General features: G+C 69.1%; 54 protein-coding genes (2 of these 54 only partly in view). 17 read left to right on the top strand and 37 right to left on the bottom strand.

The annotated features are described in order from the left end of the window. The 4 genes from H289_RS0125305 to H289_RS0125290 all read right to left on the bottom strand — a co-directional run. Window positions 1-69, bottom strand: the start of a protein-coding gene (locus H289_RS0125305; protein ID WP_020103648.1) for an LLM class flavin-dependent oxidoreductase. The gene continues 1,383 nt to the left of window position 1, outside the view; only the first 69 of its 1,452 coding nucleotides appear in the window; it begins with the start codon at window positions 67-69; its stop codon lies off the left edge, out of view. A gap of 90 nt (window positions 70-159) precedes the next feature. Then, a complete protein-coding gene (locus H289_RS0125300) occupies window positions 160-897 on the bottom strand; it encodes an SDR family oxidoreductase (RefSeq protein WP_020103647.1) in 738 nt (245 codons plus the stop codon). 110 nt (window positions 898-1,007) lie between these two features. Beyond that, complete coding sequence (locus H289_RS31345; RefSeq protein ID WP_141772150.1) at window positions 1,008-1,466, bottom strand: hypothetical protein; 459 nt, start codon at window positions 1,464-1,466, stop codon at window positions 1,008-1,010. A gap of 12 nt (window positions 1,467-1,478) precedes the next feature. Then, window positions 1,479-1,973 (bottom strand): hypothetical protein, encoded by a 495-nt coding sequence (locus H289_RS0125290; protein WP_155944260.1) that lies wholly within the window; start codon window positions 1,971-1,973, stop codon window positions 1,479-1,481. Between the two features lie 161 nt (window positions 1,974-2,134). Between H289_RS0125290 and H289_RS0125285 the strand changes: the two genes are divergently transcribed. The 4 genes from H289_RS0125285 (at window position 2,135) to H289_RS0125270 (ending at window position 5,957) form a co-directional block, all read left to right on the top strand. After that, window positions 2,135-3,475 (top strand): FAD-dependent oxidoreductase, encoded by a 1,341-nt coding sequence (locus H289_RS0125285; RefSeq protein ID WP_020103644.1) that lies wholly within the window; start codon window positions 2,135-2,137, stop codon window positions 3,473-3,475. Between the two features lie 49 nt (window positions 3,476-3,524). Beyond that, window positions 3,525-4,106, top strand: coding sequence for a TetR/AcrR family transcriptional regulator (locus tag H289_RS0125280; RefSeq protein WP_029105731.1), 582 nt, complete (start codon window positions 3,525-3,527; stop codon window positions 4,104-4,106). Between the two features lie 29 nt (window positions 4,107-4,135). Then, a complete protein-coding gene (locus H289_RS0125275; RefSeq protein ID WP_020103642.1) occupies window positions 4,136-5,530 on the top strand; it encodes a glycoside hydrolase family 1 protein in 1,395 nt (464 codons plus the stop codon). Between the two features lie 73 nt (window positions 5,531-5,603). Continuing rightward, window positions 5,604-5,957, top strand: coding sequence for a heme-binding protein (locus H289_RS0125270; protein WP_020103641.1), 354 nt, complete (start codon window positions 5,604-5,606; stop codon window positions 5,955-5,957). Window positions 5,958-5,976: 19 nt separating this feature from the next. Here H289_RS0125270 and H289_RS0125265 read toward each other — a convergent pair whose 3' ends face one another. From H289_RS0125265 to H289_RS0125230, 8 genes are all read right to left on the bottom strand, one after another. Then, the gene (locus H289_RS0125265; protein WP_020103640.1) at window positions 5,977-6,558 is read right to left on the bottom strand and encodes a nucleoside deaminase; all 582 of its coding nucleotides are present in this window, start codon (window positions 6,556-6,558) and stop codon (window positions 5,977-5,979) included. A 2-nt stretch (window positions 6,559-6,560) separates the two neighbouring features. Further along, window positions 6,561-7,190, bottom strand: a complete 630-nt coding sequence (upp, locus tag H289_RS0125260; RefSeq protein WP_020103639.1) for a uracil phosphoribosyltransferase — start codon at window positions 7,188-7,190, stop codon at window positions 6,561-6,563. 9 nt (window positions 7,191-7,199) lie between these two features. Further along, window positions 7,200-8,435, bottom strand: a complete 1,236-nt coding sequence (locus tag H289_RS0125255; RefSeq protein WP_020103638.1) for a URC4/urg3 family protein — start codon at window positions 8,433-8,435, stop codon at window positions 7,200-7,202. Then, window positions 8,432-9,724 (bottom strand): GTP cyclohydrolase II, encoded by a 1,293-nt coding sequence (locus H289_RS0125250; RefSeq protein WP_029105728.1) that lies wholly within the window; start codon window positions 9,722-9,724, stop codon window positions 8,432-8,434. The genes H289_RS0125255 and H289_RS0125250 overlap by 4 nt, the downstream gene beginning before the upstream one ends. Window positions 9,725-9,814: 90 nt before the next feature. Next, complete coding sequence (locus H289_RS0125245; RefSeq protein WP_020103636.1) at window positions 9,815-13,867, bottom strand: bifunctional nitrate reductase/sulfite reductase flavoprotein subunit alpha; 4,053 nt, start codon at window positions 13,865-13,867, stop codon at window positions 9,815-9,817. A gap of 148 nt (window positions 13,868-14,015) precedes the next feature. Next, a complete protein-coding gene (locus tag H289_RS0125240) occupies window positions 14,016-14,846 on the bottom strand; it encodes a sterol desaturase family protein (RefSeq protein ID WP_020103635.1) in 831 nt (276 codons plus the stop codon). Between the two features lie 12 nt (window positions 14,847-14,858). Next, window positions 14,859-15,563 carry a FadR/GntR family transcriptional regulator gene (locus H289_RS0125235; RefSeq protein ID WP_020103634.1) on the bottom strand — a complete coding sequence of 235 codons (705 nt, stop codon included), beginning with the start codon at window positions 15,561-15,563 and terminating at the stop codon, window positions 14,859-14,861. A 133-nt stretch (window positions 15,564-15,696) separates the two neighbouring features. Next, window positions 15,697-17,190 carry an MFS transporter gene (locus tag H289_RS0125230; RefSeq protein ID WP_020103633.1) on the bottom strand — a complete coding sequence of 498 codons (1,494 nt, stop codon included), beginning with the start codon at window positions 17,188-17,190 and terminating at the stop codon, window positions 15,697-15,699. 173 nt (window positions 17,191-17,363) lie between these two features. Here H289_RS0125230 and H289_RS33940 point away from each other — a divergent pair, with 173 nt between their 5' ends. Further along, window positions 17,364-17,489 (top strand): hypothetical protein, encoded by a 126-nt coding sequence (locus H289_RS33940; RefSeq protein WP_020103632.1) that lies wholly within the window; start codon window positions 17,364-17,366, stop codon window positions 17,487-17,489. Window positions 17,490-17,659: 170 nt separating this feature from the next. Here the strand turns inward: H289_RS33940 and H289_RS0125220 are convergent, their stop codons facing one another. The 20 genes from H289_RS0125220 to H289_RS0125125 form a co-directional block, all read right to left on the bottom strand. Beyond that, window positions 17,660-18,148, bottom strand: a complete 489-nt coding sequence (locus tag H289_RS0125220) for a hypothetical protein (protein ID WP_020103631.1) — start codon at window positions 18,146-18,148, stop codon at window positions 17,660-17,662. Between the two features lie 10 nt (window positions 18,149-18,158). Beyond that, entirely contained in the window at window positions 18,159-18,962 is an 804-nt protein-coding gene (gene wag31, locus H289_RS0125215; protein ID WP_020103630.1) for a DivIVA-like cell division protein Wag31, read from the bottom strand. A gap of 268 nt (window positions 18,963-19,230) precedes the next feature. Continuing rightward, window positions 19,231-19,524 (bottom strand): YggT family protein, encoded by a 294-nt coding sequence (locus tag H289_RS0125210; protein ID WP_020103629.1) that lies wholly within the window; start codon window positions 19,522-19,524, stop codon window positions 19,231-19,233. Between the two features lie 122 nt (window positions 19,525-19,646). Then, window positions 19,647-20,273 (bottom strand): cell division protein SepF, encoded by a 627-nt coding sequence (locus H289_RS0125205; protein WP_020103628.1) that lies wholly within the window; start codon window positions 20,271-20,273, stop codon window positions 19,647-19,649. Window positions 20,274-20,338: 65 nt separating this feature from the next. Continuing rightward, window positions 20,339-21,142 carry a YggS family pyridoxal phosphate enzyme gene (locus H289_RS0125200; RefSeq protein ID WP_020103627.1) on the bottom strand — a complete coding sequence of 268 codons (804 nt, stop codon included), beginning with the start codon at window positions 21,140-21,142 and terminating at the stop codon, window positions 20,339-20,341. Further along, complete coding sequence (gene pgeF, locus H289_RS0125195; RefSeq protein WP_081633546.1) at window positions 21,139-21,849, bottom strand: peptidoglycan editing factor PgeF; 711 nt, start codon at window positions 21,847-21,849, stop codon at window positions 21,139-21,141. Before pgeF ends, H289_RS0125200 begins: the two co-directional genes overlap by 4 nt. Window positions 21,850-21,891: 42 nt before the next feature. Continuing rightward, window positions 21,892-23,070, bottom strand: coding sequence for a cell division protein FtsZ (gene ftsZ / locus H289_RS0125190; protein WP_020103625.1), 1,179 nt, complete (start codon window positions 23,068-23,070; stop codon window positions 21,892-21,894). A 247-nt stretch (window positions 23,071-23,317) separates the two neighbouring features. Continuing rightward, a complete protein-coding gene (locus H289_RS0125185; protein ID WP_020103624.1) occupies window positions 23,318-24,310 on the bottom strand; it encodes a cell division protein FtsQ/DivIB in 993 nt (330 codons plus the stop codon). Continuing rightward, window positions 24,307-25,716, bottom strand: coding sequence for a UDP-N-acetylmuramate--L-alanine ligase (gene murC, locus H289_RS0125180; RefSeq protein ID WP_502685713.1), 1,410 nt, complete (start codon window positions 25,714-25,716; stop codon window positions 24,307-24,309). The genes H289_RS0125185 and murC overlap by 4 nt, the downstream gene beginning before the upstream one ends. Before the next feature lie 38 nt (window positions 25,717-25,754). Beyond that, on the bottom strand, window positions 25,755-26,903 hold the full coding sequence (gene murG / locus H289_RS0125175) for an undecaprenyldiphospho-muramoylpentapeptide beta-N-acetylglucosaminyltransferase (protein ID WP_029105726.1): 1,149 nt from the start codon (window positions 26,901-26,903) through the stop codon (window positions 25,755-25,757). Continuing rightward, the gene (ftsW, locus tag H289_RS0125170) at window positions 26,900-28,624 is read right to left on the bottom strand and encodes a putative lipid II flippase FtsW (RefSeq protein WP_020103621.1); all 1,725 of its coding nucleotides are present in this window, start codon (window positions 28,622-28,624) and stop codon (window positions 26,900-26,902) included. The genes murG and ftsW overlap by 4 nt, the downstream gene beginning before the upstream one ends. A 292-nt stretch (window positions 28,625-28,916) precedes the next feature. Then, window positions 28,917-29,582, bottom strand: coding sequence for a DUF5642 family protein (locus H289_RS32060; RefSeq protein ID WP_020103620.1), 666 nt, complete (start codon window positions 29,580-29,582; stop codon window positions 28,917-28,919). Window positions 29,583-29,651: 69 nt separating this feature from the next. Next, complete coding sequence (gene mraY, locus H289_RS0125160) at window positions 29,652-30,731, bottom strand: phospho-N-acetylmuramoyl-pentapeptide-transferase (protein ID WP_020103619.1); 1,080 nt, start codon at window positions 30,729-30,731, stop codon at window positions 29,652-29,654. Continuing rightward, on the bottom strand, window positions 30,728-32,227 hold the full coding sequence (locus tag H289_RS0125155; protein WP_020103618.1) for a UDP-N-acetylmuramoyl-tripeptide--D-alanyl-D-alanine ligase: 1,500 nt from the start codon (window positions 32,225-32,227) through the stop codon (window positions 30,728-30,730). The genes mraY and H289_RS0125155 overlap by 4 nt, the downstream gene beginning before the upstream one ends. Further along, window positions 32,224-33,765, bottom strand: coding sequence for a UDP-N-acetylmuramoyl-L-alanyl-D-glutamate--2,6-diaminopimelate ligase (locus H289_RS0125150; RefSeq protein WP_029105725.1), 1,542 nt, complete (start codon window positions 33,763-33,765; stop codon window positions 32,224-32,226). The genes H289_RS0125155 and H289_RS0125150 overlap by 4 nt, the downstream gene beginning before the upstream one ends. A 36-nt stretch (window positions 33,766-33,801) precedes the next feature. Then, window positions 33,802-35,742, bottom strand: a complete 1,941-nt coding sequence (locus H289_RS0125145; protein WP_020103616.1) for a peptidoglycan D,D-transpeptidase FtsI family protein — start codon at window positions 35,740-35,742, stop codon at window positions 33,802-33,804. Beyond that, window positions 35,739-36,923, bottom strand: a complete 1,185-nt coding sequence (gene ftsL / locus H289_RS0125140) for a cell division protein FtsL (protein ID WP_020103615.1) — start codon at window positions 36,921-36,923, stop codon at window positions 35,739-35,741. The genes H289_RS0125145 and ftsL overlap by 4 nt, the downstream gene beginning before the upstream one ends. Beyond that, on the bottom strand, window positions 36,923-38,044 hold the full coding sequence (gene rsmH / locus H289_RS0125135) for a 16S rRNA (cytosine(1402)-N(4))-methyltransferase RsmH (RefSeq protein ID WP_231388128.1): 1,122 nt from the start codon (window positions 38,042-38,044) through the stop codon (window positions 36,923-36,925). The genes ftsL and rsmH overlap by 1 nt, the downstream gene beginning before the upstream one ends. A 1-nt stretch (window position 38,045) precedes the next feature. Further along, window positions 38,046-38,480: a division/cell wall cluster transcriptional repressor MraZ gene (mraZ, locus tag H289_RS0125130; RefSeq protein ID WP_020103613.1), complete on the bottom strand. Its 435-nt coding sequence runs from the start codon at window positions 38,478-38,480 to the stop codon at window positions 38,046-38,048. 406 nt (window positions 38,481-38,886) lie between these two features. Beyond that, the gene (locus H289_RS0125125; protein ID WP_029105722.1) at window positions 38,887-39,279 is read right to left on the bottom strand and encodes an SCO2097 family morphological protein; all 393 of its coding nucleotides are present in this window, start codon (window positions 39,277-39,279) and stop codon (window positions 38,887-38,889) included. Between the two features lie 210 nt (window positions 39,280-39,489). Between H289_RS0125125 and H289_RS0125120 the strand changes: the two genes are divergently transcribed. The 4 genes from H289_RS0125120 (at window position 39,490) to H289_RS0125105 (ending at window position 43,526) form a co-directional block, all read left to right on the top strand. After that, on the top strand, window positions 39,490-40,083 hold the full coding sequence (locus tag H289_RS0125120; protein WP_020103611.1) for a GNAT family N-acetyltransferase: 594 nt from the start codon (window positions 39,490-39,492) through the stop codon (window positions 40,081-40,083). A gap of 78 nt (window positions 40,084-40,161) precedes the next feature. Next, on the top strand, window positions 40,162-40,788 hold the full coding sequence (locus H289_RS0125115; RefSeq protein WP_051128600.1) for an LppM family (lipo)protein: 627 nt from the start codon (window positions 40,162-40,164) through the stop codon (window positions 40,786-40,788). Window positions 40,789-40,952: 164 nt separating this feature from the next. Further along, complete coding sequence (gene idsA2, locus H289_RS0125110; RefSeq protein ID WP_029105720.1) at window positions 40,953-42,011, top strand: bifunctional (2E,6E)-farnesyl/geranyl diphosphate synthase; 1,059 nt, start codon at window positions 40,953-40,955, stop codon at window positions 42,009-42,011. Between the two features lie 6 nt (window positions 42,012-42,017). Continuing rightward, window positions 42,018-43,526 carry an alpha-(1->6)-mannopyranosyltransferase A gene (locus H289_RS0125105; protein WP_020103607.1) on the top strand — a complete coding sequence of 503 codons (1,509 nt, stop codon included), beginning with the start codon at window positions 42,018-42,020 and terminating at the stop codon, window positions 43,524-43,526. Here H289_RS0125105 and H289_RS0125100 read toward each other — a convergent pair. After that, window positions 43,513-43,917 carry an Rv2175c family DNA-binding protein gene (locus tag H289_RS0125100; RefSeq protein WP_020103606.1) on the bottom strand — a complete coding sequence of 135 codons (405 nt, stop codon included), beginning with the start codon at window positions 43,915-43,917 and terminating at the stop codon, window positions 43,513-43,515. The genes H289_RS0125105 and H289_RS0125100 overlap by 14 nt on opposite strands. Here H289_RS0125100 and H289_RS0125095 point away from each other — a divergent pair. Continuing rightward, window positions 43,907-45,148 (top strand): protein kinase domain-containing protein, encoded by a 1,242-nt coding sequence (locus tag H289_RS0125095; protein WP_051128594.1) that lies wholly within the window; start codon window positions 43,907-43,909, stop codon window positions 45,146-45,148. The two genes, H289_RS0125100 and H289_RS0125095, sit on opposite strands and share 11 nt — an antisense overlap. 76 nt (window positions 45,149-45,224) lie before the next feature. On the opposite strand, the gene H289_RS0125090 is transcribed toward H289_RS0125095, so the two are convergent. Next, window positions 45,225-46,610, bottom strand: coding sequence for a class II 3-deoxy-7-phosphoheptulonate synthase (locus H289_RS0125090; protein WP_020103604.1), 1,386 nt, complete (start codon window positions 46,608-46,610; stop codon window positions 45,225-45,227). 112 nt (window positions 46,611-46,722) lie between these two features. On the opposite strand from H289_RS0125090, the gene H289_RS31335 reads away from it, so the two are divergent. Further along, a complete protein-coding gene (locus H289_RS31335; protein ID WP_020103603.1) occupies window positions 46,723-47,436 on the top strand; it encodes a zf-HC2 domain-containing protein in 714 nt (237 codons plus the stop codon). Here H289_RS31335 and H289_RS0125080 read toward each other — a convergent pair. Together H289_RS0125080 and H289_RS0125075 are read right to left on the bottom strand one after the other, a co-directional pair. Continuing rightward, complete coding sequence (locus tag H289_RS0125080; RefSeq protein WP_020103602.1) at window positions 47,433-48,089, bottom strand: DUF5134 domain-containing protein; 657 nt, start codon at window positions 48,087-48,089, stop codon at window positions 47,433-47,435. The two genes, H289_RS31335 and H289_RS0125080, sit on opposite strands and share 4 nt — an antisense overlap. Next, on the bottom strand, window positions 48,086-49,459 hold the full coding sequence (locus tag H289_RS0125075; RefSeq protein WP_020103601.1) for a PepSY-associated TM helix domain-containing protein: 1,374 nt from the start codon (window positions 49,457-49,459) through the stop codon (window positions 48,086-48,088). Before H289_RS0125075 ends, H289_RS0125080 begins: the two co-directional genes overlap by 4 nt. Window positions 49,460-49,572: 113 nt before the next feature. Here H289_RS0125075 and H289_RS0125070 point away from each other — a divergent pair, with 113 nt between their 5' ends. Beyond that, on the top strand, window positions 49,573-51,513 hold the full coding sequence (locus H289_RS0125070; RefSeq protein ID WP_020103600.1) for a cytochrome c oxidase assembly protein: 1,941 nt from the start codon (window positions 49,573-49,575) through the stop codon (window positions 51,511-51,513). Window positions 51,514-51,583: 70 nt separating this feature from the next. Here H289_RS0125070 and H289_RS0125065 read toward each other — a convergent pair whose 3' ends face one another. Beyond that, a complete protein-coding gene (locus H289_RS0125065) occupies window positions 51,584-53,848 on the bottom strand; it encodes a heavy metal translocating P-type ATPase (protein WP_020103599.1) in 2,265 nt (754 codons plus the stop codon). Window positions 53,849-53,943: 95 nt separating this feature from the next. Between H289_RS0125065 and sigC the strand changes: the two genes are divergently transcribed. The 5 genes from sigC to H289_RS0125040 all read left to right on the top strand — a co-directional run. Next, window positions 53,944-54,498: an RNA polymerase sigma factor SigC gene (gene sigC, locus H289_RS0125060; RefSeq protein ID WP_029105716.1), complete on the top strand. Its 555-nt coding sequence runs from the start codon at window positions 53,944-53,946 to the stop codon at window positions 54,496-54,498. Window positions 54,499-54,569: 71 nt separating this feature from the next. Continuing rightward, the gene (locus H289_RS0125055; RefSeq protein WP_020103597.1) at window positions 54,570-55,028 is read left to right on the top strand and encodes a hypothetical protein; all 459 of its coding nucleotides are present in this window, start codon (window positions 54,570-54,572) and stop codon (window positions 55,026-55,028) included. A 28-nt stretch (window positions 55,029-55,056) separates the two neighbouring features. Beyond that, the gene (locus tag H289_RS32055) at window positions 55,057-55,614 is read left to right on the top strand and encodes a DUF5134 domain-containing protein (protein ID WP_020103596.1); all 558 of its coding nucleotides are present in this window, start codon (window positions 55,057-55,059) and stop codon (window positions 55,612-55,614) included. Between the two features lie 19 nt (window positions 55,615-55,633). Continuing rightward, the gene (locus tag H289_RS0125045) at window positions 55,634-56,323 is read left to right on the top strand and encodes a YcnI family protein (protein ID WP_020103595.1); all 690 of its coding nucleotides are present in this window, start codon (window positions 55,634-55,636) and stop codon (window positions 56,321-56,323) included. A 22-nt stretch (window positions 56,324-56,345) separates the two neighbouring features. Further along, a protein-coding gene (locus H289_RS0125040) for a copper resistance CopC/CopD family protein (RefSeq protein WP_029105715.1) crosses the window boundary here: on the top strand, window positions 56,346-57,139 show its 5' portion. It continues 628 nt past the right edge of the window; the window shows 794 of its 1,422 coding nt (coding positions 1-794); it begins with the start codon at window positions 56,346-56,348; its stop codon lies beyond the right edge, outside the window.

Raw genomic sequence — 57,139 nt, 5'->3', positions numbered from 1 at the left:
CCACAGCCCGGGCGACTGATGAGCGACGCAGTTCATGTCGAAGGCGTTGAAGCGAATTTGTCGGGTCACTACTCCACCGTGCACACATCTCGCGCATCAGACACCGATTGCACTCAGCACGAACATTTTTCGCGGCGCCGGCCGGGGTGGCGAGCCGCGTCAACGCAAGCTGTACCCGCCGTCGGGATAGATCGTGGAACCCGTCGTCGCGCCGTTGAGGAACAGATGAACGACGGCGGCCGCGACCTCGTCCTCCCGCGCCAGTTTCCCGGTGGTCGAGGCGTCGACAAAATGGGCGAACGCCGCGTCCCGCACGGCCTGGGGCCGCTGATTCCACAGGTTGCCGTCCACGGTGCCGGGCGAGATCGCGTTCACCCGTACCGGCGCGAGTTCAACGGCCAAGCCGCGGGCCAATCCCTCGATGGCGGCGTTGGCTGCGACGTAGGCGGGCGCCGCCCCGGCCGGCCGCACGCTAGCCGCCCCGGCCATCAGGACGACGGACGCATCGGCGGTCAGCACCGGCAGCGCGGCCTTGACGACGCGGTACTGACCCCAGAACTTCGAGTCGAAGGGCGACGCGGCGTCGGTCAGCGAGAGTTCGCGCATCGATCCGGTGACGTAGGTGGCCGCGGTGGTGAAGAGGGCATCGACGGCGTCGAGCCGGGCGAACAGAGCGTCTATGGTGCGCTCGTCGGCGGTGTCGACGACCTGCCATGTCGCCGCCGGGCCAAGATCGGCAGCGGCTTTCTCGAGCACCCCGGCGCGGCGCCCGCCCAGCACCACCGCACCCGCACCCGACACCACCAATCTGGCCACCGCGAAACCGATTCCGGACCCGCCGCCGATGAGGACGACCGTGCGATCCGCGAATGCGTCGCCGGCAAGGAAACTCTTCATGGCGCCGACACAATCGTCTGCACCCGGCACCGTCAATCGATTCGATCAGTTTGACTCGCTTGGCATGGTTTCGTGATGTGGTGGAACCCGTTGCGACTCAGGGCCGTACGTCAGATGCCGTCGACGTAATCGCCCGTGCAGATGTTGTAGTGCCCCGCCGGGTTGAACGACTCTCCGTAACCGGGGAAGTACCACTTCGCCGCCTGGTACATCAGCTGGCCGTCGCAGTAACCGAGGTTGTAGGCCACGATCGTCGCCGATTCCTTGACCGACTGCGAGACACTGACGACGCCCGGCGGCATGCCGTACGACGTGCCCGTCCCGGTGGCCCGTTCCCCACCCCAGGACGACCACGTGATGCCCCAGATATCGCCTGTCGGGTCGCCGCCGTTGAAGACCCGCGCGGGTTGCACCGTGCCGTAGCCGCGCGCACTCGGGTTCCAGGCACGGCCGAGCGTCGGTTGCGGGTCGGCCCGCACGGCGGGCGTGCCGGACGTCGAGCACGCGGCCACGGCCATGGTGGTCGCGATGGCCGCGGCGATCTGCGCCGCGAACTTCTTCGTTGTCATCGGCTTCATGGATCAGCCCAGCTCATAGGAATCGCGTGACACTCGGAAAAAGTGTGCGGTGGTGGAATCGCTACACGTCACTCCCGTGGGTTCGCTGTCGCAGGTGATGGAGCCCACCACCCGCTTCTGGCCATAGCCGAGAGTCGGTGCGCCGTCCGGAAATTCGTGATCCGAATGCCAGTCGCCCCCGATGGGCGCGCGGCCCACGTCAAGAATGAACCGGTTCCCCTTCCCGCCCATCGTGTAACCCGCGGGACGCGCGATGAACCACGTGTAGTCCTTGATCTCGCACATGGCACCGCCCGCGCTCATCTTGCAACCGACGTTCCCCGATGGGGAGCGAAAGTCATAGGTGTCGTCGGCATGCACGGTTGCCGCCAGGCCGATCGTCGCCGCGACCGCCGTGGTCGCGATCAGCGCCAGCTTCATCATCGTCGTGGACTGTCCCTTCTCGGAATGGCGCATGACGGGCGCCGTTCGCCGTCGACGGCCGCCGTGGCCGGTCACTCACCAAGGGTGCGACTGACGCCTTGGCGGTTTCTTGGTGCGCGAGCGCCACCCTCCGAACAGGGTGCTGTGAGGAGCATCTCCGATGCCGCCATGACGTAGGCCTTGCGGTACCCACGTACCAATTTAGGCTTGCCTTACCTAATTGATGGAGGTGCTGAGTGCGTGACATCCGCGTGGCGGTGATCGGGGCAGGTCCGGCCGGAATCTATGCGTCCGACATCCTGGTCGACGAATACCCGCAGGCCAGGGTCGATCTGTTCGATCGCCTGCCGGCCCCGTACGGGCTGGTCCGGTACGGCGTGGCACCTGATCATCCCCGGATCAAGGAGATCATCAAGGCGCTCCGGCGAGTGCTCTCACGCGACGAGATCCGCTTCATCGGCAACGTGCACTATGGCACCGATGTGAAACTGTCCGATCTGCGTCGCCACTACGACGCCGTCGTCTTCGCCACCGGGGCCCGCGCGGACCGCCCGCTGGACATCCCCGGCATCGAACTGCCCGGCAGCTACGGCGCCGCCGATTTCGTGTCCTGGTATGACGGCCACCCCGACGTGCCACGAACCTGGCCGCTGGAGGCCAAGAGTGTTGCGGTGCTCGGCGCAGGCAATGTGGCGCTCGACATCGCCCGGATGCTGGCCAAGCCCGCCGATGAACAGTTGAGCACCGAGATCGCCGGTAATGTGTACCAAGGCCTTTCACTGAATCAGGCCACCGATGTGCATGTCTTCGCCCGGCGCGGCCCGGCCCAGATCAAGTTCTCGCCGATGGAATTCCGCGAGCTGTCCCACTCCCCCAGCGTCGACGTGATCGTGCACCCGGAGGGCTTCGAGATCGACGAGGCCAGCCAGCAGGCCATCAACACCAACAAGTCCACCAAGCTCGTCGTCAACACCATGATGCGATACCTCGACGTCGAACCCACCGGCGCGCCGCACCGCATCCACATTCATCTGTGCCAATCCCCCGTCGCGGTGCTCGGCACCCACCGCGTCGAAGGACTGCGGACCGAACGCACCGAGCTGATCGGCGACGGAACCGCCCGGGGCACCGGCGAATTCACCGATTGGCCGGTGCAGGCCGTCTACCGCGCGGTCGGTTACCTGTCGTCACATCTGGCCGATCTGCCGTTCGACCACCACGCCGGCGTGGTCCCCCACGACGCCGGCCGGGTCCTGGACCTCGATGGCGAGCTGATCGAGGGCACCTACGTCACCGGCTGGATCAAACGCGGGCCGATCGGACTCATCGGGCACACCAAATCCGATGCGTCCGAGACGATCACCAGTCTGCTGGCCGATCTGCCGGGACTGCGCGCACCGGAGATCGGCGAACCCGATGCCATCCTGGAGCATCTGGCCGGCAACGGCATCGACTACACCACGTGGGCGGAATGGGAACGCCTCGACGCCCACGAGATGGCCCTCGGCGCGCAGCAGGGCCGCGAGCGGGTCAAGGTGGTGCCCCGCGCCGACATGATCAGCGCCGGCCGGCGGTAGGGAGCCGACTCCGGACACTTCCAGCCGCGGTTGTCGCTAGCCTCACGTCATGCCAACTGTGGGGCGGTATGCCAAGGGCGAGGCCAAGCGCGCGGAGATCAAGGCCGTCGCACTCGCGGTGCTGGAACGCGACGGCGAGGCCGGTGCGTCGATGCGCGTGATCGCCAATGAGGCGAACATCAGCCTGGCGGGCCTGATGCACTACTTCCCCACGCGTGACGTCCTCCTGACCGAGTTGCATCGCGACGCCGATGCGAAATTCGAAGAACGGTACCGAAATTCGGGCGTCGACATAGATCCGGGCGAGGCCATGGCGCAGGCGATGGTGGACAAGGCCGCCAAACCCGGATCGGGGACGGTCTATCTGTCCCTGGCTGCGGCCGCCGCCGTCGATCCGTCCCATCCGGCCGCGGATTACCTGCGCCACCGATACGAGAGCATGCGCGCGACCATCAGCGACTACGTCCGCCGCCGGCAGGCGTCCGGCGCGGTCCCCGCGCACGTCGACGCCGATTTCGCCGCCACCGCGCTGATCGCCGCGGCGGACGGGATTCAGATCCAGTGGATGTCCGATCGATCGATCGACATGGGCGCTCACGTGCGCGCAGTGTGGGGCGCATTACTGTCCTGACCAAAACAGTGCAGTGTATGGTTTTTGGTATGAAGTGGAACCGGGTTGTCGTGGCGTCGGCCGTTGCCCTCTCGCTGGGCCTCTCCGCCTGCGGCGCGAAGCAGGACGCAAAGCAAGAGCGGACGGACAGCAGTTCGTCGTGGAATCGCAACTTCTACTGGGGTACCGCAACGGCCGGTTACCAGGTGGAAGGCGACGCTCCCGACAGCAACTGGCGCCGGTACGTCGACCGGACGGCCGGCAAGCCCGTCCCACCCGGCGCCGACGTCCTGAGCGCAGCTCCGGTGGAGCCCTACAAGCAGGCCGACGACTTCCGGCACCGCTACAAGGAGGACATTGCCAACGCGCATGCCATGGGCGTCAACACTTTTCGCTTCGGGGTCGAATGGGCGCGGGTGATGCCGCAGCCCGGCAAGTGGGACGAAAAAGAACTGGCCTACTACGACGACGTGGTCGCGACGCTGCTCGCCAACGGCATGACGCCGATGATCACGCTGATGCACTGGGTCTACCCCGGCTGGATCGCCGACCGCGGCGGCTTCCTCAACAATGTCGCCGCGTTCGAGGACTTCGCCAAGGCGATCACCAAACGCTATGCGGGGCAGGGCGTGCTGTGGGTGAGCATCAACGAGCCACTGGCCTTCGGCGCGATGGAACTGCGCACCGGCGCCATCAAACCTGACCAGTTCGGCACGTTCCTCGACCGCGTCGCCGACGCCCACCGCGCCGTCTACCGCGCCGCCCACGACGCCGACCCCAAGGCCAAGGTCACCACCAACGAGGCCTACATTCCGCCGGAAGTGTTGGCGCAGTTCAGCGGATTCGGCGTCAAGGGAATCGAGGGGTCGTTCTTCGACCGGGTCCGGGACAGCCTCGACTACCTCGGCTTCGACTACTACACCGGTACGGCCGCGGACAATCCCGCGTCGGCGCAGAGCATGGCGGCGCGGTGGAACATCAAGCTGCAGCCCGAGGACATCTACTACGTTGCGCGTCACTACGCCCAGCGGTATCCCGGCCTGCCCATCTATGTCGTCGAGAACGGCATGGTCACCGACAACGCGAAACCGCGCACCGACGGCGTGACGCGATCGCAGTACCTCAGCGACACCGTGTTCTGGCTGCAGCGCGCGAAAGCCGACGGCATCCCGATCATCGGCTACAACTACTGGTCCCTCATCGACAACTACGAGTGGGGCAGCTACCAGCCACGCTTCGGCCTGTATTCGGTTGACGCCCTAGGCGATCCCGCGCTGCGTCGCGTGCCGACCGACGCCGTGCAGACCTACACACAGATCACCCGCGACGGCGGTACGCCGCCGGCATACCGGCCCGTGATCCCTGCGGCGAAGTGCTCGACGACCGTCGGCAAGGACAGCTGTGCGCCGCTGGATGTGAACGGGCCGACGGTCGCACTGCGCTGAGTTGGGTCCCAACACGCGGGCCGAATTCCACGCAATGCCCCCGAGATCGCCGGGTTTCCAGCAGGATCACGGTATGAAACTGACTGCCATGCTCGCGCTCGCCGGGTTCGCCTCGCTCACGATCGCCATCCCCAACGCGACCGCAGCGCCGTGTACCGCCAGCGGACTGGCCAGCACCGCGGGCTCGGTCCTGGCCCAGGCCGGGGCCTACCTCGACGCCCACCCGGGCGCCAACGAAGCCCTGACCAACGCGAGCTCGTCAGGCGACGCGGAAGGCGCCGTCCGGGCGTACTTCACCGCTCATCCCGGCGAGTTCTTCGACCTGAAGAACATCGCGCGGCCCCTGACGACGCTGCGCGGTCAGTGCGGCGGCATGTCGGTCTCACCGGCTCAGATGTCTGCGTTGTTCGACGCGCTGTCGTCGTGAGGCGCCGCGGCCAGGGACGTCAGCGCCAGTAGCCCTGATGTGCTTGTGCCGCTTCGTCTTCCAATAGTGGCCCGATGACGGTGATCGGGCGGTAGCCGTGCAGCAGGATGTCGCGGCACGGCAGTGCGTAGCCCGCGTCATTGGGGTCGCCGCCGGTGAATTGGAGCAGCCGGGTGTTGGACATGCCGTACACCACCCGGCCGATGCCGCTCCAGAAGGCGCCGCCCGCACACATCGTGCACGGCTCGGTGCTGGCGTACAGCGTCGCCGGCTTCATGCCGTCGTCGCCGAGCGCGCGCCACGCGCTGCGGACGGTGACCATCTCGGCGTGGTCGGTCGGATCACCGCCGTCGACCGACGACGTGTTGCCGTGCGCGGCCACCACATTGCCGGCGGCATCGGCAACCAGGGCGCCGTAGGGGGCGCCGCCGGCCTCGCGCGCCTGCTCGGCCAGCACGAATGTGCGCCGGAGGTGGGCCAGGTCTTGCGGGCCGGGATCGGGCTGGGCGTGGGCCTGACCCGCGGCGCCGGCGGCCGCCGCCGACGCGCCGAGGGCGATCCCGGCGCCGCGCAGCACGGTCCGCCTGTTCAGGTTCTGCATGACTACTTGGTGCCGAAGATGCGGTCGCCGGCGTCGCCGAGGCCCGGCACGATGTAGCCGTGCTCGTCGAGCTGCCGGTCCAGCGCCGCCGCGTAGATCGGGACCTCGGGGTGCGCCGCCTGCATGGCCGCGACGCCCTCGGGACAGGTCAGCAGACAGACGAACTTGATGGAGCGCGGCCGGTACTCCTTGAGCCGGTCGATCGCGGCCACGGCCGAGTTTCCGGTGGCGAGCATCGGATCGCACACCACGATGTCGCGCTCGTGCAAATCGCTCGGCATCTTGAAGTAATACTCCACGGCGACATGGGTTTTCGGGTCCCGGTACAGCCCGATGTGGCCGATGCGCGCGCCGGGAACGACGCTGAGCATGCCGTCCAGGATGCCGCTGCCCGCCCGCAGGATCGAGGCGAAGACGAGCTTCTTGCCGTCGATCACCATGCCGGTGGTGGACTCCAGCGGTGTGTCGATCTCGATCTCGTGCATGGGGATGTCGCGCAGCACCTCGTAGGTCATCAGCGCGGAAATCTCGTTCAGCAGCGCACGAAAGCCCTTGGTGGACACGTCTTTCTGTCGCATCAGCGTCAGCTTGTGCTGAACCAGCGGATGGTCGACGAGATGCAGGTTACCCATGGCGCCCTCCTAGAAAACCGTGCCGTCACTGCTGATGGACAGCGGCGGGTTGCCGGCCCGCAGCTGCTGCGCCAGGGTGCGCCCGGCTGCCCAGGTGCCACCCTCCAGAACACAGGCCAGCGGCAGCGCCGCGGAATCGAGGCCGAGCGCGGTGCGCACCAGCGGCGCAAGCTCGTCCAGCAGTGCGACGGTCAGTGCTCGCCATTCGACGACCAATTCGTCGGCCACCGACCAGGTTCGGTCCGCGGCCGACGGATCCCGCAGGCGCAGAACACCGGTATCGAGCAGCAGGCCGCCGTTGCGGTATTCGGGCAGGCCGGTGAGCGCGTCCAGCCCGGTGACCGGCACGCCGGCCCATTCGAACGGCTCCAGTAGTGAGTAGGTCAGCCACTGCGACAGCTTGTGGAACGGCATCCACCCACGCGACAGCCCCTGTCCCGGCACTGCCGGGTGCGGCCAGCAGTCACCGAGTGGGATGCCGCCAATGTCGTTGTCGGCCAGCCAGACTCCGGAAAGGGTGCCCAAGAGCCGCACCAGGATGTCGTGCGCGTGGACTTCCGGGCCGGCCAGCACGTCGAACAGGCCGCCGGGACGCCCCTGCGGGCCGAAGACCTCAGGACGCTCGTCGAGCGCGGCACCGAGCCGCCGCAGCAGCTGCACCCGGCCGCTGAGCCCGACCAGCGGATTGTCCGGCGCGGCCTGAAATGCCTGGCCGAGGGCGGCGTCGTCGATGGCGCGCAGTGCCGCGGCGTCGACCTGCCAGGGCTGGGCCGGGTCACTGGAGAACAGCCCGTCGGCGAAGGCATGCCAACTGGCCACCCCGAGGCCTTCGGACCGCGTGAAGCGTTGACCGGTAATCGGTTCCGTGTAGCCCCAGTCGGGACCCGCACCGGCGTCGAGCAGCACACTGACCACGGCCAGGTCGATCATGGCGCGGGCCTGAGCGGCAGCGTCCAACCCGGCCAGCCGGGCGCGCAGGTCGGCGGTGCGGTCGACGCCGCCGGCCTCGAAATGGCGCCAGCGGCTGTGGTACGGGATCGCCAAATCCGGGTAGCGCGTGCGGGTGACGTCGGCGACGAGGTCAGCGGCCTGCGCCAGTGCGTCGTCATCGACCACGAACCAGCGGGACTCCCCCGCGCGTGCCCGGCGCAGCAGGAACTCGGCGCGTTCGCGGACGGCGCCTGTGCTGCGCAGGATGCCGACCGCGACGGCGCTGTCGGTGCCAGTGCCGGTGCTGATTGTCATGACGTGAGTCCGCGGCCCTTGGCGATCTTGAGTTCGTCGGCGTCGGGCACCGGTCCGGGGGTGAAGTAACCGGCGGCCGTCTTGGCGTCGATCTCGACGCGGGCATCGGCCGGGATCAGGTCGTCGGGGATGTTCACGCGTTCGCCGACCTCGATACCCGACCCGGTGATGGCGTCGTACTTCATGTTGCTCATCGACACCAGGCGATGAATCTTGCGGATACCGAGCCAGTGCAGCACGTCGGGCATGAGTTCCTGGAACCGCATATCCTGCACTCCGGCAACGCATTCCGTGCGGGCGAAGTACTGGTCGGCGGTGTCGCCGCCGACCTGACGCTTGCGCGCGTTGTACACCAGGAACTTGGTGACCTCACCGAGCGCGCGCCCCTCTTTACGGGAGTACGCCACCAGGCCGACCCCGCCGCGCTGCGCACCCTGGATGCACTCCTCAATGGCATGCGTGAGATACGGCCGGCACGTACAGATGTCGGAGCCGAACACGTCGGATCCGTTGCACTCGTCGTGCACGCGGGCGGTCAACTCCACGCTGGGGTCGGCGAGATCGCGGGCCTCGCCGAAGATGTAGACGGTCTGCCCGCCGATGGGTGGCAGGAAGACCTCGAGGTCGCCGCGCGTGACGAGTTCGGGGTACATACCGCCGGTCTCCTCGAACAGCACGCGGCGCAGTTCCGTTTCGCTGCAACCGAATCGCGCGGCGATCCCGGGGAGGAACCAGACGGGCTCGACGGCCGCCTTGGTCACCAGCGCGGCGCCATTGTCCAGCAGTACCCGGCCGTCGGGGCGGAGCCGGCCCTTGACGATCGCCTCGGCGACCTCCGGCAGCATCACGTGGGCCTTGGTGATGGCGATGGTCGGCCGGATGTCGTAGCCGGCGGCCAGTTCGGCGGGGAACGCCTCCGCGACCATGGCGCCCCACGGGTCCAGACTCACGATCGCCCCGGGGTCGGCCCACTGTGGGTACGGGCCGACCACATCGGTGGGCGCGGTGTTGGTCAGGTCGGCGCGGTGCTCGGGCGACAGCGCCCCCGCCGCCACCGCCAATGCCCGGTAGACGCTGTAGGAGCCGCTGTGGGTGCCGATCACGTTGCGGTGCGCGCGCGTGGTCGTGGTACCGATCAGCGGACCGCGCTCAGCGGCGGTCGCTGCACCCCAGTGGATCGCCAGCGCGTCGGCCGCGCCGCTGTGCGACGTCAGCCGGATGTGGCGGGCAGGGCCGCGCGGCGGCACCGCGGCAGAAGGACCTGACGCTGCGTCCGAATCCAAGACCATCGACATCGCTCCTTCCCGGCAAGCTCCAGTCAACCCCGAAACCGCCGGGTGTGCAGCGGTACCGCCGGACCGCCTGGCCCGGCACGCCGATCAGTAGACGTCGCGGACGTAGCGCTTGTCGGCGATCAGCTCACGCTTGTAGTCGTGCGCCGCCGATTCGGACATGCCGCCGTGGGTCCTGATGATGTTGGTGAGCGCCGCGTCGACGTCCTTGGCCATCCGCGTCGCGTCGCCGCAGACGTAGAAGTGCGCGCCGTCCTCGAGCCAGCGCCACAGAATCTCGCCGCGCTCGCGCATCCGGTGCTGCACGTATACCCGGCGCGCCTGGTCCCGGGAGAACGCGGTGTCCAGCCGGGTCAGCAGGCCGTCGGCAGCGAAGGCCTCCAATTCGTCTTGGTAGTAATAGTTTTCGGCCCGGTGCTGGTCGCCGAAGAACAGCCAGTTGCGGCCGGTGTGCCCCAGTGCCCGACGCTCGTGCAGGAAGCCGCGGAACGGTGCGATGCCCGTGCCGGGACCGACCATGATCATCGGCGTCAGCGCATCCTCGGGCGGCCGGAAATGCGGCGCCGGCTGCAGGAACACCGGCACCGTCTGCGCCCGGTCGGCGAGGTAGGTGGATGCGACGCCGTGCCGGGTGCCGCCACGGGCGCCCTCGTAACGGACGACCGACACCGTCAGTTGCACCTCGTCGGGACTCACCAGCGGGCTGGACGAGATCGAGTACGAGCGTGGCGCCAAGCGCACCAATGCATCTCGCCACTCCTCTGGTTCCGCGCGGACCGTGAACTCTTCGACGAGGTCCAGGCCGGTGCGGCCGTCCAGCCAGCGGTCGCGTTCCCTCCGGGGCGCCCGCAGAATCTTGGCGCGGCCGCGTTCGGCCACGAAGTCGATCAGGTTCGGCGACACCTTGCAGATGTCATATGACGTGGTCAGCGCATCGCGAAGCGCGGTTTCGCCGCCGTCGATCTCGATGACCTCATCACCGGAGAGGCCGGTCGCCGCCAGCCATGCCGAGACGGTCTCCGGGCAGTTGGCCACCACCACGCCGAGCGCGTCGCCGACGCCATAGCTGACGTCGTGCCCGGACAGGTCGAAGCCGATCTGCCGCACTTCCTTCGTGCCACCCTTGGTCAGCAGAGTGTTGCGGCACAACGGGACCGGCATCGGGTTGTTGCGGGTGAACGGCTTGGCAGGTGCGGCAGGTTTGGCGGGTGCGGCGGGCCTGGCGGGTTTGGCCGGCGCGGCCGGCGCGGCCGGCGCCTGTGGTGTTGCCGCGGCCAACTCGACGGCAGCATCGGACCAGTGCGCCAGCGGCTCGTCGTCGTATGCCTCGCAGTCCGCGCGGTCCAGCAGCAACGTGGCCCCGAGTTCGGCGAACCGGCCGTCCAGGGATTTGGCGTAGCCGCAGAAGTTCTCGTACGCCCGGTCACCGATTCCGAGTACGGAGTACCGCACCCCGGAGAGATCCGGCGCATCGGCGGCGCTCAGGCGAGCCCAGAAATCGACGCCATTGTCGGGCGGCCCGCCGTCCCCGAAAGTGCTTGTCACGACCAGGACTTCGCCCGCGGCGGCGAGCTCGTCCAGCGCGGTGTCGTCCAGAACCTGCAGCCGGGCCCCGGCGATCCTCGCGGCCAGTCCGGCGGCGAACTCCTCGGCGGTGCCGGTCTGCGAGGCCCACAGCACCAACGGTCCCGCGGGCTCCGGTGGGACATCGAGGGCGGGCACCGGACCCGCGACGCTGTGTGCTCCGGCCAGCGCTCCGTCGACCCACAGCCGCACCATGCGGCTGACGGGCGCCGACGCGGGCAGCACCGGGACCCCGGTGGATTGCTCGACGCCACTGAAAAAGCCGGACAGGTAGACCTTTTCGGTGTCGCTGAGCGCGGGAGGTCCGGCCAGGCCGAGCGCGGCGGCCAGCGGGTGGGTGCCGGCACCGATGAGTGCGGCGAGAGGCTCGACAACGGCCTCGGTCACGACCGGCGCCAGTCGTACCGCGCACACCTTGAATTCGGGCTGCAGCGAATCGGGGTCCACCGCGTCGTTGGTGACGGCGTTGATCGTCAGCTGGTCACCCTGCTGGTCGTTCCAGTGGAACGGCGCGAAGCAGCTCCCCGGCCGCACCCGGTCGGTCAGGACGGCCGGCAGGACCGCCGTGCCGCGGCGGGACGAAACCTCTACGGACACACCGTCGGTGATCCCGAGGTCAGCCGCGTCGGCGGGATGAATCTCGATGAACGGCTTCCCGGTCAGCTTGTTGAGCTTCTCGACCTTGCCCGTCTTGGTCATGGTGTGCCACTGGTGTTGCAGCCGACCGGTGTTCAGCACCAACGGGAATTCGTCGTCGGGCAGTTCCCTGGCGTCCAGGTGCGGGCGGGCGTGGAACACCGCTCGGTGCGAGGGCGTCGGGAACGCCAGCCGCGGCCGGTGCCCGTCCGCGCCGACGAACAGGTCCTGGCTCACGCCGTCGTTGAGATAGCGGATCGGGTTCCGGTCGCCACTGTCCGGCGGGCACGGCCACTGCAGTGGGGTCTCCCGTAGTCGCTCGTACGTCACGCCGCTGAGGTCGTAGCCCGTCCGGCGGTTGGTGAACTGACGGATTTCGGCGAACACGTCCTCGCTGGACTTGTACTCGAAATCGTCGCCGAAGCCCATGTGCCGGGCGACATTGCAGATCAGTTCCCAGTCGGGCCGCGCGTCTCCGGCGGCGGGGATGCTCTGCTGCAACAGGGTCAGGTTGCGCTCGGAGTTGATCATGACGCCGTCGGCCTCAGCCCACAGCGTCGCGGGCAGCACGATGTCGGCGTGGGCGTTGGTCGCGGTGTCCTGGTAGGTGTCCTGGGTGATGACCAGCTCGGCGGCCCTTAGGCCGTCGATGACGGTCTGCCGATTGGCCACGGAGGCAACGGGATTGGTGCAGATGATCCAGACCGCCTTGATGTCACCGGTCCCCAGCTGCCGGAACATCTCGATGGTGCCGGGGCCGACGTCGGTGCGGATGGTGCCCGGTTCCAGCTCCCACTGCTCTTCGACGAAGGCCCGGTCGTCGGCCGACGTCACCGCACGCTGCCCGGGCAGACCCGGTCCCATGTAACCCATTTCGCGGCCGCCCATGGCGTTGGGCTGGCCGGTCAGGGACATCGGGCCGCTGCCGGTGCGGCAGATGGCGCCGGTGGCCAGGTGCAGGTTGCAGATGGCGTTGGTGTTCCAGGTGCCGTGCGTGCTCTGGTTCAGGCCCATGGTCCAGCACGACATCCACTCCCCTGCCTCGGCGATCATCGCGGCGGCACGGCGGATGTCGGCTTCGGGGATTCCGGTGATCTCGGCGACCTTCGCCGGCGGATAGTCGGCGAGGAACGCGGGCATGGTCTCCCAGCCCTCGGTGTGCTCGGCGATGAATTCGTGGTCGATCGCACCACTTTCGACCAGGAGGTGCAGCAGGCCGTTGAGCAGCGCCAGGTCGGTGCCGGGTTTGATCTGCAGGAACAGATCGGCCTTGTCGGCGGTCGCGGTGCGGCGCGGGTCGACGACGATCAGCTTGGCGCCCTTGGCGATCCGGTCCGCCATGCGCAGGAAGAGGATCGGGTGGCAGTCGGCCATGTTGGCGCCGATCACGAAAAACAGGTCGGCCGAATCGAAATCGGTGTACGACCCGGGCGGGCCGTCGGCACCGAGCGACTGCTTGAATCCGGTCCCGGCGCTCGCCATGCACAGCCGGGAGTTGGACTCGATGTGCACGGTGCGGATGAAGCCCTTGGCCAGCTTGTTGGCCAGGTACTGGGCCTCGACGGTCATCTGCCCCGAAACGTACAGCGCCACAGCGTCGGGACCGTGTTCGTCGATGATGGCCCGCAGCCGGCGCCCGGCTTCGGCGGTGGCGTCGTCGGTGGCGACGCTGACCATCTCGCCATTGCGCCGCACCAGCGCGGTGGTGAGCCGGCCGTCGTCGGCATGCATCAAGTCGGCGTGCGTGGCGCCCTTTGTGCACAGCCGTCCGAAGTTGGTGGGGTGCAAGCGGTCCCCGGATACGCGTGCGATCACAGGCAGCCCGGTACCGGCGTCGGTGCGGGTTTCGACCGAAATACCGCAACCGACACCGCAGTAGGAGCACGCGGTGCGTGTGGTGTGCGCTCCCGGGGTGGCCATGACTCAGTTCTACGGGCCGCCGATGCCGCATCCGTTGCGCGACTATGTACTGCGCGTCAACCCGAGCTCACCTGGCCGTCAGGGCCTGGTGCGCAACATGTTTCATGCCGGAATCACGATGGAAACCTGCCGGAAATCTGTGAGCTGCTTACGCGCTGTCGGGCGACCAGCCCGGTCCACGGAACGTGTGTCCAAAGCGCTGCCTCCACGTCTTCGCCGCGCGGACGTCTCGCCAGATGGCGGTGTATTCGTGCGTGGCAACGCGTAGTGGGTTGAAGGTCTTGATGTTCTTGGTCAGGCCGTAGACCACGCGCTCACCCTCCGGCCGGAAACTGCCGAACAACCGGTCCCAGATGATCAGGATGCCACCGTAGTTGGTGTCCAGGTACTGGTCGTTGGAGCCGTGGTGCACCCGATGGTGCGACGGCGTGTTCATCACGAATTCGATGGGCCGCCAAAGCTTTCCGATCCGTTCGGTGTGGATGAAGAACTGGTAGAGGAGGCTGACCGACTGCTGCAGCAGGATCATCCACGGCGAGAAGCCGAGGAACGCCAAGGGCAGCCAGAACGGCAGCGCCGTGAACGGCGTCCAGGTCTGCCGCAGTGCCGTCGACAGGTTGTAGTGCTCGCTGGAGTGGTGCACGACGTGGCTGGCCCAGAACACCCGGATCGTGTGGTGGGTGCGGTGATACCAGTAGTAGACGAAGTCGTCGGCGACGAAGAGCGCGATCCAGGTCAGCGGATTGTCGGCGGGAAGATGCACCGGCGCGACCAGATAGGCCGCGCTGAGCGCCGCCAGGACCACCAGTTTCCACCCGATGTTGATGATGACGTTGCCGATGCCCATCGTGAGACTCGTTCGGGAATCCCGGAATTCGTAGCCGACCTCGTCGTCGTCCGGCAGGAAGCGGAAGGACAGCGCCTCGAGCACCAGACAGAGCACGAACACCGGCACGGCGTGCAGGATCAGATCGAACATGGGCAATGACTCCTACTGCTGAGCGGAAAGGATTTCGACGACCCGGCCCAGCAGGTCGTCGGCCACGCGGTGAGCGGCGTCGGCGTCGCGCGCGACGAGGTGCTCGGCCAGCGTGATGTGGGCGTCGCGGTCGGCCAGTTCGGCGGACGTACCGAGGTCGGCGATCGAGCCGAAGCCGATGTCGGCGAATGCCGCGACCAGCGTGTTCAGCGCCAGCCGGTACGCCAGGTTGCCGCTGCCGTCGACGATCGCGGTCCAGAACGTCAGGTCAGCGGCGATCGATTCGTCGGTGTGCTGCGCCGGGTAGGCCGCAGCGGCATCGGCGATGGTCGTCAGCTGTTCGTCGGAGGCGTTCCTCGCGCACAGCCGGGCCGCATCGGCCCCGACAGAGCGGCGCATCACCATGATGTCGCGGGCGATCTGCAGCGCCGGCACGGCGCCGGTGGCGGCGAGGGCGCTGAGGACGTCCAGGCCGGCCGTCTGCTGCCAGTCTTGGACCCGGGTCTTGCCGCCGTGGCTGATGCGTACCAGCCGGGCCTGCTGCAGCCGCTTGAGCGCTTCCCTGATGGCGTGCCGGTTCACCGCGAAAGCGAGGGCCAGCTCGCGCTCGGACGGCAATGCGTCGTCGACCGCGGCACGGCCGGACAGGATCTCGTCGACGAGGTGCGCGAAGACCGAGTCACTGACCGCGGACCGCGTGACGGGTGCGATGTCCATGGGGTCAATGATCGGGGCCACCGCGACAAGTGGTCAACTGGTTGGACCAGTTATCTGGATCACAAACACGGCTGGACCAAACAGCGAAATGCCCCGCGGGAAACTCCCGCGGGGCATTTCGGCGAACTTCCGGCTACGTTGCCGGAACGAAATCCCGGCCGACGTGCTCGCCCGTCGCCGCGCGCAGATGCGGCTGGCGCAGGAACACGAACCAGGTGACGACACCGCACACCACGTAGAAAGCGAGGAACACCCAGAACGCGGTGGTCGCCGAGTGGGCCGGCCCGGCGTACGACGCCCGGAGCACGACGTTGACGAGCACACCACCGAACGCGCCGACCGCACCGGCGAAGCCGATCAGTGCGCCGGACATGCTGCGCGACCACAGGGTCTTCTCCGCGGCACTCAGCTCGTCCTTGCTCTGCGCCTTGGCCTCGAAGATCGACGGGATCATCTTGTAGGTCGACCCGTTGCCGAGGCCGGTCAGGATGAACAACACCATGAACGCCGTGATGTAGACGGCCATCTGGGCGCCGGTCGCCGCGCCCTTGGTGGCGTCGTCCCACATGCCGGTGCTCACCAGCACAGCGGTGACGATCGTCATCGCGGTGAAGGTGTACAGCGTGATCTTGCCGCCACCGATCTTGTCGGCGAGCTTGCCGCCGAACGGACGCGAGATCGAGCCGAGCAGCGGGCCCAGGAAGGCGATCCACGCGGTGTGGATGGAGGCGTCGAAGTTGGCCTTGGCCAGCTCCTTGGCGGCTTCCTTCGGCAGCTTGGCCACCGACGCGACGTGGTACTTCTCCAGCAGCGGTGCGACGTCCTGCGCGGTGAAGTTGATGTTCAGAATCTGGGTGAACGCGAAGCTGAACCCGATGAACGAACCGAAGGTGCCGATGTAGAGGAAGCACATGACCCACGAATTGCGGAACTTCATGGCCTCGACCATCGCCGAGAGGTTCGACTTCTGCCCCTGGATGTTGTCCATGAACAGGGCGGCACCCAGGGCGGCGCCAGCCAGCAACACCAGATAGATGGCGCAGACGACCTCGGGACGACGGTTGCCGAGCGTCGCGATGGTGACCAGGCCGATGATCTGGATGACCGGCACACCGATATTGCCGCCGCCGGCGTTCAGGCCCAGGGCCCAGCCCTTGAGTCGCTGTGGGTAGAAGGCGTTGATGTTCGTCATCGACGACGCGAAGTTGCCGCCACCGAAACCGGCGACTGCGGCGACGATCAGGAACGTCGTGTACGACGTCCCCGGATGCATCATGAAGTACATGGTCAGCGCACACGGGATGGCCAGCATCAGGGCGCTGAAGATCGTGAAGTTACGGCCGCCGAACCTGGCCGGTCCGATGGTGTACGGAATGCGCATGAACGACCCGACCGCGATCGGGACGGCGCCGAGGACGAACTTGCCGAGCGCATCGATGCCGTAGACGGCCTGCGGCATGAACAGCACCATCACAGACCAGATGCTCCACACCGAGAAGCCGACGTGCTCGGCGAAGATCGACCAGATCAGGTTCCGCTTGGCGATGTCCTTATTGCCCGCGTCCCACGCAGCAACATCCTCAGCATCCCAGTGCTCGATGTCGCGGTTTCGACTCAACAGACTCACAGTGCCTCCAGGCCTCCCAGGTAGGAAATTGGTTGGCTACATATGTACGGGGGCGCGATGCCGCAGCTGTTGCCCTTCGGTGTCAGCAAAGTCAATAGGGGCTCATTCGCCCACGCGGGCTCGAGTGACCCGCGTGATTCACAGCCGTCGTCTCACCGCAACAAGCACGAAATGTGGGCGCGAACGCCCGGGTGGACGCCTGGCTGCCGACGGCGGTGCCGATCAGGCGGCCGATCCTGGCGGAGGAGGCCGAGGAGTACGTGAATTCACTTGTGGTGGCGATTCGCGGCGGTTATTGAAGCCAGGGACGTCTGATGGCCACAACTAGTACATGGCCTCGATCACGACAGCTCACCGTGCCTGGCGATTGAAGCCAAGTACTTCTCCGGCTCGGTCAACGAAAAAAGGCACCGCCGCGACGGGAATCCGTCGCGGCGGTGGCCTCAGTATGAAATTGGGAGCGCCGGGCTCAGGCCTTCTCGGCCTCGTCCTCGTCCGCCTTGGCTTCTTCGGTGCCTTCGGCTTCCTCGGACTCGGTCTCGCCGGCGGTCTCAGGCTCGTCGGTTTCCTCGGCAGCGTCGTCGGCCTCGGAGCTTTCGGCCTCGGCCGCTTCGGGCTCGTCAGACGCCTCGGCTTCGGGCTCGTCTTCCGAAACCTTCTCGGCCACAACCGTTTCGGGCTCGTCAGCCGGGTAGTCCTCGACAGGCTCCGCGGCCGCTTCTTCTTCCGCCGCGTCTTCTTCGCCGGCCTCGGTGGCCAGCGCGTCGTCGACATCGGGGACGGAGTCGGCCGCCGCACCGCCGCGCGAGCGTTCCCGCAGCGCGTCGACGATGAGCAGCAGCACCCCGATGACGCTGGCGCCGATACACACCCAGGCGATCAGCTCATTGCTCGTGACAATCGCGGTCACCAGCGCGGTCAGCCCGATGAGGGCAAGGACCAGGGCAATGATCAGCATTGGTCAGCCGTCAGCTGTTGCCCCGGTTGAACTGGCCGAAGCCAGCACCCTCGCCACCGGCCGCCGAATCCGCCGGAGCGGCAGAGCCACGCTGGCCGAGCTCTTCGAGCTGCGACTCCAGGTAGGTCTTGAGGCGGGTGCGGTACTCGCGCTCGAACGTGCGCAGCTGCTCGAGGCGGCCTTCCAGCACCGTGCGCTGCTGGTTGATGTTGCCCATGATCTCGGTGTGCTTGCGCTCGGCGTCGGCCTGCAGGGCGTCGGCCTTGTCCTGGGCCTGACGCAGCTGGGCCTCCGAACGGGTCTGCGCGTCGGCCAGCATGGCCTCGGCGCGCGCCTTGGCGTCGGCGACCGTGGTCTCGGCGGTGCGCTTGGCATCGCTGACCAGAGCGTCGGCCTGGGCGCGGGCGTCGGCGAGGGTCTTGTCGGCCTCGGCCTTGGCCGAACCGGTGAGACGGTCGGCGGTGTCCTGGGCCAGGCTCAGCACCTTGGCCGCGCGGACGTGGTGGTCCTCGCCGACCGGCGCGGCGACGGGAGCGGCCACCGGCGCGGGCGCAGCGACGGGCTCGGGCTCCGGTGCGGGTGCCGGCGGGGTGTAGACCGGAGCCGCGACCGGCTGGCCGGTGCGGGCGGACTGGAGCTCGGCGTCGAGTTCGGCGACCCGCTGCCGCAGATCACTGTTCTCTTCGATCAGCCGGGTCAGCTCAGTCTCGACGAGATCGAGGAACGCATCGACCTCATCCTCGTTATAACCGCGCTTGCCAATCGGCGGCTTGCTGAATGCGACGTTGTGGACGTCAGCCGGAGTTAGCGGCATCTTCTGCCCCCTTGCAGTCTGGACCGTCAATCGGTGTCAAAGTGTAGAGCGATCAAAGTGTAGAGCGATCGTGGAGTAACTGGCGTCCATCCTGTCACAGCAGACCCGTCGGTTGCAGGCGAGGTCCGGAATTAAGAACGAATTTCAATGTTTCATTGGAATTCGGCAACGCAGCCCGGCGTTCGGCGCGAATTGACCAAAACGAAAGAAGCGCATTAATTACATAAATGTAATTAATGCGCTTCTGCAGGTCAGAGGAACGTCGCGCTCAGGCCCCGACCTGATCGAACGACAGCCGCATGCCAATGAACACCACCATGAGCAGCACCACGATGGACAGGTCGACCCGGACCGGCCCGATGGTCAGCGGAGGGATCAAGCGCCGCAACAGCTTCACCGGAGGATCGGTCACCGTCATGATCGCCTCGAGGATCACCACGGTCAGTCCCCTCGGCTGCCAGTCCCGGCTGAATCCGCGGATGAACTCCACCACCACGCGGGCGATCAACAGCAGCCAGAAGACGAACAGCGCAAAACCCAGAATGTCGAAGAACAGGGTCAATGCAACAGACCTCACTAGCGCGGGAAAAGCGCCGACTGCTGTCGGCGCTTGAGAGCGAGCCTACCTAACGCAGACCCCTCCGGCCGGGGGCCGAAGGGGTCTTGCGTGGAGCTGCGTAGGTATTACTGGTAGCTGTAGAAGCCCGCCTCGGCGATCCGGCGACGCTCTTCGGCGCTGACGTCGACGTCGGCCGGCGACAGCAGGAACACCTTGGTGGCGACCTTGTCGAACGAGCCGCGCAGCGCGAAGGCCAGGCCTGCGGCGAAGTCGACGAGGCGCTTGGCGTCAGCGTTGTCCATCGACACCAGGTCCATGATCACCGGGGTGCCGTCGCGGAAGCGCTCACCGATGGTGCGGGCCTCGCTGTAGTCCTTGGGGCGCAGGGTCGTGATCTTGGCCAGGGCGCTGCCGGCCTCGAACAGCTCGGCCATGCGGCGGGGCTCCATGGCGACGGCGCCACGGGTGGCACCACGCAGGGTGTTGAAGCGCGGGCGCTCGAACTCGCGCGGGCCGCGAGCCGGCATCTCGTCGTAGCCACCGCGGTAACCCATGGGGGCGCTTTCGTATTCGCGGTCGTAGCCGCGCGGCTCACCACGGCCGTAGTCCTCGTCCTCGAAACGCTCGTCACGGGGGCGGCGCGGCGCCTGGTAGGCGCGCGATGGACGGTCTTCGTCGTCGTAGTACTCGTCGTCATAGTCGTCCATCGGCGCCATACCGAAGTAGGCCTTGACCTTGTGCAGTGTGCTCATCGGATGCCCCTAGCTAAGAATGTGGTGTCTGGTGACTGTGATGTAAGTGTGACTGGAGTGACTACTCATGGTGACGTTAGAGGACGCGGTCCCATTAGCGCGGTACCGACACGCACACACGTTGACCCGTGTCGCACCGCAATTTCCAGGTCGTTCGACATGCCCGCGGACAGCCCCAGCCGGTGGGGGTATTGCGTTTGGACCCTGAGCAATTCAGCCTCCAGCCGCGCAAACTCCGCTTCGGCCTCGCTGGCCAGCGGCGGGATGGCCATCAAGCCAGCCAGACCCAGCCCCGGAGCGGTGTGCGCGGCCGCGCACAACTCGTCGACCAGATCAGGCCGGTCCACCGGCACGCCGCCGCGGGCCGGATCCCCGTCGAGGCTGACCTGGATATATACCTGCAACGGCTCGGACCTGCGGCCCTGGTCCAGCGCCTCGATGGCGCCGCGGGACAGCGCCGCGATCAACGGCGCGGTGTCGACCGAATGCGCCACCGCAGCCCAGCGCGCCACGGCTCGCGCTTTGTTGCGTTGAATTCGGCCGATCATGTGCCATCGAATTGCATTGTTCGACTCTATGTTCGATGACGCATCCAACAATTCGCCCGGCGCTGTGATCAATTTCTTGTCCGACAAGGCGCCCGACACCTCGGCGACTTTGCCCGCCGCTTCCTGCTCCCGCGATTCACCGAATGCCCGACAGCCCAATCCGAACAGCGCAACAACATCACTCGCCGGAAAGAATTTGGTCACCGGAAGAAATTCGATGTCGGCCCGATCCCGGCCGGCGGCTGCCGCGGCAGCGTCGATTCGCGCCTGAATCCGGGCCAGCGACGCGGCCAGTTCGGCCTCGCGCGGCGCGCTGGTCATTCCATCCACACCACCGACGCCAGCCGCCCGGTCGGGGCGCCACGTCGGTGGCTGAACAGATTCGGATCGTCGACCGTACAGCGCGGGTCGATGTCGATGGCCTTGATGCCCAAGCCGGCCAACTGCTTGGCGATGCCGGCCCGCAGGTCCAGACCCACCGTGCCGCGGGCGGTCGTGGTGATGCTGCCCGGCAGCACCGCCTCGACGTCGTCGGCCATCTCGTAGGGCACCTCATAATTGCGCCCGCTGACCGCCGGGCCGAGCAGGACCGAAAGGTCCTGTACCTGCGCGCCGAGTTTCTGCATCGCCTCGACCGTGCGCAGCACCACGCCCTTCTGCGCGCCGACTCGTCCGGCATGCACGGCGCCCACCACACCGGCGCGGGCATCGCCCAACAGCACCGGCACGCAGTCGGCCGTGATCACCGCGAGCGGAAGCCGCGGCGTCGCGGTGACCAGGGCGTCGGTGTTGTCGTAGGCTCCCCCGGCTCCAGTTCCAGGGCCCTCGACAACTTCGACATGGTCACCGTGCACCTGGTTCATCCATACCAACGGGCCGTGCCCGATGGCCTCGGCCAGCCGAGTCCGGTTGGCCGCCACGGCCTTTGGATCGTCGCCGACGTGGTCACCCAAGTTGAACGTGTCGAACGGGGCCTTCGAGACCCCGCCCGCACGCGTCGTAGTCACTCTGCGGATACGGAACGTCACGATGACAAATTTATCCGGCGTATCCGCAACACTCGGTCACTGTCAGTGCTTCATGAACGGCGGCACGTCGACGTCGTCATCGTCGTCGCCACGGCCGCCGACGCTCACCGTCACACCGTTGGTCGCCGCCGGGACGCTGCCCGGGTCGGCGTTGAAGGCGCCGAGCTTGCCCGCGCTCGCCGCCCCGAAGGTCTGCGCCCGGTGCGCGCCACCGGCAGCAGCCGGCGTCGCCGTCGCACCCGGCACTGCCGAGGTGACGGGCTTGCGGCTCTGACCGGCGGTGTCGAACCCGGCCGCGATGACCGTGACCCGGACCTCGTCGCCCAGCGAATCGTCGATGACGGTTCCGAAGATGATGTTAGCCTCGGGGTGTGCGGCATCCTGCACCAGCGACGCGGCCTCGTTGATCTCGAACAGACCCAGGTCGCTACCGCCGGCCACCGACATCAGCACGCCCTGCGCGCCGTCCATCGAGGCCTCCAGCAGCGGCGAGTTGATGGCGATCTCGGCGGCCTTGAGCGCACGACCGTCGCCGCGGGCCGAGCCGATACCCATCAACGCCGTGCCGGCGCTGCTCATGACGCCCTTGACGTCGGCGAAGTCGACGTTGATCAGGCCGGGCGTGGTGATCAGGTCGGTGATGCCCTGCACACCGTTGAGCAGCACCTCGTCGGCGCTGCGGAACGCGTCCATCAGCGAGACGGCTGCGTCGCCCATCTGCAGCAGGCGGTCGTTGGGGATGACGATCAGGGTGTCGCAGCTCTCGCGCAGCGCCTGGATGCCCAACTCGGCCTGGTTCGAGCGCCGCTTACCCTCGAACGAGAACGGGCGGGTGACCACACCGACGGTCAGCGCGCCGAGCTTGCGGGCGATGCCGGCGACGACGGGCGCGCCACCGGTACCGGTGCCACCACCCTCACCGGCGGTGACGAACACCATGTCGGCGCCGCGCAGCAGCTCTTCGATCTCGTCCTTGGCGTCCTCGGCGGCCTTGCGCCCCACCTCGGGGTCGGCGCCGGCACCCAGGCCGCGGGTCGAGTCGCGGCCGACGTCGAGCTTGACGTCTGCCTCACTGAGCAGCAGCGCCTGCGCGTCGGTGTTGATCGCGATGAACTCGACGCCGCGAAGGCCCTGTTCGATCATGCGGTTGACGGCGTTGACGCCGCCGCCGCCGACACCGATCACCTTGATGACGGCTAGGTAGTTATGCGGGGGTGTCATCTGACGTCTTCCTCCCTGGCTCGGTTTGTCCTGAGCAAAACTTCTCGAATCAAAACCCTAAACCTCAACCATAGGGTTAGAGTTATGTCAAGTTGTTCCGCGCAAACAGAACGGTAGGGTGCGGCCGCGCCGCAGCCGTGCAGGCGCGCCGAGAGTTCACGCGATTTTTCTGCCCGGGCGAGCGAAGCGACGGGGAAATAGGTGGCCTGGCGAGCGAAACAGCGGCGACAGGCTGGAAGTCGATGAGCTACTTCACAGTGGGCAGGTCGGGACTGGACACGTCATAGGTGTGCCCCGGCTGCGTGAGCAGCGCGCCCAGCTTGAGCGCCTTCTCCTCCGTGCGGTCGGTGGTCCCCCAGATGACCTCACGACCGTCGTTGAGCGTCAGCGTGACAGCGGCGACCGACGGCGCCCCCACCCGCGCGACCTGGCTGAAGACCTCAGGACGCAGCGACAGCAGAACCTCGAGGGCCGCCAGGGTCGCCGGATCCTTCGGGCCGGGATTGTCGGCGTCGAGGTACGGCAGTCCCTGTGGCGGCGGCTCGGTCGCGAAATCCACGCCGTCGCGGTCGAACAGGTGCGGACCGTCCGGGTACTCCTTGGCCGCCACCGGGACCCGCTCGGCCACCGTGATCCGCAGCGTCGACGGGTATTCCCGCTGCACCCGGGCACTGGCCACCCGCCGGATCGTGGCGACCCGTTCGGCCACCGCGTCGGTGTTGACCTGCAGCAGCGGCGTGTCCGGTTTGACCGCGGCCGCCGCCGTCACCTCGTCCTCGGTGAGGGTCGCCAGGCCGGTGACCACCGTGTGCCGGACCGCCATGATCGGCGTGAAGTACAGCACCAGGCCCAGCGTGACGGCGACGACGGCCGTCACCGCCGACCACAACAACATCTTCAGGCCGCGGATGACGCCGCGCGTGGGCGCCTTGGGCTGGTCGGACAGGCCCGCCGCCCGGCGCCGGGCCTCCTGGCGCGCCTGCTCCAGGGCCCTGGCCCGCTCCAGCGCGATGCGGCGTTCCTCCCGCTCACGCCGGGCACGGCGACGCGGGCCCTCGTAGTCGGGTGACGCAGGATCGGCCGATGCGGCGTCCGGCGCCTCGGCGGCGTCCTCCTCTGCCGCGGTGTCCGGCGCGACGTCGTCTGCCACCTCGTTCTGCACTGTATCGCCCTGCACCGTGTCGTCCTGCGCCGCAACAGGTTCGGTAGCCGGCTCCCCCGAGCCGTCCTCCACGGTCACGGCGTGGGCCGTCCCGGGGCGGCACGGTTGGCCTTGACCTCGAGTGCGGTCAGAATCTCGCGACCCAGCAGCGTGACGTCGCCGGCGCCCATGGTGACGATGACGTCACCGGGACCGGCCTTGGCCGCCACCTGATCGGCCACCGCGGAGAAGTCCGGCACGTAATGCACCGGGGCCGAGACGTGTTCGACGATGCTCGCGCCGCTGACGCCGGCCAGCGGGGCCTCCCGTGCGGCATACACGTCGAGGACGAACACCTCGTCGGCACGATCCAGGGCCTGACCGAATTCCTTCGCGAAAGTCTGTGTCCGGGAATACAAATGCGGCTGGAACACCACGATGGACCGCGACGTGCCGGCCACGGCCCGCAACGCCTCGAGCGTCGCCCGAACCTCGGTGGGATGGTGCGCGTAGTCATCGAAAACCCGGACGCCGTAAGCGGTTCCGACCGCCTCGAAGCGGCGCCGCACACCTTCGAACCCGGTGAGACCGTCGAGCACGGCCTCCGGATCGGCACCGACCTCCCGGGCCGCCAGCAGCGCGGCCAGCGCGTTGAGCGCCATGTGCTTGCCCGGCACCGACAACCGCATGCCCCGGCGGTGCGGCTCGCCCGCCAGTTGAATGGCCGCCACGCCGCCGGTGCCCTGCTGCTGCCAGGTCAGCAGCGTCGCCTCCAGATCCGCACGCTGTGCACTGCCCATGCCGTACCGCAGCACGCGCACGCCGCGCTCCGCCGACCGCTGGGCCAGCGCCTCGGCACCCGGATCGTCAGCACACACCACCAGCGCACCACCGGGACGCAGCCGGGCCACGAAGTCGTCGAACACCGCGGTGTAGGCCTCGACGCTGCCGAAGTGGTCCAGGTGATCGGCCTCGATGTTGGTCACCACCGCCACATCAGGGGTGTATTCGAGCAGCGAACCGTCGCTCTCGTCGGCCTCGGCCACAAAACAGTCACCGCTGCCGTGGTGCGCGTTGGTGCCGGCCTCACCCAGGTCCCCACCGACGGCGAACGACGGGTCAAAACCGCTGTGCTGCAACGCCACAATGACCATCGACGTCGTCGTGGTCTTGCCGTGCGTGCCGGTCACCAGCACCGAGCGGTAGCCATCCATCAGCTTGGCGAGCACGACGGGGCGCATGATCACCGGGATGCCGCGCCGGTGGGCCTCCACCAGCTCGGGGTTGTCCTTCGGGATGGCGGCGTGCGTGCTGACCACGACGGTCGGACCGCCCGGCAGCATGTCGAGCGACGACGCGTCGTGCCCGATCCGGATCTCGGCACCGCGGGCCCGCAGCGCCGCGACACCACGGGACTCCTTGGCGTCCGAGCCGGACACCTGGCCGCCGCGGTCCAGCAGAATCCGGGCGATACCGGACATCCCGGCACCGCCGATACCGACCATGTGCACCCGAGCCAGCTCGGGTGGCAGCTCCCGCGCCGTCACCGGATACCCAATGCGGTGTCCAGGGCGATCTGCGCCACCCGCCGGGCCGCGTCGCGGTGGCCGGCCAGCGCGGCCGCCGTCGTCATCTGATCCAGTGCGGCGGTGTCGCGCATCAAGTTTCCGATCCGTTCGGTGACGAAGTCCGGGGTCAGCTCGGCGTCGTCGACCAGGAGGCCGCCGCCGGCGTCGACCACCGGGAGTGCGTTGAGTCGTTGCTCGCCGTTGCCGATCGGCAGCGGCACGTAGACCGCGGGCAGACCGACGGCGCTGACCTCGGCGACGGTCATGGCGCCGGACCGGCAGATCGCCAGATCGGCGGCGGCATAAGCCAAATCCATGCGGTCGAGGTACGGCACGCCGACATACGGCGGGGCACCCGGCGCCGGTTCCGGCAGCTCGAGGGTGTTCTTGCGGCCGTAGGCGTGCAGCACCGAAACACCTTGTGCGGCGAGGTTTTCCGCCGCGCCGGACACGGCACGGTTGAGCGACTGCGCGCCCTGGGATCCGCCGAACACCAGGAGCACGCGGGCGTCGTCGGCGAAACCGAAGAACTCGCGGGCCTCGGCGCGCAGCGCAGCCCGGTCCAATGAGGTGATCGACTCGCGCACCGGAATCCCGACGACCTCGCTGCCCTTGAGACCCGAATCCGGTACCGCGGCCAGCACCCGGCGCGCCGAGCGGGCACCGACCTTGTTGGCCCAGCCCGCACTGGCGTTGGCCTCGTGCACCACGACCGGGACGGTGCGGCGCCGGCGCAGTCCCCCGCCGCGGGCGGCGAGGTAGGCGGGCAGCGAGACGTAGCCGCCGAATCCCACGACGACGTCGGCGTGGACGGCGTCGAGCACGTCGCGGGTCTCGCGGACCGCGGCCCGGACCCGCAGCGGCAGCCGCGCCAGGTCAGCAGAAGGCTTGCGCGGCAACGGAACCGGCGTGATCAGCTCGAGGTCGTAGCCACGTTCGGGGACCAGCCGGGTCTCCAGCCCGCGGGCCGTGCCGAGGGCGGTGATCCGGACGTCGGGCCGCAGCGCCACGAGTGCGTCGGCGACCGCCATCGCGGGTTCGATGTGACCTGCGGTGCCACCTCCGGCCAGAACCACCGAGATGCGGGGCCCTCCCCCGTCGCTCCGGCCCGAACTCACACTCACCCGTACCGCTGACCTTCCAATGTGCGGACCCGCGGGTCCGACCGGCGCGGGTCACGTCTTTGTTGACCCTTGAGGTCACCATTTTGCCTTGCACGCCGTCCGGCACCGTCGGCCGGTACGGGGTTTCGGCGGGCTCGGTCCGACCGCCGGTCCGGTTCCTCGGTGCGTCGCGTGCGCCGCGGGGCGTCGGTCCGGCGCTGCCGGGGCGGGGGCTCCTGCCTGGTGGCCTGCCGAGTGGGTCGCGCAGACTTCGTGGGCTTTGCCGGCTTGGCGGGTTTGGCCTGCCGGGCGGGGGGCTTGCGGACCGGCTTGTCGCCGCGGCCACGCAGCCGGTCCCGGGCCGAGTCCAGGGTGGTCGGCGAATACGGCACCGGCGGCGGCAGCCGCAGGATCCGGTTCATCCGGTCGTCGCGGCCGGCCCGCAGCGCGGCCACCGCCTCGGGTTCGTGGCGCGCCGCATTGGCAATCAGACCGATCAACAGAAGTGTTGTGGCCGTTGCGGTTCCACCGGCGGAGATGAGCGGCAGCTGGATGCCCGTGACCGGCAGCAGACCCAGCACGTAGCCGACGTTGATGAACACCTGGCCGACCACCCACAGCGTCGTGGTGGCCGTCAGCAGCCGCAGGAACGGGTCGACCGACCGGCGCGCGATGCGCATGCCGGTGTAGGCGAACAGGCCGAACAGCGCCAGCAGGCCCGCCGCGCCGATGAAGCCGAGCTCCTCGCCGATGATGGCGAAGATGAAGTCGTTGTGCGCGTTGGGCAGGTAGTTGAACTTCGCGGTGCCCTGCCCCAGCCCGTCACCGAACATGCCGCCGTTGGCCAGCGCGTACTTGGCCTGCCGCGACTGGTAGCCGATGCCCTGCAGGTCCGAGTCGGGGTCCAGCCAGGCCCGCACACGGTCGGAGCGGTAGCCCGCGGAGACCGCCATGATGGCGGCCGCACCGATGCACAGGACCAGGGAGCTCAGGAAGATCCGCAGCGACAGACCGGCGTACCAGAGCAGGCCGAGCAGGACGATGCTGACCGACACCGTCTGCCCGAGGTCGGGCTCGGCGACGATCAGGCCCAGCGCCAGCACCGCGGCCGGGACCAGCGGAAACAGCAGCTCTTTCCAGCCGGCGTGCTGCATGCGGCGGGTCGCCAGCAGGTGCGAGCCCCAGATCGCGAAGGCGATCTTGGTCAGCTCGGACGGCTGCATGGAGAAGCCGGCGACGACGAACCAGCCGCGGGCGCCGTTGGACAGGTGGCCGATGCCCGGGATCAGCACCAGGGCGATCAGCACGAGGCTGACGATGAACGCCGGCAGCGCCATCCGGCGCATGAACGCGATGGGTAGCCGCAGCGCGACGTAGAACGCGATGAGGCCGATGACGGTCCAGAGCACCTGCTTGGCGAAGATGGTCCAGGGCGAGCCGTCCTCGTCGTACGAGTGCACGCCCGAGGCCGACAGCACCATGGTCAGGCCCAGCGTGATCAGCAGTGCCGCGCAGGCGATGACCAGGTGGAACGACGTCATCGGCCGGCTGAGCCAGGCCCCGAACCGGGCCCGGGGGCCCTGCCGCTTGGGTGCGGCGGGCTTGGCGGTCGACTCTGCGGCCGCGTCTTTGCCCGACTCTTTGCCGCCGTCCGTGGAGTCGCTCGGGTTCTTCTCGTCCGGAGCCTGCGGATCTTCGGGGCCGGCTTTGCCCCGGCGGAGCTTTGCAAGGATGTCCGGCATGTGACTACCCGACCTCGTCGTTCACATTGGTCACAAAAACCACAACTGTCCCTTGCATCCCAAAATCCTCCCCTGTCGCACCCGCAGGGCGCGGCACATCCGGCGCGTGTCGCCGGAATGGGGCGATTTGCCAGGAGGCCGTCGTCACATGGCGCGCGAGGCCGCCGCCCCGCGTTGACAGTGCGCCGAGGGCGCACGTTCCTCGGCTGTGCGTCGCGAATGCAACGTCACGGCGAGATTCGGGGCGTTTTGCCGCCACCCGGTTGCGTTCGCGGCGTGGCCCGGCGGACGATCAGCTCTTGATCGCCGCGACCGCCTTGGCGAGCAGGTCCTTGGCGACCTGCGGGTCGACGTCGGCCTGGACGACGGCGACGGTCTTGTCGCCCAGGACGGCGGTGTAGGTGGATTCCTCGATGGCCTTGCCATTGGCGGTGATGTGCGCCTGCACGCCCATGGTCTTCGCGCCCGCGATGTCGGGGCCGGGGACGCGCTCGACCGTCGCGGTGACGCCGTCGGTCGAGTCGACGGTGAACTGATCGCAGCCCGCATGGCCGAGTTCGCCTGCGGTGCCGGCCGCTTCCGCCGCCACCACGATGACGGTGTGGCCCTCCTGGTTGCTGCCGATGAAGCCCGCGGTCTTGGCGCCGACGCCGGCCGGCGCGAGCGGCTTGAGCAGCGGCGCGCACTCGGCGGGAGTGACGACCGATGGCGGCGTGGTGGTGAGCGCGCCGACACCGGGAGCGTCCAGCTTCTCCTGGGTGACGGTGTCCGCCTCCAGATCCATCGGGTCGTAACCGGGCGGCAGGCTGCTCTTGGCGCCGCCGACCTTCGAGATGTCGTACTTCGCCGCGGCCTGGCCGCCGCTCCCGGACTTGCCGTCCGAACCGCCGCAACCGGCGATCAGCGCCGCGCCCGTCAGCACGACAGCGGGCCCGACCAGGTACTTCTCGACAGTCATGGCGCGAACCCTAACAGCGGGCTCCGGCACCACCGCGCAAATGCTGAATGTCGGCTGGGAGCCGCGTGTCTAGCGGCCACCCGCCGACAGCCACTCGCTGTAGAACAGCGCCACCCCGAGCCCGCAGGCGATGGCGGTGAGCAACCAGAACCTGATGATCACCGTGGTCTCGGCCCAGCCGGCCAGTTCGAAATGATGATGGAACGGCGCCATCCGGAACACCCGGCGCCCGGTGGTGCGGAAGGCCAGAATCTGGACCACCACCGAGGTCACCTCGGCGACGAACAGGGCGCCGAGCACGATGGCCAGCGTCTCGGTCCGGCTGGTCACCGACAGGCCGGCGATGATGCCGCCGAGCGCCAGTGAGCCGGTGTCGCCCATGAAGATCTTCGCCGGCGCGGCGTTCCACCACAGGAACCCGATGCAGGCACCTGCCGTCGCGGCCGCGACGAGCGCCAGGTCCAGCGGGTCGCGGACGTTGTAGCAGCCCGGTCCCGGGCTGGTGGCGCACGCGTTGCGGTACTGCCAGAACGTGATCAGCACATACGCCGCGCTGACCATCGCCATGGCACCGGCCGCCAGTCCGTCCAGACCGTCGGTGAAGTTGACGGCGTTGGACCACGCGCTGACCAGCACCACGATGAACAGCACGAACAGCAGCGGGCCCAGGGTGACGGTCGCGATCTCGCGCACGTAGGACAGGCCCGCGCTGCCCGGCGTCAGCCCGTAGCCGTTGCGGAACTGCAGCACCAGCACACCGAACAGGACGGCCGAGACCAGCTGGCCGACCGTCTTGGCGGTCTTGTTCAAACCCAGGTTGCGGGCCCGGCGGAGCTTGATCAGATCGTCGATGAAGCCGACGGCCCCCAGTGACGTGGCCAGGCCGAGCACCAGCAGGCCCGAGGCCGACGGGCCTTCGCCGTCGACCAGCAGCCCCACGAGATGGGTACCGAGATACCCGCACCAGATGCCGGTGACGATCGCGACGCCGCCCATCGACGGCGTGCCGCGCTTCTTCTGATGGCTGGCCGGACCGTCCTCGCGGATCTCGTGCCCGAAGCCCCGGCGGGTGAACAGCCGGATCAGCACCGGCGTCAGCACGATCGACACCGCGAGCGCGATACCGACGGCGAACAGGATCTGAATCATGCGTGTCCCTCCCGCGCCAGCTCCTCGGCAAGCGCGCCGAGCCCCGCGGAGTTCGAGGCCTTGACCAGCACGACATCGCCGGGCTCCAGCTCGGCGCGCAGCAAATCAAGCGCGGCTTCGGCATCGGGGACGGGCGATACCTCGCTGCCCCACGAACCTTCCATCACCGCGCCGTGTTGCATGGCGCCCATAGTCCTCCCGGTTCCGACGACGACCAGTCGTGACACATCTAAACGCACGGCCAGTCGACCGATGCTGTCATGTTCGGCAATCGCGTCGTCACCCAGTTCGGCCATCTCGCCGAGCACCGCCCAGCTACGCACCGGCGCGCCGGTTTCGGCACGCGCCGACTTGGCCATCCAGGCCAGCGCTTTGAGGCCCGCGCGCATCGAGTCGGGGTTGGCGTTGTAGGCGTCGTTCACCACGACCACCCCGTCGGCGCGGGTGGTGACCTGCATGCGGTGCTTCGAGACGGGGCCGGCGCCGGCGAGCGCGTCAGCCACCTGCTGCAGGGTCGCGCCGCACTCCAGGGCGACCGCGGCGGCGCTGAGCGCGTTGGACACCTGATGGTCGCCGTGTACAGCGAGTGCAACGTCGACGTGCTGCTCCCCCGCGTGCAGGGTGAAGCGCGGGCGGGCCAGCTCGTCGAGGGTGACGTCACCGGCCCACAGGTCTGCCCCGGGAGACCGGGACACCCGCACCACGCGGGCCCCGGTGACGTCGGCCATCGCGGCGACGGCACCGTCGTCGGCGTTGAGGATGACGACACCGGATGCCGGAACAGCTTGCGGCAGTTCGGACTTCGTCGCGGCGATGACGTCGCGCGAGCCGAACTCGCCGAGATGCGCAGTGCCGACGTTGAGCACCACACCGATCGACGGCGGTGCGATCGCGGCGAGCGCGGCGATGTTGCCGGGGTGCCGCGCCGACATCTCGAGCACCAGGAAGTCGGTATCGCCGGTGGCGCGCAGCACCGTCCACGGATGACCGAGCTCGTTGTTGAACGATCCGGGCGGCGCGATCACCTCGCCGAGCGGCGCGAGCACCGCGGCCAGCAGGTCCTTGGTCGACGTCTTGCCCGACGAGCCGGTGACGCCGATGATCCGCAGGCCCCCGGCGGCCAACCGGTCGGCCACGGCGCGGGCCAGCTTCCCCAGTGCGGCCAGCACTGCGGCGCCCGAACCGTCGGTGTCGTGCTCGAGTGCACCCGAGGCCGAATCGACCTGTCCGGCAACCGGTTTGACGACGATGGCCGGCACCCCGACCGGCCGCGCCGCCAGCACCGCGACGGCACCGGCCGCCACCGCACCCGCGGCGAAGTCATGTCCGTCGGTGTGGGCGCCCGGCAACGCCAGGAACAACCCGCCTTCCGTGACGGCCCGCGAGTCGAATTCGACGGTTCCGGTCACGCGTGTCGAGGCGGCAGCCTCGGGCGTGATGTCGGACAGCTCGCCGCCGACGATGTCGGCGATCTCTGCCAGGGTCAGGTCGATCATGCGGGTGACTCCCCAGCTTTCCCGGCCGCTGCATCGAGCGAGGCGGCCAATTCATCACGATCATCGAAGGGCCGGGTCTGGCCGGCGCGGGTCTGGCCCGACTCGTGGCCCTTGCCCGCAACCAGGACGGTGTCCCCCGCGCGCGCCCAGGCGACGGCGTGGTCGATGGCGGTCCGGCGGTCACCGATCACCACCACCTCGGCCGAGCCGTCGGCGGCACCCGCGGCGATCGTGGCCCGGATGAGGTCCGGATCCTCGTCGCGCGGATTGTCGTCGGTGATCACGACCAGGTCCGCGAGTTGCGCGGCGATGCGTCCCATCGGCTCACGTTTCCCGGCATCCCGGTTGCCGCCGGCGCCGAAGACCACGGCCAGCCGGCCCCGGGTCTGCGGGCGCAGCGTCTGCAGCACCGCTTCCAGGGCGCCGGGCTTGTGCGCGTAGTCGACGAGGGCCAGGAAGTCCTGCCCGCGGTCGATGGGCTGCAACCGGCCGGGCACGGTGGCGGTCGCCAGTCCGGGTGCCGCCTGCTCCGGCGTGACGCCGACGGCGTCGAGCAGTGCCACCGCGAGCAGCGCGTTGGCGACGTTGTAGCCGCCGGGCAGGCCGATCCGCAGCGCGTGCCGAGCGCCATCGGGCCCGACGGCGGTGAACTGCTGGCCACCGCGATCGGCGGCGATGTCGGTGACGGTCCAGTCGGCGTCACCGGTGGTGCTGACGGTCACCGGATCGGCGGCGCGGGCCGCCATCTTCCGGCCCCAGTCGTCGTCCACGCAGACGACCGACACCTCGGCGTGGTTGGGCGAATCAGGTTGGAACAGCCGGGCTTTGGCGTCCAGGTAGTCGTCCATGGTGGGATGGAAATCGAGGTGGTCGCGCGACAGGTTGGTGAAGCCGCCGGCGGCGAAGCGCAGCGCGTCCACCCGGCCCAGCGACAGCGCGTGGCTGGACACCTCCATGACGACGGTGTCGACGCCGCGTTCGACCATGGTGGCCAGCAGCGCCTGCAGCGCCGGCGCTTCGGGGGTGGTCAGGGAACTCGGCAGGTCGCGCCCGTCGATCCGGATGCCGACGGTGCCGATGAGCCCGGCCACCCGCCCCGCGGCGCGCAGCCCCGCCTCGACCAGATAGGTGGTCGTGGTCTTGCCGGAAGTCCCGGTGATGCCGATGACGCGCAGCCGTTCGGAGGGCCGGCCGTAGATTTCGGCGGCGACCTCGCCCAGGACCGCCCGCGGGTCGGGGTGCACGAGGACGGGCACACCCACGTCGAGGAGTTCCCGGCCCGCCGGGTCGGTCAGCACCGCGGCGGCGCCGGCCGCGACGGCGTCGGCGGCGAACCGCGCGCCATGTGCGGCTGATCCCGGCAGTGCCGCGAACAGGTCACCGGCGACGACGTCGCGGCTGCTCAGCGTGACACCGGTGACGCGCAGCTCCCTGGCCTGGGCCTCGGATGGCAGCGCGGCGCCGACGTGGTCGGCCAACGAGCCCAGCGCGGCCCCGACAGGGTCAGCGGGGCGCAAGGTAGGCGAAGACATGGCCATGACACAGTACCGGGCCGGAGACGGGCGCCCGGCCCGTCAGGTGGCCTGCAGGACCAGCGGCGGACCGGGGTCCGGTGACAGCGGCACGTTCTCCCGCTGCATCAGCCATGCCGCGATGTTGTGGAACAGCTGTGCCATGGAGTGGCCCGGCGTGCCGTCGGCATTGCGCTGCGGGTTGTTGGCCATGATCCCGACGACGTAACGCGGGTCGTCCGACGGCGCCATGCCGGCGAAGGTGATCCAGTAGTGGTCGTCGTCGTAGTAGCAGCCGCAGGCCGGGTTGATCTGCTGGGCGGTGCCGGTCTTGCCGGCCATCTGGTAGCCCTCGACAGCGCCCGGCCAGCCGGTGCCCTGCTGGGTGCCGCGCGGGTCGCGCTGGAGGGTCGCGCGGAACATGTTGCGCAGCGTCGCCGCGGTCTGCGGCGACACGACCTGCACGCCCTCGGGCGCCGCCTGGTCCTGATGCGTGCCGTCGGCCGAGACGATCGACTTGACGATGCGCGGCGGGATGCGCAGGCCGTCGTTCGCGATGGCCTGGTACATGCCGGTCATCTGGAGCAGGGTCATCGAAAGGCCCTGTCCGATGGGCAGGTTCGCGAACGAGCTGCCCGACCACTGGTCGATCGGCGGGACCAGCCCCGCGCTCTCGCCGGGCAGGCCCGAACCCGTGCGCTGGCCGAGGCCGAACTTCGTCAGCATGTCGGCGAAGCGCTCCGGGCCGACCCGCTGGGCCAGCATCAGGGTGCCGATGTTGGACGACTTCCCGAAGACACCGGTGGTGGTGTACGGGTCGGTGCCGTGGCCCCACGCGTCGCGGATGGTGACGCCACCCATGTTGTAACTGCCCGGAACCTGAAGCACCTCATCGGGATTCGAGAGCCCGAACTCGATGACCGACGCCGCGGTGACGATCTTGTTCACCGAGCCCGGCTCGAACGGCGACGTCGCAGGCAGGTTGCCCATCTGCTTGTCGTCCTGCCGGTTCAGTTCCTGGGCCGGATCGAAGGTGTTGTCGTTCGTCATGGCGAGAATCTCGCCGGTCTTCGAATCCAGGACGACCGCCGAGACGTCGTGCGCGCCGGACATGTCCTTGGCCTGCTGCACCTGCTGCTGGACGTAGTACTGGATGTCGTTGTCGAGCGTGAGCTGGATGGTGGCGCCGTTGATGGCGTCGTGCCGGTCCCGGTAGCTGCCGGGGATCACCACGCCGTCCGAGCCGCGGTCGTAGGTGACCGAGCCGTCGGTGCCGGAAAGCTTTGCGTCGAAGGAATCTTCGAGGCCGAGCAGGCCGTGGCCGTCCCAGCCGATGTCACCTACGACGTTCGCGGCCAGCGAGCCACCGGGGTACTGCCGGATGTCCTGCCGCTCCGCGCCGACCTCGGGGTACTTCTTGGTGATGGCGTCGGAGATCGCCGGGTCGACGGCCCGCGCGAGGTAGACGAACGAGTCCCGGCCGGTGATCTTCTTGGCCAGGGTCGCGGCGTCGGGCTTGTTGTTCAGCAGGCCGGCCACGCCGACGGCGATCTCGTTGAGCCGCTTGTCGGGGTCCGGCGCCGCCGGGGTCTTGGCCTTCGCCTCGGTCAACTGCTGACGGATCCGGTTCGGCTGGAAGGTCAGCGCGCGGGCCTCGATGGTGAACGCCAGCTTGGCGCTGTTGCGGTCGACGATGCTGCCGCGCACCGCCTTCTGCACGTCGGTGACCTTGAGCTGGCTGGCGGCCTCGGCGCGCAGACCGGCCGCCCGCGGGCCCTGCAGGAAGAACAACTGCACGGCCGCGGCCAGCAGCACCACCGCGATGACGATGTTGCCGGCCTTGTGCCGGAACCCGAACGAGCCGGTCCGGCCCTCGGGAACGACGGCTTCGCGGGTACGCCGGTCGTGCGCCGAATGCGGTTGCGCGGGACGCGGTTTGGCGGCCGGACGCTTGCGTGGCGTGCCCGGCGCAGCACCCGTCTTGCGCGGTCGCGTGCCGCTCATGCGGGAAGGCCGGGGGCAGGCTGCGCCGGCAACGCGGCCGGGACCGGAGCCGGGGCGACCGGAGCCGGGGCCTGTGCGACCGGGGCCTGTGCGACGGGCGCCGGCAGCGCGGCCTCAGGCTGCAACGCGGGGCCGGGCAGCGTGCCCAGTCCAGGCACCGGGAGCGCCGGAGCCGCAGGCACGGGCGCCGCGAGGGCGGGCGCCGGGACCGGGAGTGCCGGTGCGTGCACGACCTGCTCGCGCGGGTCGACCACGACGGGCGCCGGAGCGGCGGCGGGGGCCGGAACGGCCCCCGGGACCGCAGCTGCTGGAGCCGGAACGGCACCAGGGACCGGTATAGCTGCTGGAGCCGGAACGCCCGCCGGAGCGGGGACGGGAGCGGCAACAGGTGCCGGCACCGGGGCGGGTGCAGCGGCCGGGGCCGGGCGCGGGGCCGCGGCCGGGGCCGCCTCGGGCAGTGGCGTGTTCAGCGGTGGCGGCGGCACCCCCTGCGCCGGCTTCGGGCTGCCGACCAGCAGCCAGTTGCCGGTGGGGTCCTGCACCAGGTGCGCGGTGTCGCGCGACGGGATCATGCCGAGGTTGCGCGCCGCATCGGCGAGGGCCGGCGCGGCCTGCGCGACCAGCACGTCGCGCTCGAGCGCCTCTTTCTGCTGCTGCAGAGCCTGATTGATCTCTTTGGCGCGGCCCAGCTCGTACGACCGTTCGGCCGCGGAGGTCGACAGCCACAACGTGACGCCCAGGCCCATGCCCAGCGCCCCGATGATCAGCACGACGAACGGCACCCGCGCGATCAGATGCCGCGGGTTGAGGTCCATCTCGGCGATGCGGATGAGCAGCCGCTCCCGCAGCGGGGTGCGAACAACCTTGGGCGCCTTGGCCTTCCGAGCCTTGGCGCGGGCCTTGGCCTGCGAGGCGCTCTTGGGGCGCGACGGCGCCGCCGTGGGCCGCGCGAACGGCGTGGTCTGCGGGCCGGCGCCGGTCGGCTTGGACCGCTGCGGCCGGACGTCGCGCTTGCCGCGCTTGACGCGGGCGTCAGTCTTGTTGTCGCGCTTGGCTTCCCCCTTGCCACCCTCGCGACGCGATGCCGGGTCGCCGCCGCGGCGTGTGGCGCGGCGGCGCGGATCGGGGTCGGAGTCCCGTCGAGCATTGCCGCCGCGTACCGGTGCTGGCCGCTTTGCCATCACAGACCTCCCCTTGTGACAACTTTTTCCAGTGCGCGCAGGCGGACGGACGCGCTGCGCGGGTTCAATTCGAGTTCGTGTTCGTCGGCCCGCTCGGCGCCCCGGGTCAACGAGGTGAAGAGCGGCTCGTAGCCGGGCAGCTCCATGGGCAGGCCCTCCGGGGTACGCGATGCGATGGCATCGGTGAAGTACCCCTTGACGATTCGGTCTTCCAGCGACTGATACGCCTCGACCGCGATCCGGCCGCCGGGACGCAGCGCGTCCAGCGCGGCGGGGATCGCCGTCCGCAGGCAGTCGAGCTCGCCGTTGACCTCGGTGCGCAGCGCCTGGAACGTCCGCTTGGCCGGATGCCCGCCGGTGCGACGTGCCGGGGCCGGGATCACCGCGTAGAGCAGCTCGACCAGCTCGGTCGTCGTGGTGAACGGGCGGCGGGCGCGCTCCCGGACGATCGCGCCGGCGATGCGCGAGGCGAACTTCTCCTCGCCGTACTCGCGCAGCACGCGGGTGAGCGCCTTGGCGTCGTAGGTGTTCAGGATGTCGGCCGCGGTCAAGCCCGAGGTCTGGTCCATCCGCATGTCCAGCGGTGCGTCCTGCGCATACGCGAAACCGCGCTCCGCCTGGTCGAGCTGCATCGAGGACACCCCGAGGTCGAACAGGATGGCGTCCAATTCGCCTGGCCGGTAACCGGATTGGGTCAGCGCCTCGTCGATGCCGTCGTACGGGGTGTGGACCAGGTGCACGCGGTCACCGAACGGCGCGAGGCGCTCCCCCGCGAGCCGCAGCGCGGTCTGGTCGCGGTCCAGGCCGATGAGCGTCACAGCGGGGAACCGCGTGAGGAAGGCTTCGGAGTGGCCACCGGCGCCCAGCGTCGCGTCGATCATGACTGCGCCGGCACCGTCGGCGCTGCCCCGGGTGAGTGCCGGGGCCAGCAGCTCGACGCAGCGGTCCAGCAGCACCGGAATGTGCGGCCGACGATCGGTCAACGCAACACCCCCAAAAGGCTTCAGCTGGTGGATTTGTGCGGCCCCTGCAGCGAGGTCTCTGTCCGAGTTCGCGAACCTGACGTTGGGGAAGTACGCCAGGGCCGGTTCGGGCAGAGGCCACGCTGCACGGGCCTGCAGGTCAAAGGGTGCTGCCGAGCGCTTCATCGCTTGCCGCGGAGAAGTTCTCTTCGTGAGTTTCTTGGTAGGTCTGCCAGGCCGCGGCATCCCAGATTTCGAGGTAGTCCACCGCACCGATCACGACGCATTCCTTGGTCAGGCTCGCGTAGCGACGGTGATCGGCCGACAGGGTGATGCGGCCCTGAGCGTCGGGGTGCTGCTCGTCGGCGCCCGCGGCGAAAACGCGCAGGTCGGCACGAGCAGCGGGGTCGTTCCGGGGAGTGCTCGCCACGCGGCGGGCGATCTCGGCTTCGAACTCGGCCCTCGGGTACACGGCGAGGCTGTGATCTGGACTTTTGGCGACCATCAACCCTCCTGCCAGTGCATCGCGGAACTTGGCGGGCAACGTCAGTCGCCCCTTGTCGTCGAGCTTCGGCGTGTAGGTACCCAGGAACATCAGGCACCTCCCACCACTCCGGAGTCCGTCTCTCCGATGTCCGCCACATTACCCCACAATCCCCCACTTCTCTCCATCTCAAGTCTAAAAATCGCCTTATCTGCCCCACCTGACGCAGCAATCACGAGAAATCTGGGGTGGAGTTCGGCATCAAACAGCCTGGATGAGCGATGAAATCCCAGCTGGAGACCCATGTGGGAGATTGGTGGGGCGTTGTGGGGAGTCGCGGAGCGCAGCCCCTGAAAAATCGTGGCGCACGCCGCCGCCGGCAAATTTCGCTACCAACCCGGCGTGTCGCGGGTCACACCGCCACGAACAGGCAAGAGCGCGTCGAAAACAAACCAGGCCGAGCGAAAAACAAAACAGGGGCAGCCGAATCGGCTACCCCTGCGTCACGCGTCAGCGTCTATTCGTCGAACCGGCGACGGAAGCGGTCTTCCATACGGTTGGTGAACGAGTTGCCGGCACGGGACCGCTTGGACTTGCCACCCCCCGGGGGCGACTTCTCCTTGGACAACACCCGGGGACCGGTCACCGCGAAGACAGCACCGGCAAACATCACCACGAAACCGATGACGCTCAGGATCGGCAGCTGGTTGATCCACAGAATCCGAAAGGCCACACCCAGCACCAGCAACGCCAGACCCAGGACGAACAGCCCCGCGCCCTGCAGTCGCCGCCGCGCCGACGGCGCGCGCAGCGTGCCGCCCCGGACACTCGAAGCGAACTTCGGGTCCTCGGCGTACAGCGCACTCTCGATCTGGTCGAGCATGCGCTGCTCATGATCGGAGAGTGGCATCCGCGCCTCCCAACTCACACCGCTGCCCGCAGCGGCTCCTGACGTCTGCACCCGTGGTCACGGATACCTAACAGTCATGATACGAGGTCACACAGACACGTACCACATACTTCAGACTCCCGAATTGTAAGACTGGGACGTCGGCCGGGCGACAGCCCCTGTTCAGAAACCCGACACCCGACTTCCCTGCCGCACCGAAAGGCTCACACCGTGGCGACGCTCCTGACCGATCTGTCGCCGGCTGACATGCAGCACCGCCTCGACGACGCGCTGTCCGTCTACGTCGACGCGATGCGCTACCCACGCGGCACCGAACGCCAGCGGGCCTCGATGTGGCTGGAGCACACCCGCCGCGACGGCTGGACCGGAGTGGCGGCGTTCGACGTCCCCACCACCGACGAGGCACCGGAGGCCGCACTTCGATCCGCCCCCATGCTCGGGGTCGCCTACGGGTACCGCGGCGCACCCGATCAGTGGTGGTACCAACAGGTCGCGACCGGCCTGCGCCACGTCGGCACCCCCAGCGAACGCATCGACCAATTGATGAACGGGTATTTCGAGCTCACCGAACTGCACATCCACCCGCGGGCGCAGGGGCAGGGACTCGGCGAGGCGCTCACCCGGCGGCTGCTCGCGGGTGCCACGGAATCCCACGTCCTGCTGTCCACGCCGGAGATTCACGGCGAGGACAACCGGGCCTGGAAGCTGTACCGCCGGCTCGACTTCCACGACGTCATGCGCAGCTACTTCTTCCCCGGTGATCCCCGGCCGTTCGCCATTCTCGGCCGGGCCCTGCCACTCTGAGCCGCTGTGCACGCCCCCATCTGGCACGATAACGGCGTGAACCGCCGCCGCCACCTGCGTGCCTTGCTGCTGTTTCTGATGCTGCTCCCCCTCGCGGTCGGCTGCGTGCGCGTCCACACCTCGCTCACCATCTCGCCCGACGACCGGGTGTCCGGTCAGATCGTGGCCGCCGCGAAGGCCAAGAACGCCGACGACAAGGGTCCGCAGCTGACCAACAGCCTGCCGTTCGCGCAGAAGGTGGTGGTCTCGGACTACCGCAAGGACGACTACGTCGGCTCCGAGGCGGTGTTCTCGGACCTGAACTTCTCCGAGGTGCCGCAGCTTGCCAACCTGAGCCGGGACTCGGCCGGCGCCGACATATCCCTGCGCCGCGCCGGTGACCTGGTGATCCTCGAAGGCCGCGTCGACCTGACGACGCTGAGCGATCCGGATTCCGACGTGACGCTGTCGGTGGCGTTTCCGGGCGACGTCACGTCGACCAACGGCGAGCGCGTGGCCAGCGACATCGTCCAGTGGAAGCTCAAGCCCGGCGTCGTGACCACCATGAAGGCCCAGGCCCGCTACACCGACCCGAGCGCGCGCTCGTTCACCACGGCCGCCATCTGGATGGCCGTCCTGGCCTTCGCTGTCGCCGGCGTCATCGGCGGCCTGGCCTACTGGAGCCGCGACCGCTCGCCCAAGCTCGCCGCCGTGTCCGATGAGTGAGTTCGCCGCAGTGCCGACAAGCGACTTCGCCGCAGTGCCGACGAGCGACTTCGCCGCAGTGTCCGACCGCCGGCCCGGCACCCTCTAATCTGAATGCACGATTTCGGGGTCAGGAGAGGGGACGCGCGCTGAGCGTCGATGCCGCAGGTCCGTCGGCTGGCGAGCTGGCGAATGCCATCACAGATCAACTGCGCGACTATCTCGCCGAGCGCCGGCGGGACAGCGCCTACATCGGCGACGCCTATGCCGATGTGACGGGAGCACTCGAAGAGTTCGTCCTGCGCGGCGGCAAGCGGGTCCGCCCGGCCTTCGCCTACTGGGGCTGGCGCGCCGTCGCCCCCGATCCGGGCCACCCGGCCGACCCGGCGGTGCTGCGCCTGTTCTCCGCACTGGAACTGCTGCAGGCCTGCGCCCTGGTCCACGACGACGTCATCGACTGTTCTGCGACCCGGCGCGGCCTGCCGACAGTGCACCGGCTGTTCGCCGACCGGCACCGCCGGCAGGGCTGGCGTGGGTCGTCCGAGCAGTTCGGGCTGTCCGCGGCCATCCTGCTCGGTGACCTCGCCCTGTCCTGGGCCGACGACATCGTCGCGAACGCCGAGCTGTCCGCCGACGGGCGCCGGCGCGTCAACGAGGTGTGGGCGCACATCCGCACCGAGGTCCTCGGCGGGCAGTATCTCGACATCGTCGCCGAATCCAGTGGCGCCGACACCGTGGCCTCGGCCATGAACGTGAACCTCTACAAGACCGCGTCCTACACCGTCACCCGGCCGCTGCAGCTGGGCGCCGCGGCCGCCGCCGACCGCCCTGACGTGCAGAAGATCTTCCACTCGGTCGGCAACGACCTCGGTATCGCGTTCCAGCTGCGCGACGACGTGCTCGGCGTGTTCGGCGACCCGGCCGTCACCGGCAAGCCGTCGGGTGACGACCTGCGCTCGGGCAAGCGCACCGTGCTGCTGGCCGAGGCCGTGGAACTGGCCGAGGCCTCCGACCCGGCCGCGGCGGCCCTGCTCCGCGACTTGATCGGCACCGACCTGACGGACGGCCAGGTCGGCGAACTCTGCGGCGTGATCGAGGCCGTGGGCGCCTTGGGCGCCGTCGAACAGCGCATCGCGCTGCTCACCCAACGTGGACTGGACGCCCTCGCGGCCGCCCCCATCGACGAGGGCGCCAAGGCCGGCCTCACCGAACTCGCCCGGCGGGCGTCCAACCGGTCCGCGTAGGCCACGATGTCGACCTCGACCACGGCCCCCGGGGCGCTGGCCCGGCTCACCGCCTTCGGACGATCCGACGAGGGCCGCCCCGCGCTGCTCGGCTTCGCCGGCGCCATCCTGATCGCCCTCGGCGGCCTCGGCGCCGGCAGCACCCGGCAGCACGATCCCCTGCTGGAGTCGATGCACCTGTCGTGGTTCCGGTTCGGCCACGGGCTGGTGGTGTCGTCGATCCTGCTGTGGACCGGCGTGGCCCTGATGCTGGTCGCCTGGCTGGCGCTGGGCCGGCGCGTCGTCGACCGCACCGCGACCGACTACACCATGATCGCGACGACCGGCTTCTGGCTGGCGCCGCTGCTGCTGAGCGTGCCGGTGTTCAGCCGCGACACCTACTCATACCTGGCGCAGGGCGCGCTGCTGCGCGACGGGCTGGACCCCTACCTCGTCGGGCCGGTGGACAACCCGAACTCGTTGCTGGACAACGTCAGTCCCATCTGGACCACCACCACCGCGCCCTATGGCCCGGCATTCATCCTGGTGGCCAAGTTCGTCACCATGATCGTCGGCGACCACGTCGTCGAGGGCACCATGCTGCTGCGGCTGTGCATGCTGCCCGGCCTGGTCATGCTGATCTGGGCGGCGCCCCGCGTGGCCCGCCATGTCGGCGCCAACAGCGCTGCCGCCCTGTGGATTTGCGTCCTCAACCCGCTGGTGATCATCCACCTGATGGGTGGCGTCCACAACGAGATGCTGATGGTCGGCCTGATGATGGCCGCCATCGCGCTGACCTTCGAACGGCATCCCATCGCCGGCGTCAGCCTGATCGCCCTCGCGGTGGCCGTGAAAGCGACCGCGGGACTGGCACTTCCGTTCATGGTGTGGGTCTGGATGCGCCAGTTGCGCGAACGGCACCCGTGGGGTCAGGTCCGCGCCTGGCTGGCGGCCACCGCGGCGTCCGGAGTGATCTTCACCGTGGTGTTCGCCGTGGTGACGGTGGCGGCGGGCGTCGGGCTCGGCTGGCTGACGGCACTTGCCGGTTCGGTGAAGATCGTCAACTGGCTGACCGTCCCGACCGCGGTGGCCAATCTGATCCACGCCATCGGCGGACTGTTCACCACCGTCAGCTTCTACGCGGTGCTGGACGTCACCCGCATCATCGGCATCGCGATCATCGCGATCTCACTTCCCTTGCTGTGGTGGCGATTCCGGCACACCGACCGGGAAGCGCTGATCGGCATCGCGCTGGTGATGGCGGTCGTGGTGCTGTTCGTGCCTGCCGCGCTGCCCTGGTACTACACCTGGCCGCTGGCGATCGTCTCGGCACTGGCGCAGAGCCGGTCGGCCGTCGCCGCGATCGCCGGGTTCTCGACCTGGATCATGGTGATCTTCAAACCCGACGGCTCGCACGGCATGTACTCGTGGCTGCACGTCATCCTGGCGACGGGATGCGCGGTAGCCGCCTGGTATTCGCTGGCGCACGCGCCGGAGCCGAAGACGACGGCGGCCGAGCCGGCTAGTACGCCATAGCCTGAGCGCGCCGCAGCACTTCCCTGGCCTGGTGCGAATGCAGCGCGTCGACCGGACGCGCATTGGCGACGCGCTCGGTGGTGCCGTCGCGGGTCAGGGTCAGCGACTCGTCGGCGGTGAACAACCACCGCACGATGTCGGTCTCGTGGTAGCCACCGTCGCGCAGCAAGACGAGCAGGCCCGGCAGCTGCTTGACCACATGTCCCTTCGCGTCGAAGAAGAGCTTGGGCACCACGATGGCACCGTTCCGGCGCACTCCGAGGAGATGTCCGTCCCGCAGCTGCTGGTGCACCTTGGTCACCGGGATACCCAGCATGGATGCCACTGCGGGAAGGTCGTAGACCGCTTCATCGGGATCGATAACGTCCTCGGCGGCCGGAATGCTGCTCACGCAGGAGATTCTAGAGCCGTACCATTGCCGGGTGCAGCCATCCCGACAACCGGACCCACTTATCGGTGCGGTACTGGACGGGCGCTACCGCGTGGATGCACCGATTGCCAGTGGCGGCATGTCGACGGTGTACCGCGGCCTGGACACCCGGCTCGACCGCCTGGTGGCACTCAAGGTCATGGATTCGCGGTACTCCGGCGATCAGCAGTTCCTGACGCGCTTCCAGCGCGAGGCCCGCGCCGCTGCCGGCCTGAAAAGCCCTGGGCTGGTGGCAGTTTACGACCAGGGGTTCGACGGCAGGCACCCGTTCCTGGTGATGGAGCTCGTCGAGGGCGGGACGCTGCGCGAGTTGCTGCGCGAGCGCGGCCCGATGCCGCCGCACGCGGTGGCGGCCGTGCTGGCCCCCATGCTCGACGGCCTGGCGGTGGCCCACGAGGCGGGCCTGGTGCACCGCGACATCAAGCCCGAGAACGTCCTGATCTCCGACAGCGGTGAGGTCAAGATCGCCGACTTCGGGCTCGTGCGCGCCGTCGCTGAGGCCAAGATCACGTCGACGAGCGTCATCCTCGGCACTGCGGCGTACCTCTCCCCCGAACAGGTCAGTACCGGCGACGCCGACCCGCGCAGCGACGTCTACTCCGTCGGCATCCTGGCCTACGAGCTGCTGACCGGCACCACACCGTTCACCGGCGACAATCCCCTCAGCGTCGCGTATCAGCGGCTGGATCAGGACGTACCGCCGCCGAGTTCGGCAATCGCCGGTGTGCCAAAGCAATTCGACGACCTGGTGGGCTGCGCGACGGCCCGCGTGGCCGACGACCGCTACCTCGACGCCGGCGACATGGCGGCCGAGCTCGCCGCGATCGTCACCGACCTGGGACTGCCCGAGTTCCGGGTCCCGGCACCGACGAACTCGGCGCAGCACACCGCGGCAGCCGCCCAGCGTGGCCGTGCCGACCGCACCACAGTGGCGACGGGCCGGGCGGCCGCCCCGAAGCCGGCACCGCAGCACACCCTGCAGTTCACGATGGATCCCGCGATGGACCCCGCGTTGCTCGAATCACCCGTGGTGACAAAGCAATTCGCCGGTATCGACCTCGACGATTTCGCCTGGGCACGGCAGCGCTCGCGGCGTGCGGTGCTGTTCTGGCTCATCGCCATCCTGACGCTCACCGCATTGGTCGCCGCCGGCGCCTGGACGCTCGGCACCAACATCGACGGGCTGTTCTAGAAACGCCGAATGGCCACCTGCCGCACGGGTTTCGCGTGAAAACCAATGCGCCGGGTGACCATTCGGCGGGGTGAAGCTAGTCGCGCAGCATCTCCGCGACGAGGAACGCCAACTCCAGGCTCTGCTGGGTGTTCAGGCGCGGGTCGCAGGCCGTCTCGTAGCGGCCCGCCAGGTCGTCGTCGGAGATATCCTGCGCGCCACCAAGACATTCGGTGACGTTCTCGCCGGTGATCTCGACGTGGATGCCGCCCGGGTGCGTGCCCAGCGCACGGTGCACCTCGAAGAAGCCCTGCACCTCGTCGACGATGCGGTCGAAGTGCCGGGTCTTGTAGCCCGTCGAGCTCTCGTGGGTGTTGCCGTGCATCGGGTCGCACTGCCAGATGACCTGGTGGCCGGAGGCCTCCACCTTCTGGATGATGCCCGGCAGCACGTCGCGCACCTTGCCGTTGCCCATCCGGCTGACCAGCGTGAGCCGGCCCGGAATGTTGTGCGGGTCAAGGCGTTCCACGTACTCGACGGCCATCTCGGGCGTCGTCGTCGGGCCGATCTTGATGCCGATCGGGTTGGCGATGGTCTCGACGAACGCGATGTGCGCGTGGTCCAGCTGACGGGTGCGCTCGCCGATCCAGACGTAGTGCGCCGACAGGTCGTACAGGCGCGGTTCGTCGAACTCGGTGGACAGCCGCAGCATGGCGCGCTCGTAGTCGAGCACCAGGGCCTCGTGGCTGGCGTAGATCTCGGCGGTCTGCAGGTTGCGGTCGTTGACACCGCAGGCCGTCATGAAGTTCAGGCCACGGTCGATCTCGGCCGCCAGCGCCTCGTACCGGGCACCCGCCGGCGACGTGCGGACGAACTCGCGGTTCCATTCGTGCACCTGCTGCAGCGACGCCAGACCCGACGAGGTCAGCGCCCGCACCAGGTTCATCGCGGCGCTCGCGTTGGCGTAGGCCCGCACCAGGCGCGACGCGTCGTGCACGCGCACCGCGGGGTCCGGGTCGAAACCGTTGACCATGTCACCGCGGTAGGACGTCAGGCCCAGCGAGTCGGTGTCCGACGAGCGCGGCTTGGCGTACTGCCCGGCGATGCGGGCCACCTTGACCACCGGCATGCTGGCGCCGTACGTCAGCACGACGGCCATCTGCAGCAGGGTCCGGATGTTGGCCCGGATGTGCGGCTCGGTGTTGTCGACGAACGTCTCGGCGCAGTCGCCGCCCTGCAGCAGGAACGCCTTGCCCTGCGCCACGTCGGCCAGCTGCAGCTTGAGCTTCTCGATCTCGGACGGCACGGTGATGGGCGGCACGCTCTCGAGCACCTTGCGCATCGCAGCAGCCTGGTCCGCAGGCCAGCTGGGCTGCTGCGCGGCCGGACGGGACAGCGCGTCGGCAAGGCGCGTGCGCAGGTCCTCGGGCAGCGGGGGCAGCTCGGGCAGCTGGTCGATGGGTACGTCGACGGTCCAGTTCACGTGTCTATGGTACCGGCGCCGACCAGCGACTATTTACCCGCCAAAACGGCACCGATCGACGGATTCGGGACCACCGGGAGAAAACCTGGCCCGGTGCGCGACTATTGACGATGTGGAGTGCGAGATTGCCCGGGAGGCGCTGTCCGCGCGCATGGACGGCGAGCACGAACCCGTCCCCGCGCGCCGCGTCGACGAGCACCTGGCGTCCTGCCCCGAGTGCCGGCAGTGGCACGACGAGCTGGACAGCCAGATGCAGCTGCTGCGCGGACTGATCGCCGCCGACCGCACCCGGATCACCACGGTGGCGGACACGGTCTCGCCACCCGCCCTTCCCGAGACCCGCACCGGCCTCGACTGGCTGCGCATCGGCCTCGCGGTGGTGGGCACCATCCAGATCGTCCTGGCCGTGCTGCAGGCGGCCGGCGTCAGCATCGGCGTGCACGTCGGGCACACCATGGGCGGACACGTGGTCAACGAGTCGACGGCCTGGTCCGTCGCCCTCGGCGTCGGCATGCTGGTCGCCGCCGCCCGGCCTGCCGCGGCGATGGGCCTGGCAATCGTCGGCGGGGTCTTCACCCTCGTACTCACCGGCTACGTCGTCGTCGACGGGCTGACCGGCGCGGTCGGTGCGGTCCGCATGTTGAGTCATCTGCCGGCGCTGGCCGGCGTGGTGCTGACCGTGCTGGTGTGGCGCCGCCATGCCGGCGAGCCCCCGCGGCCGGACCGCGACGCGGCACCCACACTCGACGACATCACGCTGCCGGACAACGCCTCCCGCGGCCGCCGCCGGGGCCACTTGTGGCCGACCGACGGCAACGCGGCCTAGACCATCACGCCGAACATGATCGCCATGCCGGCCGCCGCCATGGCCTGACACGCCACGGCGAACCACAGGCGGGCCGGGGCCTCGGGGCGCTCCTGCCGCAGCGTGAAGTAGCGGATGGCCCACCACAACGCGGCGATCCCGAACAACGCTGTGACCGCCCAGTTCACGGCGTCGACCCACGCCGACGGGTGCCCGCAACCACCCATCGGTCCCGCATGCGCCGTCGTCCCGGACATGTCCATGCCCGGCATGGACGGCATCGAGGACGCCGGCTGCGACGCCTCGGCAGCGGTTCCGGCGCACTGCCCGGGCAGCACTTGCCCGTCCATCACGGCGTACATCCACCCCATCGCCAGCATCATCACGGCGTGATAGCCGTCGGCCACCCGATGGCCGGAGCGCACCACCAGGAGGACGGCGAACCAGCCGGCCGCCAGCAGGAAGAACACCAGCGGCGGCCGGTTGGGCACGCCCATCCCGGCCGGCCACGCCATGACGAGCATCGCCACGGCCATCACCAGGTGCAGCGCGCGGCTGGTCTGGTCGGCCCACGTCCGGTTCTCACGGGCCGTGACCAGCGCGTACACGCACTGCGCCGCGCTCAGCAGGAACAGCCCGGTGACGAGCAACCGGAGCCAGATGTCGGCGATCACCGCATCACCTGCCGCCGCCGGCGCCAGCCCAGCGCCACGTCGACCGCGACGAACAGGGCCAGCGTGAGGCCGAACAACGGGGCGAAGCACCCGACGCCGCCGAGAACCAGCACCAGCAGCGCCGCCTCGTAGGGCCGCAGCGCCGACAGCGCACCGCGCCGCTGCCCGGTCGGCAGGGTGAAACCGGCGCCGCGGGTCGGCCGCCGTCGCCACCACATCCGGTACCCCAGCACGATCGCGACGATCATCGCGAGGGCGACCGCGATCAGCACCAGCTGGTTGACGAGGCCGAACAGGACGCCCATGTGCAGGTCGATCACCCAGTCGGTCATCTTGGCCATCAACGGCCACTCGGCGAAGTCCAGCCGCGCCGTCACCGTGCTCGTGGCGGGATCGACGACGATCGCGTCGTACTGCGTCGGCCAGTCGCGCTTGCGTTCGGCGACCTGCCAGCCCTGGCCGGCCGTCGTCGGCGGATACATCCACATCGGTGTCCGCAGGTGGGCATCGTGGGCGACCTGAAGCGCCGTGTCGGCGCCGCGCAGCGCGGTGGCCTCGTCGAGCGTCGCGCCGGCGGCCTGCCCCGGCAGTGCGGTGTCAACGGACGGGCTGGTCCAGCTGAGCTGCGTCCGCAACTGGGCGACGTTCTCCCCCGCGAACCGCGACCACGTCATGCCCGAGACCGCCAGCAGCGCCACCGCCGCGAGAATCCAGACCCCGAGGGTGCCGTGCCACGACAGCAGCCGGCGCCGCCCGGTCGCCCGCACATCGGGGACGACGAGCCGGCGCGGCTCGCCCCTCGTGTGCCCGATCCACAGCAGCAGGCCCACGCCGGCGATCACCCACGACCAGCTGGCCGCCAGCTCGCTGTAGTTCCGGCCGAAGGCCCCGAGGTGCAGGTTGCGGTGCAGTTCGTCGAACCAGGCCCGCACCGGCAGCCACTGGCCGTAGGTGGTCAGGGCGCCGCGGACCGCGCCCGTATACGGGTCGACGAACACCGTGCGCGCGTAGTCGGCGGGGACGTCGTCCACCGCGAGCGTCACCTGCGTCGTCTCGTCCGGCGCGGCCGGCGGCCGGATGCTGGTGACGGTGCCCTCCGGGTGCGCGGCACGGACGGCCGACAGCTGGGCAGCCAGCGGCAGCTCCCGGTCGCCGACGTGGTCGACGGTGAGTTCGTGCCGGTACACCGCGCTGTCGATCTGCGGGATCACCGCGTACAGCAGCCCGGTGACGGCGGCGATCAGGATGAACGGCGCGACGAACAGGCCGGCGTAGAAGTGCAGCCGCAGCAATGCCGGGCGGAAGCGCTTCCACGCCGACGGATCGGACGCGACGGCGACGTCCGATTCGGGCAGTTGGGTGTGGCTCACAACTTGTATTGGTCGGCCCGCGGCGCCAGGAGTTCCTGCGCCCGGAAAATTTCTACGACACCTGGTCGTAGACTGGGCGTGATCAGTTCTTCAGGTGGAAGGCCGGTATTTCGATGGGCTCGGACCGGGCCGGCAGGATCACGCTGCCACTGTTGGGTTATCTGGCCGCGGTCGCCGCCTTGGTCACCTACGCGCTCATCTCGGGCGACCAGCGCTTCGTCGCCACGGGCGACAGCTACCCCGGCACGTTCACCTCTGTGGCCGAACCGGTCGGCTACTTCACGGCCACCATCGCCGCCGCGATCTGCCTCGGTGGCCTGCTGTACGTCGTCACCACCGCGCGACCCGACTCCAAGGGCGTCATCGACCCGCTGTCGTTCCGTATTCACCTTGTGCTGGAACGGGTTTCACTGGTCTGGCTGGCGGCTTCGGCGTTCATGGTCGTGGTGCAGGCGGCGACCGATGCCGGTGCCCCGGCACTGCGACTGGTGGAGAGCGGCCGGCTCGGTGAGGCCATCGGCGCGTCCGAGATGGCCCGCGGCTGGATCGTCGCCACCCTGTGCGCCGCGGTCGTGGCGCTGACGCTGCGGTTCAGCGTGCGGTGGATCGCCATGGTCGTGCTGTTGCTGCCGAGCGTGATCGGCGTCCTGGCGCTGCCGGTGACCGGCAACGCCAGCGAAGGGCCTGACCACGACTACACGACCAGTGCGGTCATCGTGTTCGCAGTGGCGCTGGCGGTGCTGGCCGGCACCAAGATCGCCGCCGTCATCAGCCCGCCGGCCGCCGACCTCTACCGGCGGGTGCTCATCATCCAGGTGGCCTGCGGCACTGCGGCCCTGATCTACGGCGTGCTGCTGCTCGCCGAACAACTCGGCCCCACTGGGCTGACCGGCAGCGCCTACGGGCGGTGGGCCATCGTCGCCGCGATCGCGCTGGCCGCGTCGTGGATCACCGATGCCGCGGCACTGCGCCGCGCCAAGCCGTCCCGGCTGGCCACCTGCCTGCCCGCGATCACCGCGCTCGCCGCGGTGTCCGCCATGGCGGTACAGACCGCACCGCGCCTGTTGCACCACCAGTACACGACGTGGGACGTCTTCCTCGGCTACGAGCTGCCCGACCCGCCGAATGTGGTTCGGCTGCTGACGGTCTGGCGGTTCGACACGTTCATCGGCATCGGCGCGATCGCGCTCGCCGGACTGTATGTCTACGCCTACCTGAAGCTGCGTCGCCGCGGCGACGAGTGGCCCGTGGGCCGGTTGCTCGCGTGGCTGATCGGCTGTGCGGCACTGCTTTTCACCAGCAGCTCGGGCGTGCGGGCCTACGGCTCGGCGATGTTCAGCGTGCACATGGGCGAGCACATGACGCTCAACATGTTCGTCCCGGTGCTGCTGGTGCTGGGCGGCCCCGTGACCCTGGCGCTGCGCGCCCTGCCCCCGGCCGGCGAGGGCGCCCCGCCCGGGCCCCGCGAATGGATCCTGTGGCTGGTGCACTCGAAAGTGACGGCCGCCCTGTCGAATCCGATCGTGGCGTTCGTGCTGTTCGTCGCGTCGCTGTACGCGGTGTACTTCACCCCGATCTTCAACACGCTCGTCCGCTACCACTGGGGCCACGAGTTGATGAGCGTGCACTTCCTGTTGGTCGGCTACCTCTTCTACTGGGGCATCATCGGCATCGACCCAGGCCCGAAGCGCCTGCCGTTCCTGGGCCGGCTCGGATTGTTGTTCGCGGTCATGCCTTTTCACGCGTTCTTCGGTATCGCGACCATGACCATGACCGACACCATCGGCGGGCCGTTCTACAAGTTCGTCGGCCTGCCGTGGCTGTCCAGCATCGGCGCCGACCAGCACCTCGGCGGCGCCATCGCGTGGGGTTCGAGCGAACTGCCGGTGATCCTGGTGGTCATCGCCCTGGTGGCGCAGTGGGCGCGGCAGGATCGCCGCGCGGCCTCCCGCGCGGATCGGCACGCCGACGCTGACTACGGCGACGGCGACGACGACCTGGATGCCTACAACGCCATGCTGCGTGAGCTGGCCCGCCAGCGCGGCCAGCAGTAACCCCAGTCCCGACGTCAACCAGTGATTTGTGCACGATTTTCCGCGTCACGCGCGGAAAATCGTGCACAAATCACTTGAAGTTGCGCAGCCGCAGGCTGTTCGACACCACGAAGAACGACGAGAAGGCCATCGCCGCGCCCGCGATAAGCGGGTTGAGCAGCCCGGCCGCCGCCACCGGGATGGCGGCGATGTTGTAGCCGAAGGCCCACACCAGGTTCATCTGGATGGTGCGCATGGTCGCCTTGGCCAGGTCGAGGGCCTGCGGCACCGAATCCAGGCTGTCGCGGACCAGGATGATGTCGGCGGCGCCGATCGCGACGTCCGTGCCACGGCCGATGGCCAGACCCAGATCCGCACAGGCCAGCGCCGGGCCGTCGTTGATGCCGTCACCGACCATCGCGACCATGCGGCCGCGGTCGCGCAGCTGCTGGATGACGTCGACCTTGCCGTCCGGCAGCACATCGGCGATGACGTCGTCGATCCCCACGGCGGCACCCACCGCGGCAGCGGCCGCCGGGTTGTCGCCGGTCAGCAAGATGGTCTTCAGCCCACGCTCGTGCAGCGCCGCGATGGCGCCCGCCGCCGATTCGCGCACCGCGTCGGCGACCGCGATGGCACCGCACAGCTCGTCGTCGACGGCCACGAAAACCACTGTCTCGCCGCGGGATTCGGCGCCGCGCCGCGCTTCGGCGAGGGCCGCGGGCACCGCCGCACGGCCGGCCGCCCACGACGGCTTGCCGATGCGCACCTCGCGCTCCCCCACGGTGCCGACGACGCCGCGGCCGGGAACAGCCTGGAAATCAACGACTTCCGCATGCTCGGGCGCCGACGTGGTGATGGCCACCGCGACCGCGTGCTCGGAAGCCGACTCCACCGCCGCGGCGAGGGCCAGCACGTCGTCGGACTCCCAACCGTCGGCAGCAGTGACCGCGGTGACGGCCAGGTGCCCGGTGGTCAGGGTGCCCGTCTTGTCGAAGACGACGGTGTCGACGGCCCGGATCGCCTCGAGCGACCGGTGTCCCTTGAGGAAGATGCCGAGTTGCGCGCCGCGTCCGGACGCCACCATCATCGCCGTCGGCGTGGCCAGACCCAGCGCACACGGGCACGCGATCACCAGGACCGCCAACGCGGAGGCGAAAACCTTGTCGGGACCGGCGCCTGCCAGGGTCCAGCCCAGCGCGGTCAGTGCGGCGATGGCGAAGACGCACGGTACGAACACCGAGGCGATGCGGTCGGCCAGGCGCTGCGACTCGGCCTTCTGCGCCTGCGCTTCCTCGACGAGCCGCACCATGCCGGCGAACTGGGTGTCGGCGCCGACGGCCGCGGCCTCCACGATCAGGCGTCCGTCGAGGACGATCGTGCCGCCGATGACGCTGCTGCCGGGCGTCGCCCGGACCGGCTTGGCCTCGCCCGTCATCACGCTGGTGTCGACGGCGGCCGAGCCCTCGACCACGAGTCCGTCGGCCGCGATCGTCTGACCGGGCCGCACCACGAACTTCTGCTGTTCGGCGAGCTCCTCGGCGGGGATCACCATCTCGGTGCCGTCGGCGAGCAGGATCGTGACGTTCTTCGCGCTCAGCGCCGCGAGCGCCCGCAGCGCACTGCCCGCCTTGGACTTGGCGCGGGCCTCGAAATAGCGGCCCGCCAGCACGAACACCGTGACGCCGGCCGCGACCTCGAAGTAGATCGCGTCACTGCCGACCAGGGCCTGCCAGATGCCGGTGGCCTCGGTGGCGTGGTGTCCGAAGAAAACCGTGTAGAGCGACCAGACCGTGGCCGCGGACACGCCGACCGAGATCAGGGTCTCCATGGAGACCGCGCGATTGCGGGCATTGCGCAGCGCGACGCGGTGGAACGGCCAGGCGGCCCACGTGACGACCGGCAGCGCCAGCGCGGTGAGCACCCACTGCCAGCCGGTGAAACGGGTGCTGGGGACGACGGCGAACATCACCGACAGATCGGCGAGCGGGACGAACAGCACCGCGGCCACCAGCAGGCGGCGCAGCAGATAGTTGGCGTGCGAGAGGTCCTCGTCGTCGCGGTCGCCGGCGATCACCCCGGAGCGGGGCTCGGCTTCGTAGCCGGCTTTGCGGATCGCGTCGCACAGATCGGAATCGGCAACCTCGGGAAGGGCGTCGACCGTGGCGACGCGGGTGCCGAAGTTCACCGAGGCGCGGACACCCGGCATCTTGTTGAGCGTCCGCTCGACCCGCGCGGAGCAGGCGCCACACGTCATACCGGTCACATCGAGCTGCACCCGGCGCGCGGCCGCACTGTCGTCGGTGGTTGCGGCAGCGTCGACCGCGCTGCCAACCACTGTGCTGGCCGTCATCATCCTCCTATTGTCCCCGGCGGAGCCGAGGTACCCAAAAACATTGGTCGGACGTGCCCGGCTGTGAGTTCCCGGCACTCGTCACATATGGTCGGGCCGTGAACAGCCGCGGCGACGACGACGAGGTGACCCGCCTGGCACTGGCGGCCGGCCGGGGCGATCGCGCCGCATTGGAGCAGTTCATCAAGGCTACCCAGCGCGATGTCTGGCGCACCGTCGCCTATCTCGACGAGCCCGGCAGCGCCGACGACCTGACGCAGGAGACCTACCTGCGCGCCCTCGGCTCACTGCCCCGGTTCCGCGGCCGGTCGACGGCCCGCACCTGGCTGTTGTCGATCGCCCGCCGCGTCGTCGTCGACCACATCCGGCGCAAGCAGTGCCGGCCGCGCAGCAGCGCCGCCATCGAGCCCGAGACCGTCATCGACATGCACCAGCCGACCGCCCGGTTCGAGGACATCGTCGAAATCCGCATGCTGCTCGACGGTGTCGACGCCGACCGCCGGGAAGCGCTGCTGCTGACCCAGGTGCTGGGCCTGTCGTACGCCGAGGCCGCCGAAATCTGCGGCTGCCCCGTCGGCACCATCCGCTCCCGGGTCGCCCGGGCCCGCGACGACCTGCTGCGGGCGGGGAACCAGGACCAGAGCGCGGGCTGACCGCGGAACCCGGGCCGCCACTTGTCCGACCAACTCTGCGAAACTGGTCTACAGACTGAACGGAGTTCGGCTTGTCCACCCGCCACGCGATCGACCTCGAGCACACCCTGAGCGCCATCGGGCGCCGGGTGTTCGACGAGGTCTGGATCGGTCCTGCCCGCCGCTACCCCACCGCCGTCGCGGTCGTCGTGCTGGCGGTGTCGGCCGGGGTCAGCTGGTCGGAATCGCATCGGTGGGTACTGAAGGTCGTCGCCATCCTGTTCACCCTGGCCGCGATTGCATCGGCAACAGCGCTGTGGCGCAAGCGGTTTCGCGTGTGTTGCGCGGCGCTGTACCTGTCGGGCGTGGCCACGGCCGCCGGGTTCGGCGCGGTCTGGTGGTGCCAGACGTCACCCGCGAGGGTCGCGGTGTGGTGGCCGCTGGCCGGTTTCGTCGCTGCCGCGGTGCTGGCCGTCTGCTGGCTGGGCGTGGTGCTGACACCGTTGGAGCGGTCCCAGCCCGACATGCGGTTCAAGCCCGCCGGGAACTGAATCCCCTTTCCGTACGACTAATGACAGCGTGATCGCCGATTCCGCCCTGCGCTGGGCGCTGACTGCCGTGTTCGCGGTGGCCGCGCTGCTGTTCGCGGGCGCCGGGCGGCGCGTACCCGGACAACGCGGCGTCGCGGTGCTGCATGCGCTGGCTTCGGTGGGCATGATCGCGATGCTGTGGCCGGCCGGTATGCAGGTGTCGCCACTGCTGTACGTGCTGGTGTTCACCGCCGGCGCGCTGTACTTCGCCTACCTCGCCTTGTTCGGCTTCGAGCTACCGCACCCCGTCTACCACTGCACCATGATGGCCGCGATGGCACTGATGGGCCTGCTGATGGCGCCGAACGCCGGCGTCCCCGTGGCGACAGCTCAAACCTCCGGTCACCACAGCGCCCACCTCGGTCACGGCGCCATCGCCGTGACTCCCCCAGGCTGGTTCACCGTGGTCTGCATCGTGCTCGCGATCGGATTCTGCGCCGCCGCGCTGTGGTGGTTCTACCTGCTGGTGCGCGGGCCGAAGCGCCCGTACGCCGACCTGCTCATGGCGCTCGGCATGAGCGTCGCCTTCGCTGTCATGGCCGTCTGACCCCTCTCGAAAGGACAACATGCCCAAGCTGATCCAGACCCTCGCCGCCGTCACCGCGACGACGGCCTGCGCCGTCGCTCTGGCCGCACCGGCCGCCGCCCACGTCAAGGTGACCGGCGACGCCACCCAGGGCGGCTGGGGCGTGCTGAACTTCCGCGTGCCGACCGAGTCGGACACGGCGTCCACCACCGGCCTGTTGGTCGTGCTGCCCGACGACCAGCCGATCATCTCGGTCAGCACGCAGCAGAAAGCCGGCTGGACGGCCACCATCACCAAGAAGAAGCTGCCCGCCCCGCAGAAGGACGACGACGGCGCCGAGGTCACCGAGTACGTCTCGTCGGTCGAGTGGAAGGCCACCGCGCCGGACGCGCCCATCCCGCCGCACCAGTTCAACGTCTTCGCCATCTCGGCCGGCCCGCTGCCCAAGGTCAACACACTGACGCTGCCCGCGGTCCAGACCTACAGTGACGGCAAGACCGTCAACTGGAACGAGAAGGCCAACCCGGGCCAGCCCGAGCCCGAGCACCCGGCGCCGGCCCTGCACCTGAAGCCCACCGGTGGCGGCGACCACGACCGGCCCGCGGCCGCGGCTCCGGCTGCCGCGGCGCCGACGTGGCCGGGCCTCACGGCGCTGGCCGTGTCGGTGGTCGCGTTGCTGGTGGCGATCGCTAGCCTGGCAGCCTCCCGACGAAAGACGAGTCACGACTAGAAAACCCAGACCGGTCGCAGCGCTGCTCGCGGCTCTGCTCGCGCTCCTGCTGCCGGCTCCCCTCGCACACGCGCACGCCGTCCTGGTCTCCAGCGATCCGGTGGACGGCGCCACCCTGCCGGCCGCGCCGAGCCGGGTCACCTTGAGCTTCGATGAGCCGGTTCGCCTGATTCCCGGTGCGGTCCAGGTGATTTCGGGCTCCGGCACGCGGGTCGATCGGGAGGTCCGGCAGCGGTCGGGCAACACCGCCATCGAACTGGACCTGCCGCCGGACCTGCCGCGCGGCAGCTACACCGCGACGTGGCGGCTGATGTCGGCCGACGGGCACGAGGTGTCCGGGTCGGTGAGTTTCGGTGTGCAGCAGGCGCCGGACGCGCCGCCGGAGGCTCATCCGGTCGCCTCGTCGTCGACAGCGTCGGACATCGCCCGCAGTCTCACGTACGCCGGCCTGGTGCTGTGCGTCGGCGTGCTCGCGGCGGCCCGGCTGGTGTGGGGGTGGGCGCTCGCGTTGCGCCGCACCCGCGTGCTGGCCGGCATCGGCTGGCTGCTGCTGGCCGCCGCGACCGTCATCAACGCCATCACCACCGGACCCGACGTCCAGCTCTACGTGCAGGCGGTTCTGCTCGTGCTGCTCGCCGCGACGGTGCGCGCCGGTACCGCGCTGTTCGTCGTCATCGCGACGGCGCTCGCGGCCGGTGTGGCCGCGTCCGGGCACGCCTCGGCCGGCCCCGACCCGTGGCTCGCCACTTCCGCCACCACCGTCCACCTGCTGGCGATGGCACTGTGGCTGGGCGGGCTGGCTGTGCTGACGCTGGT

This window comes from Mycobacterium sp. 360MFTsu5.1 (assembly GCF_000383495.1).
In the GTDB taxonomy this organism is placed as follows: Bacteria; Actinomycetota; Actinomycetes; order Mycobacteriales; family Mycobacteriaceae; genus Mycobacterium; species Mycobacterium mucogenicum_B.
The sequence above is the reverse complement of the archived record's forward strand: the minus strand, read 5'-3'. Positions and strand labels throughout refer to the sequence as shown.

What these genes read in the sequence shown, in the direction of transcription:
- H289_RS0125300 (WP_020103647.1), bottom strand. Translation starts at nt 897, where the DNA reads ATGAAGAGTTTCCTTGCCGGCGACGCATTCGCGGATCGCACGGTCGTC.
- H289_RS31345 (WP_141772150.1), bottom strand. Translation starts at nt 1,466, where the DNA reads ATGACAACGAAGAAGTTCGCGGCGCAGATCGCCGCGGCCATCGCGACC.
- H289_RS0125280 (WP_029105731.1), top strand. Translation starts at nt 3,525, where the DNA reads ATGCCAACTGTGGGGCGGTATGCCAAGGGCGAGGCCAAGCGCGCGGAG.
- H289_RS0125275 (WP_020103642.1), top strand. Translation starts at nt 4,136, where the DNA reads ATGAAGTGGAACCGGGTTGTCGTGGCGTCGGCCGTTGCCCTCTCGCTG.
- H289_RS0125270 (WP_020103641.1), top strand. Translation starts at nt 5,604, where the DNA reads ATGAAACTGACTGCCATGCTCGCGCTCGCCGGGTTCGCCTCGCTCACG.
- H289_RS0125265 (WP_020103640.1), bottom strand. Translation starts at nt 6,558, where the DNA reads ATGCAGAACCTGAACAGGCGGACCGTGCTGCGCGGCGCCGGGATCGCC.
- upp (WP_020103639.1), bottom strand. Translation starts at nt 7,190, where the DNA reads ATGGGTAACCTGCATCTCGTCGACCATCCGCTGGTTCAGCACAAGCTG.
- H289_RS0125255 (WP_020103638.1), bottom strand. Translation starts at nt 8,435, where the DNA reads ATGACAATCAGCACCGGCACTGGCACCGACAGCGCCGTCGCGGTCGGC.
- H289_RS0125250 (WP_029105728.1), bottom strand. Translation starts at nt 9,724, where the DNA reads ATGGTCTTGGATTCGGACGCAGCGTCAGGTCCTTCTGCCGCGGTGCCG.
- H289_RS0125245 (WP_020103636.1), bottom strand. Translation starts at nt 13,867, where the DNA reads ATGGCCACCCCGGGAGCGCACACCACACGCACCGCGTGCTCCTACTGC.
- H289_RS0125240 (WP_020103635.1), bottom strand. Translation starts at nt 14,846, where the DNA reads ATGTTCGATCTGATCCTGCACGCCGTGCCGGTGTTCGTGCTCTGTCTG.
- H289_RS0125235 (WP_020103634.1), bottom strand. Translation starts at nt 15,563, where the DNA reads ATGGACATCGCACCCGTCACGCGGTCCGCGGTCAGTGACTCGGTCTTC.
- H289_RS0125220 (WP_020103631.1), bottom strand. Translation starts at nt 18,148, where the DNA reads ATGCTGATCATTGCCCTGGTCCTTGCCCTCATCGGGCTGACCGCGCTG.
- wag31 (WP_020103630.1), bottom strand. Translation starts at nt 18,962, where the DNA reads ATGCCGCTAACTCCGGCTGACGTCCACAACGTCGCATTCAGCAAGCCG.
- H289_RS0125205 (WP_020103628.1), bottom strand. Translation starts at nt 20,273, where the DNA reads ATGAGCACACTGCACAAGGTCAAGGCCTACTTCGGTATGGCGCCGATG.
- H289_RS0125200 (WP_020103627.1), bottom strand. Translation starts at nt 21,142, where the DNA reads ATGACCAGCGCGCCGCGCGAGGCCGAACTGGCCGCGTCGCTGGCCCGG.
- ftsZ (WP_020103625.1), bottom strand. Translation starts at nt 23,070, where the DNA reads ATGACACCCCCGCATAACTACCTAGCCGTCATCAAGGTGATCGGTGTC.
- murC (WP_502685713.1), bottom strand. Translation starts at nt 25,716, where the DNA reads ATGGTCGGTATCGGCGGTGCCGGGATGTCCGGTATCGCCCGGATTCTG.
- ftsW (WP_020103621.1), bottom strand. Translation starts at nt 28,624, where the DNA reads ATGCCGGACATCCTTGCAAAGCTCCGCCGGGGCAAAGCCGGCCCCGAA.
- H289_RS32060 (WP_020103620.1), bottom strand. Translation starts at nt 29,582, where the DNA reads ATGACTGTCGAGAAGTACCTGGTCGGGCCCGCTGTCGTGCTGACGGGC.
- mraY (WP_020103619.1), bottom strand. Translation starts at nt 30,731, where the DNA reads ATGATTCAGATCCTGTTCGCCGTCGGTATCGCGCTCGCGGTGTCGATC.
- H289_RS0125155 (WP_020103618.1), bottom strand. Translation starts at nt 32,227, where the DNA reads ATGATCGACCTGACCCTGGCAGAGATCGCCGACATCGTCGGCGGCGAG.
- H289_RS0125150 (WP_029105725.1), bottom strand. Translation starts at nt 33,765, where the DNA reads ATGGCCATGTCTTCGCCTACCTTGCGCCCCGCTGACCCTGTCGGGGCC.
- H289_RS0125145 (WP_020103616.1), bottom strand. Translation starts at nt 35,742, where the DNA reads ATGAGCGGCACGCGACCGCGCAAGACGGGTGCTGCGCCGGGCACGCCA.
- ftsL (WP_020103615.1), bottom strand. Translation starts at nt 36,923, where the DNA reads ATGGCAAAGCGGCCAGCACCGGTACGCGGCGGCAATGCTCGACGGGAC.
- mraZ (WP_020103613.1), bottom strand. Translation starts at nt 38,480, where the DNA reads ATGTTCCTGGGTACCTACACGCCGAAGCTCGACGACAAGGGGCGACTG.
- H289_RS0125125 (WP_029105722.1), bottom strand. Translation starts at nt 39,279, where the DNA reads ATGCCACTCTCCGATCATGAGCAGCGCATGCTCGACCAGATCGAGAGT.
- H289_RS0125115 (WP_051128600.1), top strand. Translation starts at nt 40,162, where the DNA reads ATGCTGCTCCCCCTCGCGGTCGGCTGCGTGCGCGTCCACACCTCGCTC.
- H289_RS0125105 (WP_020103607.1), top strand. Translation starts at nt 42,018, where the DNA reads ATGTCGACCTCGACCACGGCCCCCGGGGCGCTGGCCCGGCTCACCGCC.
- H289_RS0125095 (WP_051128594.1), top strand. Translation starts at nt 43,907, where the DNA reads ATGCTGCTCACGCAGGAGATTCTAGAGCCGTACCATTGCCGGGTGCAG.
- H289_RS0125070 (WP_020103600.1), top strand. Translation starts at nt 49,573, where the DNA reads ATGGGCTCGGACCGGGCCGGCAGGATCACGCTGCCACTGTTGGGTTAT.
- H289_RS0125065 (WP_020103599.1), bottom strand. Translation starts at nt 53,848, where the DNA reads ATGATGACGGCCAGCACAGTGGTTGGCAGCGCGGTCGACGCTGCCGCA.
- H289_RS0125045 (WP_020103595.1), top strand. Translation starts at nt 55,634, where the DNA reads ATGCCCAAGCTGATCCAGACCCTCGCCGCCGTCACCGCGACGACGGCC.